Raw genomic sequence first — 57,487 nt, 5'->3', positions numbered from 1 at the left:
CTCATGCGTTCTTCCAGAGCGGCGCGCGCTTTTCGAGGAACGCCTGCACGCCCTCGCGCTGATCGGCGCTGTCGAACAGGTCGACGAAGGCCTCGCGCTCCTGCACCAGGGCAGTGGACTGAGTCTGCGAACGGGTGGCCTGCACCAGCTTTTTGCAGGCCGCAAGGCTCACCGGACTCTGCTTCTCCGCCTGGTGTGCCCAGGCCAGCGCACGGGCCTTGCCCTCTCCTTTGGGCACTACCGCTTCGACCAGGCCAATCTGCTGGGCCGTGGCGGCATCCACGCGCTCACCCAGCAGGATCATCCGCTTGGCCCAGCCCTCGCCCACCAGGCGCGCCAGGTTCTGGGTGCCACCGGCACAGGGCAGCAGGCCCACGCTCGCTTCCGGCAGCGCCATCTGGGCATGCTCTTCGGCGATGCGCAGGTCACAGGCCAGCGCGCACTCCAGGCCACCGCCCATGGCGTAGCCGTTGATCGCCGCGATACTCACGCCACGGAACGACGATAGCGTTTCGAAGGCCTCGCCGAAGCGGCGTGCAGCCTCGCGTGCTACCGACTTATCACCATCGGCGAACTGCTTGAGGTCAGCGCCCGCGGAGAAGAACTTCTCGCCATCGCCGGTAATGACCAGGGCATAGATGTCGCGATCGGCATCGAGGTCGCGCACCAGGTCGCGCAACGCCGTGAGGCTTTCGCGCGTCCACGTATGGGCAGGCGGGTTGGTCAGGGTCACTACGGCCACGTGGCCGTCGATGGCCAGATGCAGCCCGGTGTAATGCTTGCCCGCATGACTCATCGCAATTCCTCTTCGGTGTTGAGCAGATGGCGCGCCACGATGACGCGCATGATTTCGTTGGTGCCTTCCAGGATCTGGTGCACGCGGCAATCGCGAAGCAGGCGTTCCACCGGGTATTCGCGGATGTAGCCGTAGCCACCGTGGATCTGCAGCGCGTCATTGCAGATCGCGAAGCCGGCGTCGGTGGCGAAGCGCTTGGCCATCGCACACCACACGGTTGCATCGTGGCTGCCCGCATCGAGCTTGCGCGCGGCGGTATGCACCATCTGCCGCGAAGCGACGAGCTCGGTCACCATGTCGGCCAGCTTGAATTGCAACGCCTGGAACTCGGCCAGCTTCTTGCCGAACTGGCGACGTTCGCCCATGTAGCGGCGCGCCGCGTCCACCGCGCCCTGGGCGGCGCCGAGCGAACAGGCGGCGATATTCAGGCGGCCGCCGTCCAGGCCCTTCATGGCGATCTTGAATCCATCGCCCTCATTGCCCAGCAGGTGGTCCGCCGGCACGCACACGCCATCAAAGGTAATACTGCGCGTGGGCTGGCTGTGCCAGCCCAGCTTCTCTTCGTTGCGACCGTAGCCGATGCCCTGCAGGTGCGCGGGCACCGCAAAAGCAGAGATGCCGCGCGCGCCTTCGCCACCCGTGCGCGCCATCACCACCAGCATGTCGGTGGCACCCGCGCCGGAGATGAAGGCCTTGCTGCCGTGCAGGACGTAATGATCGCCGTCGCGATCGGCACGCGTGCGCAGGGAGGCCGCATCCGAACCGGCACCCGGCTCGGTCAGGCAGTACGACGCAAGACGCTCGGCCTGGGCCAGTGCAGGGCCCCAGGCATCGCGCACGGCAGGCGTGGCAAAGCTGGTCAGCATCCACGTGGCCATGTTGTGGATACTGATGAACGCGGCCGTCGACGGATCGACGGCGGCCAGTTCCTCGAACACGATCGCCGCGTCCAGCCGGGTCAGGCCAGAGCCGCCGGCCTGCTCATCGGTGTACAGGCCGCAAAAACCCAGCTCGCCAGCCTTGCGGATGGCTTCGCGCGGAAACTCGCTCTCCGCATCCCACTGGGCGGCAAATGGCGCGAGCTCCGCCTGGGCGAAGTCGCGCGCCGCTTCACGGAACGCCTGCTGCTCGTCCGTCAGCTCCGGCGATGCCCCCGGCATGGCTTTGATATCCATGGTGGCACCCCATCACTTGAGGTGGATGGTGGTGTTGACGCCACTGGCCAGGGTCTGGTCGTCGAACCAGCGCTGGGTCACCGTCTTGGTCTGCGTGTAGAACGTGACGACCTGCTTGCCGTACGGGCCAAGGTCCCCCAGCTTCGACGCGCGCGAACCGGTGAACGAGAACAGCGGTACCGGCACCGGGATCGGCACGTTGATGCCGACCTGGCCCACGTCGATGTCCTCCTGGAAGCGGCGCGCCGCGGCGCCACTCTGCGTGAACACCGCCGTGCCATTACCGTTGGGGTTGGCATTGACCAGCTCGATGGCCTCATCCAGCGAATCGGCCGAGAGAATCACCAGCACGGGGCCGAAGATTTCCTCGTCGTAGATGCGCATGCCCGGCTTCACGTTGGAGAAGATGGTGGGGCCGACGAAGTTGCCTTCTTCATAGCCAGCCACCTGCGGCGAGCGACCGTCGAGCTCCAGCGTGGCGCCCTGCTGCACGCCGGAAGCGATCAGGCCTTCCACGCGCTCGCGGGCGGCGCAGGAAATCAGCGGGCCCACGTCGGTGCCCGGCTCGACGCCGGCATTCACCTTGAGCGTGCGTGCCTTGGCGACCAGCTCGGGAATCCACGACTGCGCCTCGCCCACCAGCACGGCGGTCGAGGCAGCCATGCAACGCTGCCCGGCCGCGCCGAACGCGGCGCCGGCCAGCGCATTGAGCGTTTGCTCCTTGTTGGCGTCGGGCAGCACCACCGCGTGGTTCTTGGCGCCCATCATGCACTGCACGCGCTTGCCGGACTGCGAAGCACGGTGATAGACGTGCGTGCCGACGCGGGTGGAGCCCACGAACGACACCGCCTTGATGTCGGCGTGATCGCAGATCGCGTTGACCACTTCCTCGCCGCCATGCACCACGTTGAGCACGCCCTTGGGAATGCCCGCCTCCAGCGCCAGTTCCACCAGGCGCATGGTGACCATGGGGTCCTGCTCCGACGGCTTCAGCACGAAGGTGTTGCCGGTGGCGATCGCCATCGGGAACATCCACAGCGGAATCATCGCCGGGAAATTGAACGGCGTGATGCCAGCGCAAACGCCCAGCGGCTGCAGCAAGGTGTAGGTATCCACGCCGTTGGCCACGTTGTTGGCCAGCTCGCCCAGCTGCAGGTTGCCGATGGCCGCCGCATGCTCGACCACTTCCAGGCCACGGAACACGTCGCCTTCGGCGTCAGGCAGGGTCTTGCCCTGCTCCGCGGTCAGCAACGCTGCCAGCTCGCCCATGTGCTCGCGGATGAGCTGCTGGTACTTGAGGAAAATGCGCGCGCGCGTGCCAATGGGCGTCTTGCGCCAGGTCTTGAAGGCCTGCTTGGCTGCGGACACCGCCGCATCCACTTCGTCCCGGGTCGCGAACGGCACGCGGGCCAGCACCGCCTGCGTGGCCGGATTGACCACGTCGCGCCACTCGCGGGACTTCGATTCGACGAACTCGCCGTCGATCAACAACTTGACGGTTGCAACTTCGGTCGCAACGGCATCCAACTTATTCATTTGTACTGTCTCCGTATCGCACACCCGCGAGATGGGGTTACAGAGCAGACAAGGAGACGCAAGACGGCAGGCAGCCAGTTCCTGAATCAGCTCGCCTGGTTGCCCTCCGCAACGCCCGGGAACGACGCGCCAAGCGTCGACACAGGCCGGTCTCCGGGCTCACGAGCGAAGCGTCAGCTTCACCCCGGCACCTTCCCGCGCATAGCGCAGTGGTTTCATGCCGGGTTTTCTCGCCTACCGTTGCGGGGGCAGCGTCGGCATGGGGTGTTTCCACCCGCACCGACTTCCCGTTTCACCCTGCGCATCGACACCGACAGCAGGACACCTGTGATCTGCCGAGTGTACCGCGTGGGTCGTGTCCGGCAAGTTGCACCGCGGAATAAACGGCAGCCGGCGCGACCGCCTTGCGGAAGAAACCGGGCGTGGATGCACCACATGCCCTTGACCCTAAGGCCGGCAAAGTGGCGTTACGAACCACAGGAATACCGGCATGCACACCACGACCCGCTCACGGGACGTAGACATCCCCTGCGCTTCTCGCGCGCCGCGAGACGGCCTCAAGGACGGCCTCGCTGCGCACCGGGACGCTGGCGCGCCTCTCCACGCGCAAGCGATTTCATGAGTGCCGAACCGTGGGGCCTGGCCGGGATCGCGGTGGCACTGGTGCTGCTGATCGCCTGTGCATTTCGCGGCTGGAGCGTGCTGCTGCTGGCGCCGTTGTGCGCACTGGTGGCGGCGGCGTTCTCAGGCCAGCCGTTGCTGGCCAGCTGGACCCAGCGATTCATGCTGGGCACGGCCGATTTCCTTGCGCGGTTCTTTCCGCTGTTCTTGCTGGGCGCGGTGTTCGGAAAGCTGATGAACGACTCCGGCTCCATCCGAGTGATTGCCGATGCGATGATCCACCGCCTTGGCACGAAGCGGGCCCTGCTTGCCGTGGTGCTGGCGGGCGCCTTCGTCACCTATGGCGGCGTCAGCCGGTGCGTGGCGTTCTTCGTGCTGGTGCCGATGGCGCGCGAGGTATTCCGGGCCGCTGACATACCGCAGCACCTGATGCCGGCGACGATCGTGCTTGGCACGAGCACCTTCACCATGACCGCCTTGCCCGGCACGCCTTCGATACAGAACGCGATACCGATGCCGTTCTTCGGCACCACCGCGTTCGCCGCACCGGGCCTGGGACTGATATCCGCCGTGATCATGCTGGCGCTGGGCCTGCTTTGGCTGGCTTACGAGCGGCGATTGGCCACCCGAAAAGGCGAGGGTTTCGTGCCCGCCTCCCCCCAGGTGGCATCCGCGACACTGAAATCCGCGCGCGATCGCGCTGCCTTGGCCGATGAATTCGACCTCGCCGAGGCCGGGCATGGCCACCCCTTCGTGGCGCGACCTTCGACATGGGTCGCCTTTCTGCCACTGGCCGTGGTCACCGCCACCAACCTGCTGATGTCGCTGGTGGTGATCCCGCGCATGAATCTCGCCTATCTCGCCGAGCCGCACTGGGGAAATACCAGCCTTTCGGGAGTGGCCGGCGTGTGGTCGGTGATCGTCGCGCTCGCGGCCGCCATTGCGGTATTGCTACTGCTGCAGCACAGGCACATCGCACGGATACGCACCAGCATGGGCGAAGGCGCCGATGCCGCCGTGTTGCCGGCGCTCAGTGTCTCCAGCCTGGCGGGCTTCGGCTCCGTCATCGCCGCCCTGCCCGCGTTCCACCTGGTGCGCGAGCAGGTGCTGTCCACGCCGGGCGGCCCGGTTGTCTCGCTCGCGGTGGCCACGAACGTGCTCGCCGGCCTCACCGGCTCGGCGTCCGGCGGGCTGTCGATTGCGCTGGATGCCATGGGCAGCACCTACAAGGCCGCTGCCGATGCACTGGGCATCGACCCCTCGCTGCTGCATCGCGTCGCCGCCATCGGTTCGGGGACGCTGGACATACTTCCGCACACCGGTGCCATCGTGACGCTGCTGGCACTGTGCGGAGCGACGCATCGCGACAGCTATCGCTCCATCGCCATGGCCGGCATCGCACCCTCGCTGGTGGCACTGCTGGTGGTGATACCGCTGGGCATGCTGTTCGGTTCGTTCTGAGCGGTACTTCAAGGCTGGCCGGTCGACAACAACCGCTGCGCATGCGCGGCCATCACCAGGTTCTCCTGCGATGGCAGCACGCGCGTTGCCAGCCCGGGGAAGCAGGGGCGCAACAGTTGCTCGACGTGCTGCCGTGTCGGGGCATGGTGCTCGCCGATGCCGCCGGTGAACACCAGCAGGTCGATGCCACCCAGCACGATCGCCAGCGCAGCCGCCTGCTTGGCCACGGACTGCGCGAACTGGGCCAGCGCGAGCGCCGCCAGTGGCTGGTCGCTCGCCGCCAGCTCGCGCACGTCCGCGCTCAGCCCCGAAATACCGCGCAGCCCCGAGCGATGCTCCAGCAGCTCCTGCAACTCATGATTGGTGCAGTGCTGCTCGCGCAGCAGGAACAGCATCACGCCAGGATCCAGGTCGCCCGGACGCGTACCCATGATGATGCCGCCGGTCGGCGTCAGGCCCATGCTGGTATCGACCGAGCGCCCGTTGCGCACCGCGGTCAGGCTGGCGCCGCTACCCAGGTGGGCGATCACCAGCCGCTCTGGCGGGGACTCCAGCTGCCGCAGGATCGACTCGCACGACAGGCCATGGAACCCGAATCGCTCGACGCCCTTGGCTCGCAGCTCGTGCGGCACCGGCAACACGCGCGCCAGATCGGGCAGCGGATGGTGGAAGGCCGTATCGAAGCATGCCACTTGCGGCAACTCGGGCCATGCGTCGTGGGCGCGGCTTATCCAGCGCAGCGCGCCGGGCACATGCAGTGGCGCAAAGCTGGACGCCGCCTCGATGCGCGCCGCCACGTCGCGGTCGATCACGCAGTGCTCGCGCAGCCACGGGCCACCATGCACGATGCGGTGGGCCACCGCATCGAAGCGCCCGATGGTTTCCAGCGAGGGCAGCTCCAGCAGGGCCGGCAGGGGCGCAGCCTCGCCGTCGAGATGCAGCTCGCGCTGGATCGAGCCATCGGCTGTGCGGTAGTGCAAGGCATGCGCGCCTTCACCGGTTTCCACCGCCCCGTCGACCACCAGCACGGGCTCGTCACCGGAACTCCGGTAGATGCCGAACTTCAACGACGACGAGCCGACATTCAGCGTGAGGATGTTCATGCCGGCTGCCATTGCCAGTTGCGGATTTCGGGAAGGTCGATGCCGTGCTCGCTCACGTACAGGCGGTGCCGCTCGATCTCGGACCAGTAGCGCTGCTCGGCTTTCTCGCGCAGGTGCGCCAGCTTGGGCACCCGGTTGATCACGTCCAGCGCAAGCTGGTAGCGATCGAGGTTGTTGAGCACCATCATGTCGAACGGCGTGGTGGTGGTGCCCTCCTCCTTGTAGCCACGCACGTGGATGTTGTCGTGGTTGTGGCGGCGATAGGTGAGCCTGTGAATGATGCCGGGGTAGCCGTGGAAGGCGAAGATCACCGGCTTGTCACGGGTGAACAGGCGGTCGAACTCGTCGTGATCCATGCCATGCGGGTGCTCGTCGGAGGTCTGCAGGGTCAGCAGGTCCACCACGTTCACCACGCGTATGCGCAACTCCGACGCCGCCACGCGCAACAGCATCACCGCGGCCAGCGCCTCCACCGTGGGCGAGTCGCCGGCACAGGCCAGTACCACGTCGGGATTGCCCTTCTCGTTGCCGGCCCAGTCCCAGATGCCCGCGCCGGCCGTGCAATGCGCTACCGCGGCGTCGATATCCAGCCACTGCCAGTCCGGCTGCTTGCCGGAGATGATCAGGTTGACGTAATGACGGCTGCGCAGGCAGTGGTCGGCTACCGACAGCAGGCAGTTCGCATCCGGCGGAAGATAGATGCGCACGATCTCCGCCTTCTTGTTCGCCACATGGTCGATGAAACCCGGATCCTGGTGCGAGAAGCCGTTGTGGTCCTGGTGCCACACATGCGAGCTGAGCAGGTAGTTGAGCGATGCGATCGGCGGCCGCCACGGAATGGTGCGCGTCACCTTCAACCACTTCGCATGCTGGTTGAACATCGAATCGACGATATGGATGAACGCCTCGTAGCAGTTGAACAGGCCATGGCGGCCGGTGATCAGGTAGCCCTCCAGCCAACCCTGGCACTGGTGTTCGCTGAGCACCTCCATCACGCGCCCGTCCGGCGCGAGGTTCATGTCGGTATCCACCGTCTCGGCCAGCCAGGTCTTGGGGGTGACCTCGTACACGGCATCGAGCCGGTTGGATGCGGTTTCGTCGGGGCCGAACAGGCGAAAATTGGCCTGCTCCATGTTGAGCCTCATCACCTCGCGCAACCAGCGCCCCAGGTTGCGCGTGGCCTCGGCCTTGAGCGCACCGGGCAGATCGAAGCTCAATGCGAAGTCACGGAAATCCGGCATGCACAGCGACTTCAGCAGTGTGCCGCCGTTGGCGTGCGGATTGGCGCCCATGCGGCGATGGCCGGTGGGCGGCAACGTGGCCAGCTCTTCGATCAGCGTGCCCTGCTTGTCGAACAGCTGGTCCGGGCGATAGCTCTTCATCCATCGTTCGAGGATCTCTACGTGCCCGGGTTTGGCCATGTCCGACAACGGCACCTGATGCGCGCGCCAGGTGCCTTCGACCGGCAGCCCATCGACCACCGCCGGCCCGGTCCAGCCCTTGGGCGAACGCAGCACGATCATCGGCCAGCGCGGACGCTTCGCCTTGGCCGCACCACTGCGCCTTGCGGTGCGCTGGATGCGCTGGATACGCGCGATGCAGGCATCCAGCGCCGTGGCAAACGCCTTGTGCATCAGCTCCGGCTCATGGCCTTCGACGAAGATCGGCTCGTGCCCGAAGCCTTGCAGCAGGTACTTGAGTTCGCGATCGCCGATGCGTGCAAGCACCGTGGGGTTGGCGATCTTGTAACCGTTGAGGTGCAGGATGGGTAGCACCGCGCCATCGCGCGCCGGATTGACGAACTTGTTGGAATGCCAGCTGGTGGCCAGCGGCCCGGTTTCGGCTTCGCCATCACCCACGATGCAGGTGACGATGAGATCCGGGTTGTCGAATGCCGCGCCGTACGCGTGTGACAGTGCATAGCCAAGCTCGCCGCCCTCGTGGATCGAGCCCGGCGTTTCCGGAGCCACATGACTGGGCACGCCGTAAGGCCAGGAGAACTGCTTGAACAGCTGACGCATGCCCTCGCGGTCGCGGCTGATGTGCGGATAGGTCTCGGTGTACGAACCTTCCAGATAGGTATGCGCCACCAGCCCGGGCCCGCCATGCCCCGGACCGATCACGTAGATCATGTTCAGGTCCTGGTTGCGGATCACCCTGTTCAGGTGGGTGTAGATGAAGTTCAGTCCCGACGTGGTGCCCCAGTGCCCGAGCAGGCGCTGCTTCACGTGATCGAGCGTCAGCGGCTCTTCCAGCAGCGGATTGTCCCGCAGGTAGATCTGCCCCACGGCCAGGTAATTGGAAGCCTGCCAATAGCGGTGCATGCGATCGAGCAGGATGGGGTCGAGCAATGACATGGCGCGCGTCCTTCTCACCAGGGGCCGGCCCCGGATCGTGCACGGCGCCGCGTGCAGGCCCCGTCATAGCGGCGACGCCCCATGCCGGCCCAGCCCTGCGACGGACCTGCCGGCGGAACAGCGAAGCCATGCAAGCCTCACCGAATCACCTGCCGGCTTGAACGATAACGCGGTCATGCCGTTCAAGACTCCGTCGCGGCGACGTGGAACTCTTCGGTGCGGACGCCTCAGCCGCGGCGCTGCTCGATCCGTGACACCAGTTCCTCGAGATGGGAGAGGAACCTATGCAGGATGGGCGACTGATTGCTGCGGCTGTAACCCACCACCAGGTCCACGGTCGGCGGCTCCCCGGCAAGTGGCCGGCTGGTGACCGACCATGGCATCAGGTTTTGCGCGTACGCGGGAATCAACGTCACGCCACGCGTGGACGCCACCAGCGACATCACCATCGCCGGATTGTCCACCAGCTGTGCGGGCTCGATGGCGATGCCCGCCTCGCCAAGATAGGCGTCGATGGCAGCGCGCAACACCTTGGCCTTGTTGGCCATGGCGATGAACGGCTCGCCGACGAGATCGCGCGGACGTATGGCCGCACGCGCCGCCAGCGGATGGTCGCTGGGCATCAGCACCACCAGCGGCTCCTGCGATACGCGCCGGTAAGCCAGGTCGTAGTCCGGCTCGGCGCGCATGAAGGCAAGATCAAGCCGCCCGCGCGCCACCGCCTCGCCAAGATCGGGCGAGTAGTCGCTCGACACCGTGACGTCGATGCTCGGGAGGTCGGCGCGCAGCACATGCATGGACTCGGGCAGCCAGGTCATCTCCTGCCCGGTGAGGAAGCCCATGGCAAAGCGCTGCTTGGCCGGCTGGGCGGCTCGCCGCGCGGCTTCCACGGCCGCGTCGACCTGGTTGAGGGCCAGCTTCGCGTGATCGAGAAACGCCTTGCCGGCATCGGTCAGCTCCACCCCGCGCGCGCTGCGATTGAGCAAGGACGCACCCACCTGGTCTTCCAGGTCCTTGATCTGGCGGCTCAACGAGGGCTGCGAGGTAAACAGGCGCCGTTCGGCCGCCACCGTGAGGCTGCCGGTCTCGGCCACGGCGACGAAGTAGCGAAGATGGCGCAGCTCCATGGCAACCCCGCGGAAGGCATGCCTCGCAGGCATGGGGCCAAGCTTACAAAGTCTTTTTCATCCTCGCCACGGAAGCCTAGATTTCCCGCCAAGCCCCACCCGGCCAGGCCACGAAGCAATGCCTCGCAGGACTGGCACCACGCCACCCTTCCTTTCATTGATGAGGTTTCGCCATGAGCACCCACACCCACCAGACCGCCCCCACCCAGTACGTCGAGGCCAGCGGCATCCGCTTTGCCTATCGCCGTTTTGGCCGTCCGCAGGGCGTGCCGCTGGTTTTCAACATGCACTTCACCGGCACCATGGATCACTGGGACCCCGCCATCACCGATGGGCTGGCCCGTGACCGCGAAGTCATCCTGTTCGACAACGCCGGCATCGCCAGCAGCTCGGGCGAAGTGCCCACCACCATCGAGGGCATGGCGGCCAATGCCGCGGCTTTCATCAAGGCCCTCGGCCTGACGCAGGTCGACGTGCTCGGCTTCTCCCTTGGCGGACTGGTGGCACAGGCGCTCACGCAGGCCGAACCGCAACTCGTGCGCAAGCTGGTGCTGGTGGGGACCGGCCCGCGCAGCGGCGAAGGCATGGCCACGCTCACCCCGGAGGCCCAGGAGATCTTTGGCGCAACCTACGAGCAGCCCGACCACCTGTGGCTGAAGGTGTTCTTCACCGATTCACAGGCCAGCCAGGACGCGGGTCGCGCCTTCCTCCAGCGGTTTCGCCAGCGCACTCAGGATCGCGACACCGAGGTCAACGACAAGGTCGCACCCGCACAGATCGAGGCGCTGTCGAAGTGGGGCGCCCCGCGCGATAACCCGTACGACTACCTCAGGTCCATCACCCAGCCGACGCTGGTGCTCAACGGCAGCACCGACGTGATCATCTACACGATCAATTCATACCTGCTGCACCAGCACCTGCCCAATGCACAGCTGATCCTCTATCCGGACGGCAACCACGGCGCCCAGTACCAGTACCCGCAGCGCTTCGTGCAGCACGTGGGCAGCTTCCTGGCCGAGTAACGCGCAACCACCCTCACACAGGAGACATCGCCATGAACCAGCCTCAGGTCGCGCCGACGAGAACCGTGAAAATCCCTGGACCGGATCATCCCATCACGGTGACGACCAGCCCGCGACGCGTGGTGGTGACCGTCCACGGCAAGGTGATCGCGGACTCGCGCCGCACGCTCACCCTCAAGGAGGCGAGCTATCCCCCGGTGCACTACATACCCCGCGAGGACGTGGACATGTCGCAGCTCCAACGCAGCGAACATGTCACGTACTGCCCCTACAAGGGCGAGTGCCACTACTACGGCATTCCGCTCGGCGGCGAGCGCGCCATCAACGCGGCCTGGACCTACGAAGACCCTTACGCCGCGGTCGCCGGCATCAAGGACCACCTCGCCTTCTATCCCGACCGCGTCGACAGCATCGACGAACAAGCCTGAAAAACCCAACCCAAGGACATCGCATCATGTCAACGCTCACTGGCAAGACCGCACTCGTCACGGGTGCTTCGCGCGGCATCGGTCGCGCCGCCGCCCTCGCATTGGCCAAGGCCGGCGCGCAGGTACTGGTCCACTACGGCAGCGCGCAGAACGAGGCCGACGCCGTGGTGGCGGAAATCACCCAGGCGGGCGGTCGCGCCCAGAAGGTCGGCGCCGACCTCGGCAAGCCCGACGGCCCGCATGAACTGGCCCGGCAGGTGCGCGACATCGTCGGCGACCGACTGGACATCCTGGTCGCCAACGCCGGCGTATCCAGGGCCGCACCCATCGAGGAACTCACCGTGGAGGACTTCGACCAGTTGTTCGCGGTGAACGTGCGTGCGCCCTATTTTCTGGTGCAACAGTTGCTGCCCAGCCTGTGCAAGGGCAGCAGCATCGTCTTCACCTCGTCGCTGGCTGCGCGCGCGGCGGTGGGCACGCTGTCCGCCTATGCAGCCACCAAGGGCGCCATCGACACGATGGTCAAGCACTTCGCCGCGGCGCTGGGCGAGCGCGGCATACGTGTCAACGCGGTCGCGCCCGGCGTGGTGGAAACGGACATGTCCAACTTCACCAAGACCGAAGCCGGCCGCGACGTCACGCTCGGCATGCAGGCCCTCAAGCGCATCGCGAAGCCGGACGACATCGCCGGTGCCGTGGCCTTTCTTGCCTCCGACGATGCCCGCTGGATCACCGGCGACACGCTCCGCGTGGACGGCGGCTCCAAGTTGTGACCCCAGCACCCGGCTCCCCCGCCGGGCGCTTCACTCGCCACAGCACACTGCCCGGAAAGCCTTTGCCCGGCAAAGCGTGGCTCCACCTGCCGTCGCGTCATGTTCGCCCTAGTGGAATGTCTATGCGCCGCGCCCCTCGGGGATGGGATTCGACCGATCACTGTGGAGCACCCGCTTCGCGCCCAGTTCATTGACAGAAGATAATGGGCTCAAGTCTTTCATTCCGGCACAACCGGGGGCCTTGTGGCGCGCGAGAACTTCAATGACCTGCTGGCATTCGTCGCCGTGGCACGCGAGCAAAGCTTCACTCGCGCAGCCGCCAGGCTGGGCGTTTCCCAGTCGGCGCTCAGCCATACGCTGCGCGCACTGGAAACGCGACTCGGCGTACGGCTGCTCACCCGCACCACGCGTAGCGTTGCACCCACCGAGGCCGGCGAGCGCCTGCTGCAATACATCTCGCCACGCATCGACGAGATCGAGGCGGAAGTGGCCGCTGTGGCCGAGCTGCGCGACAAACCCGCAGGCACCCTTCGCATCACCGCCACCGAGCACGCGGCCGATACCGTGTTGTGGCCAAGGCTCGCGACGCTGCTGCCCCAGTACCCGGACATCAGGGTCGAGATCGCCATCGACTACGGCCTCACCGACATCGTGGCGCAACGCTACGACGCGGGCGTGCGACCGGGCGACCAGGTGGCCAAGGACATGATCGCCGTGCGCATTGCCCCCGACATGCCGATGGCCGTGGTCGGCGCGCCATCCTGTTTCGCCAGCCGGGCAACACCCAGGACGCCGCACGAGCTGACGACGCACAACTGCATCGGCCTGCGCCTGCCCACCCATGGCGGCGTCTATGCCTGGGAGTTCGAGAAAGGCCGGCGCGAACTGAAAGTGCGGATCGAAGGACAGCTGGTGCTCAACAGCATTTCGCAGATGCTGCATGCTGCCCTCGCCGGCCTGGGCCTGGCCTTCGTGCCCGAGGACATCGTGCGCGAGCATGTCGCCAAAGGGCGCCTGGTGCAGATACTCAAGGACTGGTCGCCGACCTTCCAGGGCTATCACCTGTACTACCCGAGCCGGCGGCAGTCGTCGCGCGCCATGTCCCTGCTGGTGGACGCACTGCGCTATCGGCCCTGACCGGTCCCGCGCGGTCATTGATGAATGAGGCTCATGGCCTCAATCAGGATCGGGCGCTTAATCACCGGCGGCTGCCGCCTTAGCATGGCTGCCGACACTCCTGGCCAGCCCCGGGCGGCCAGCTTCGCCGCGCCTCCACGCGGCGCGCGCCACACTTTCACGACTGCAGGCAGGCCATCGGCCGACCCTGCCCGTTCCCACGGAGAATCCCATGGATTACCGGTATCTCGGGCGCAGCGCCCTGAAGGTATCCCCCTTGTGCCTGGGCACCATGATGTTCGGCGGCGAGACCGACGAAGCCACCGCGCAGCGCATCATCGACAAGGCCCGTGAACAAGGCATCAATTTCATCGACACCGCGGACGTTTATCACGCGGGCCGCTCGGAGGAAGTGGTCGGTCGCGCTCTGCAGGCGCAGCGCGACCATTGGGTGATCGCCACCAAGTTCAGCCACCCCGCCGGCCAGGGACCCAACGGCCAGGGCCAGTCGCGCAAGTGGATCTACCAGGCGGTCGATGCCAGCCTGAAGCGGCTGGGAACCGATTACATCGACATCCTCTACTTTCATCGCACGGTGCTCGACGCCCCACTGGAGGAAGGCGTGCGCGCCATCGGCGACCTGATCCGCCAGGGCAAGCTGCGTTACTTCGGCCTCTCCAATTTCCGCGGATGGCGCATTGGCGAGGTGTGCCGCATCGCCGACCAGCTGGGCATGGAGCGCCCCGTGGTGAGCCAGCCGCTGTACAACATCGTTGACCGTACCGCCGAGGTGGAGCAGCTGCCCGCGGCCGGCTACTACGGCCTTGGCGTCGTGCCTTACAGCCCATTGGCCCGTGGCGTGCTGAGCGGCAAGTATGCGGTGGACGCCCCGCCGCCGGCCGACAGCCGCGCCGGCCGCGGCGACCGTCGCATCCAGCAGACCGAGTGGCGCCCGGAGTCGCTGAAGATCGCGCAGGCACTTGCCGCACATGCCGCCGCACGCGGAACCACGTCGGTGGCCTTTGCGATCGCCTGGGTACTGCGCAACCCGCTGGTCAGTGCCGCCATCACCGGCCCGCGCACCGAGGCGCAGTGGGACAGCTACATGGATGCGCTGGCATTCCAGCCCAACGAGGACGACGAGAACCTCGTCAACTCGCTGGTGCCCCCGGGCCATGCCTCGACACCCGGCTACACCGACCCGGCCTATCCGGTCGAGGGTCGCAAGCTCGCCTGATGAACCTGCCACCACGGAGTCCACTCATGACCGCATCAAGCACGCCCGCGGAACACCCGTTTGCCCGCGTGGCCCCGGCGCTGGCCGACTACACCCAGCACGTGTTGTTCGGCGAAGTGTGGGAGCGCCCGGGCCTCTCGCCACGCGACCGCAGCCTGATCACCGTGGCCAGCCTGATTTCGCTGTATCGCATCAACGAGCTGCCATTCCACCTGAAGAAGGCGCTGGACAACGGCATCACGCGGGATGAACTGGCCGAGGTCATCACCCACCTGGCCTTCTATGCGGGCTGGCCGTGCGCGAGTTCGGCCATCAGCATTGCGCAACGGGTGTTCGATGAGGCCGGCATCTGACGCCCCAGCCTGATCGACGCGCCCCTCCACTGGAATCACCCGACATGCAAACACGCACACTTGGCCGCAGTGGCCTCGAAGTCTCGGCCCTCGGACTGGGCTGCATGGGCCTCAGCTTCGGATATGGCCCCGCCACGGAAAAGCAGCAGGCCGTGGCACTGATCCGCTCGGCGTTCGACCAGGGCGTGACCTTTTTCGATACCGCGGAAGCTTATGGCCCCTTCACTAATGAGGAACTGCTCGGTGAGGCCCTGGCCCCCATGCGCGACCAGGTGGTGATCGCCACCAAGTTCGGCTTCCTCGACGGTGACGCGCAGAAGGGATTGGACAGCCGCCCTGAACGCATCCGCAGCGTGGCCGACGCCTCGCTCCGGCGCCTCCGCACCGATCGCATCGACTTGTTCTACCAGCATCGCGTCGACCCGAACGTGCCCATCGAGGATGTCGCCGGCACCGTTGCCGACCTCATCCGCGAGGGCAAGGTGAAGCACTTCGGACTGTCCGAAGCCGGCCCGCAGTCCATACGGCGCGCGCACGCCATCCAGCCCGTCACCGCACTGCAGAGCGAGTATTCGCTGTGGTGGCGCGAGCCGGAGGCCGAGATCCTGCCAACGCTCGAGGAGCTGGGCATCGGCTTCGTGCCCTTCAGCCCGCTGGGCAAGGGCTTCCTCACCGGCGCCATCAGCGAACAGACCACCTTCGACGCGACCGACTTCCGCAATATCGTGCCGCGCTTCTCGCAGGAGGCACGCAAGGCCAACCAGGCACTGGTCGACCTGCTCGGCGGTATCGCCACAAGCCATCACGCCACGCCCGCCCAGATCGCGCTGGCCTGGCTGCTGGCCCGCAAGCCGTGGATCGTGCCGATTCCCGGCACCACCAAACTGCATCGCCTGAAGGAGAACCTCGGGGCAGCCGCCATCGTCCTCGGCGGACAGGATCTCGCGGACATCGAGGCGGCGGTGGCACGCATTCCGGTACAGGGCGCGCGTTATCCCGAGCACCTGCAAAAACGCGTGGATCGCTAGGGCGTCAGGGCCGGTCAATCCGATGGAGGCTGCTGGCGCATGCGGGCCAGCAGCCAGCGTTGCTCCAGGTGATGGGCAATGGCAATTTCGGCGACGAGCGTACCTGCAGCAAGCAGACCAACCAGCACGGTTGTCATGGCAGACCCTTCCGTTCTCGTGTTGCGCGCAGGCCGCCTTGCCGCCCGCGCCGACCCTGCCAGTCAACTAGGCGCCTGGTGCAATCGTGTGACCCGCAGGTGGCGTTCTGGTTACCCGGCTGGACGTGGCCATGATCGTCATGTCGACTCATGGCCCCGGCATCGGCGATGACCAGCCGTCAACGCCTTGGATCGTGACAAGTCAACCCCATGAAGAGGTTTTCCGACACCAGCAGAGGGCTTCCCATGGAATATCGGCAATTGGGCGCATCCGGGTTCAAGGTACCCGTACTGAGCTTTGGCACCGGCACCTTCGGCGGCAAGGGCGAGCTGTTCAGCGCATGGGGCAACACCGGCGTGGCGGAAGCCAGGCGGCTGGTCGACATCTGCCTGGATGCCGGCCTCACCATGTTCGACAGCGCCGACATCTACTCCGACGGCGAGGCCGAATCGGTACTCGGCGAGGCCATCAAGGGTCGCCGCGACCGTGTGCTGATCTCCACCAAGGCCACCTTCCGCGCTGGAGAGGACGCCAATGACGTGGGGTCCTCGCGCTATCACCTGTTGAAGGCCTGCGATGCAGCACTCAAGCGCCTGGGCACCGATTACATCGACCTGTTCCAGCTGCACGGCTTCGACGCCATGACGCCGGTGGAAGAGACGCTCTCCACGCTGGACGACCTGGTGCGCGCAGGCAAGATCCGCTACACCGGTGTGTCCAACTTCTCCGGCTGGCACCTGATGAAGTCGCAGGCCGTCGCCGACCGCTACGGTTATCCGCGCTACGTGGCCAACCAGACCTACTACTCGTTGATCGGCCGTGACTACGAGTGGGAGCTGATGCCGCTCGGCCTCGACCAGGGCGTGGGCGCCGTGGTGTGGAGTCCGCTGGGCTGGGGCCGCCTCACCGGCAAGTTGCGCCGCGGTGCGCCGCTGCCGGCCACCAGCCGCCTGCACAAGACCGGCGACATTGGCCCGCAGGTGGACAACGAATACCTCTACCGCGTAGTGGATGCGCTGGACGAGGTAGCCCGGGAAACCGGCAAGAGCGTGCCGCAGATCGCGCTGAACTGGCTGCTGCAACGCCCCACCGTGTCGACCGTGGTGATCGGCGCACGCAACGAGGAACAGCTGCAGCAGAACCTGGGCGCGGTGGGCTGGAGCCTCACCAAGGAACAGGTGGCCAAGCTGGACAAGGCCAGCGAGTTGCCTCCGGTGTATCCGTACTGGCACCAGCGCGGCTTCGCCGAGCGCAATCCGCCGCCGGTGTGATTGGCACAGGCGACGGACGCGACCGCTGCTCCGTCGCCTTCGCGCATGCCCTCCCGTTGGCGCCGCCGCCAACGGGAGGGCGCAGGCTCAGGAGGCGTTGAGCGCCCCGTCGACCATGGCCTGGGCCTCTTCGAGCAGTCGCTGCAGGTGCGCCTCGTCCTTGAAGCTTTCGGCGTAGATCTTGTAGATGTCCTCGGTGCCCGACGGACGCGCCGCGAACCAGCCATGGGCCGACGCCACCTTGATGCCGCCAATCGCGGCTCCATTGCCGGGTGCGCGATCCAGCACCACCTCGATCTTCTCGCCAGCCAGCTCGGTGCTCTTCACCTGCTGCGGCGACAGCTTGGACAGCTTCGCCTTCTGCTCGCCATTGGCCGGCGCATCGACGCGCTCGGACAACGGCTGACCCAGTGCGGATGACAGCTCGCGATACAGCTCACCCGGATCGCGATCGGCGCGCGCGGTGATCTCGGCCGACAGCAGCGCAGCGGCAATGCCGTCCTTGTCGGTGCTCCACACGCCGCCGTCGCGGCGCAGGAACGAGGCACCCGCGCTTTCCTCTCCGCCGAAACCCAGCGAACCGTCGAACAGGCCGTCGACGAACCACTTGAAGCCCACCGGCACTTCGTACAACCGCCGCCCCAGGCGCTTGGCCACGCGGTCGATCAGCGCCGTGCTGACCAGGGTCTTGCCCACGGCCGCGTCGCCGCGCCACTCCGGGCGATGGCGATACAGGTAATCCACCATCACCGACAGGTAATGGTTGGGCAGCATCAGGCCACTGCTGCGCGTGACGATGCCGTGGCGGTCATGGTCGGTGTCGCAGGCAAAGGCCACGTCGTAGTGGTCCTTCAGGCCGATCAAGCGCTGCATGGCATGCGAGGAGGATGGATCCATGCGGATCTTGCCGTCCCAGTCCACGCTCATGAAGCGGAAGGTCGGATCGACCACGTCGCTGACCACGGTGAGGTCGATGCCGTAGCGTTCCGCGATCGGCGCCCAGTAGTGCACTCCGGCGCCACCGAGCGGATCCACGCCCAGGTGCACGCCGCTGCCGCGGATGGCGTCAAAGTCGATCACGTTGGCAAGGTCGGCCACGTAGGCAGCGATGAAATCGTGCTCGTGCGTGGTGGACGCACGCAGCGCCTGCGCATAGGGCACGCGTCGCACTTCGCGCAGGCCGCCTTCGATCAGCGCATTCGCGCGCTTCTGGATCCAGCCGGTGACATCGGTATCGGCCGGGCCGCCATTGGGCGGGTTGTACTTGAACCCGCCGCCATCGGGCGGGTTGTGCGACGGCGTCACCACGATGCCATCGGCCAGCCCGGCCGTGCGCCCTCGGTTGTAGGTGAGGATGGCGTGCGAGATCGCCGGCGTGGGCGTGTACTCGCCCCCCTTGGCGATGAGCGCCTGCACCCCGTTGGCGGCCAGCACCTCCAGCGCGCTTTCGAACGCCGGCTGCGACAAGGCGTGACTGTCGATGCCGATGTAGAGCGGGCCGTCGATACCCTGCTGGGCGCGGTACTCGCAGATCGCCTGGGTAATCGCCAGCACATGCCACTCGTTGAAGCTGCGGTCGAACGAGCTGCCGCGATGGCCTGACGTGCCGAACGAAACACGCTGGCCGGGCACAGCCGGATCGGGGCGAAGATCCACGTAGGCGTCGCGCAGGCGCTGCACATCCACCAGCTGTGCCTCGGGCGCCTGCTTGCCGGCCAGCGGACTCAGCCGGCCACTCATCGGCGCACCCCGGCATGGCGGGGCGACAGGAACGGGACACGGCAGTCGAACGGAATCATGCGAAGGCGCACTCTATGACGACGGAATGCGAAACCTTCGCTCCAGCACCGCGGGCCCGTCAATAGCAAGACGACCCGTGGTTGGGCGCGGTTATGCCTGGCTGCACCCAAACGCGGCTCAGCGCAGCTGGCTGTCCTTGCTGCCGCGACGGTTGTAGCCACTGAATGCGGCTTCCTCGCGATCGTGTGCGGCCTGGCAGGCCACGCACAGCCGCACACCCGGCACCGCCACCCGGCGCGCCTCGGGGATGAGGGCGTCACATTCCTCGCAGTGCGTGAGGCCCGGACCCTGCTTCAGCCGGCTGCGCGCACGCTTGACCGCGTCATCGACGGTCGCGTCGATCTGGTCTTGTACGGCGCCATCGCCAGCCCAGCCGGTTGCCATGCCCACCTCCGGATCATTGCGCCTTGCGACGCACGACGGCCCTCGATGGGCCGCCAGCCTTACGAGATATGGGCGGGCACCGATGATTCCAGTGCCGCGACAGGCCCCGGGATGCCTCGTTCAGCGAGGCGCCGGGCCCTGCTCAGAAGCGCTTGCGCAGGAAGTAGCGCGCACCGCCGCGCGGGTGATCGGGAATTTCGCCGAACACCGAATAACCGAGCTTTTCGTAGAACCCGCGTGCCTGAAACGCAAAGGTGTCAAGCCACGCGCCAACGCAGCCGCGGGCCCGGGCGATGGACTCGGCCTGCTGCATCATCGCCGTGCCCACGTCCTGGCCACGCAGGGACTGGGGCACCGCCAGCAGATCCACGTGCAGCCAGTCCAGAGCGGTTTCGCCCCACAGGCCGCCGATGGTCGCACCCTGCTCGTCGCGCAAGGCAATCACCAGCGGACGAATGTCCAGATCGGGCACCTGGCTGCGGTTGTACGCACGCAGCGGCGTAGCGATGGCTTCGCGGTCAGCCCCGGTGGGCTGGTCGATCTCCTGCAGCTCGAATTTCATGCATTCCCTTGAATATCAGCGCGGGCTGTCCTTGGCCGCCGCGGCCTGCTTGTCGCCGGCCGACTCGATTTGCGCCACATCGGCACTGCCATCGAAACCGCCGCCCAGCGACTCGATCAGGCGCACGGAAATGTCCGCCTGTTCGCTCTGCAGGGCTGCCAGGCGTTGCTGGGCCGTAAGCAGTTGCTGGCGGCTGGTGAGCGGCGTCAGCGGACCCTTGAGGCCGCCGCGATAGGCTTTCATCGCATCGTCCCAGCTCTTCTGCGCATCATCCACCGAACGCTGCTCCAGCACGATCTGCTGGCGCACCGAGTTGAGCGCCGACACCTGGTCGGAAACATCGTTGAGCGCAGCGATCAGCAGGCCGTTGTAGCGCGCCACCATGGCGTCGTATTCGGCATCGGCCACCGTGAGTTCGGCGCGTCGGCGGCCACCGTCGAACAACGGCAGGCTGAGCGCGGGACCAAACGCGTAGTTGCGCGCCGGCAGCTGCAGCACATTGGTGCTGCCGCCCACCGCTATGAAGCCGGCAATCGCCGACAGGCTGATGTTCGGCAGGAATTCGGTCTTGGCCGCCTTGATGTCCTTGTTGGCCGCCTCGATTTCCCACCGCGCCGCCACCAGGTCGGCGCGCCGGCCGATCAGGTCGACCGGCAGCTTGTCCGGCAGCACCGCCGGGCCAAGATCCGCCATGTGCGGACGTTCGATGGCAAGGCCGCGATCCGGGCCTGCGCCCAGCAACACGGAGAGGCTGCTGCGCGCGGCATCAATGGCGCGGTCGGCGGCCACCTTCTGCTGCTCGGCGCCCGCCACCTGCGAGTCGGCCAGGTGTTCCTGCTGCGGGGTATCGAGCCCGCCCGCCACCAGCTTGCGGGTGACATCGAGCGTGCTCGTGGCGCGCGCGAGCTCCTGCTCGGCCACATCCTTTTCGGCAAATGCATAACCCAGGCGCACATAAGCGCGGGCCACGTTCACCGACAGTTCGATACGCGCGGCGTGCACGTCGATCTCGGCTGCACGACTGCGGCCCAGCGCGCCCTCCCATGCGGCACGCTTGCCTCCCCACAGGTCCAGATCCCAGGAGAACCCGGTGCCGATCGACTTGCTCCACGCAAACGTGCCCAGCACGTACTCGGGATAGATCGGGTTCTTCTTCGACAGGTACGCCCCGGTGATCGAGGCATTGGCCTCCACCTGCGGCATGCGCCCGGCATTCACGCTTTCCGCCACCGCCTGCGCCTGGCGGGCGCGCGCCTGGGCCTGGTCCAGGCTCGGGTTGTTCTTCAGCGCCTCTTCGATCAGCGCGGTGAGCTGCGGATCGTTGTAGCCCACCCACCAATCCTGCGCCGGCCACGCGGCCGGGCTGAGCCGGGTATCCGCCAGGCTGCGCTCGGACGCCAGCTTGTCGGGGTCGGTCATGGTGCCCGTGGTGTGCAGGCCACGACTGGTCACGCAACCAGTGAGGACCAGGCAAAACGCAATGGTGGCGGAGAGTGCGGTAGAACGCATGATGGGGATCATCCGAATGGAAGGCGGGCCGGCGTGAGCAGGCAGCGAGGCTTGCCACCCCGGTGTGCGCTGCCGACAGGCGCGCAAGACGGGCGGAGAGTGGCGTCGCCGGGCCTTGGGCAGCCAGGCATGAAACGGGGAGTGTGCACGGAGACCAATTATATCGCTCCATCGCCTGAGACGCATCGCGCAGCACGGCGACAATGGGCCTACACACCCTCTACCTTTGTCCAATTGCAACCGGGCCGATTGACCGGGGTGGGCTTGGCGATCGGGACAACGCCCTCTAGGCTGCAACCCCATGCTTGCCATTCGAGGGAACGCCCATGCCACGCATCGCATCCGCCGCCGTCGTCTCGACCGACAGCAATTACCTGCACCACATCCAGGCCGGCCATTACGCCCTGGATACCGACGAACCCGTCAAGCTCGGCGGCCAGGGCGCGGCTCCGGCGCCATTCGACTATTACCTGGCCTCGCTCGCCGCCTGCACCGCGATCACGCTTCGCATGTATGCGCAGCACAAGGGCTGGAACCTGGGCGAGTTCCGTGCCGAACTCGAATTGACGCGCGACGAAAACGACAGGTTGCACGTGCATCGCACGCTGTACTCCGACCAACCCTTGAGCGAAGAGCAATGGCATCGATTGCTGGAGGTGGTGGCCAACACGCCGGTAACCCGCGCCATGCGCGAGGGCGTGGAGATCAGCAGCGATCGCGCACAGGCAGCGTGAAACAACCGCACTCCTTCGCAACGCGGCCCCACGCGAGGGTCACCACCCACCCGGCAAGCGCCAGCCGTTACGATTGACACGGGCCGGACATCCCGGCTCGATAAGAAAATGTAGCCCACGCCGAGCGATCCGGATGATCGAAGGCATGAATGGCATGCCACACACGAGCGCGACCCGATGCCGGTCGCCCATGGTTCCCGCGGCCACACAGCCACGAAACCGCGCAACCGATGGGGGAAGAAACACGATGGAGAAAGCGACCTGGCATCGCCATTGGGGCCGCCATCTTTTTGCCTGCATGTCCTACGCGATCGCCAACGCCATGCTGCGCGGAATGCCCTCCTCCCACTTGAGCCTTGCCGCTGGACTGCGCATGGCCTGCCTGCTGCTTGCACCTTACCGGTACTGGCCTGCGCTGATCCTGGGCGAAAGCCTGCCACTCGCCGGCTATGCATGGAGCAACGCCGACACCTTCGGATGGCGCTGGGCGCTCGCGTCAACCATGCCACCGATGGCACCCCTGGCAATCCTGGTCGCCCTCGCGCGGCGCCATGGCCGCCTGTTTCGCAGTGACGGCAGACTCGACATGCCGTCGCTATTGGGCTTGATGCTGGCCGGCGCCTTACTGATGTCGCTGGACGACGCCATCGTGCTGACCTCCGCGCAAACACCATCGATAGGCATGGCGACGGCCATCGATATGCGCATCCTGCTTGGCTTCGTTCTTGGCGATTACCTCGGTGCACTCACAGTGGTTCCGACAGTGATGGCGGCCTATCTGTGGCTGTTGAAGCCACCCAGCGCACCCGCATGGAACAGCGGACTGCTGCGGGACTGCGTCATCGGCGGCCTCGTGCCGCTGCTCGTGCTGCTGAGCCTGGCATTCAGTAGTCAGGGCGATGGCATGCAGGTGTTTCGCATAGCCATGTTCCTGCCCGTCGTATGGCTGACCTCACGCCACGGTTGGCCAGGCGCCGCCATCGGCGGCAGCCTGGCCAGCCTGGCCGTAACCTTCACTTCATCGGTCCTGCAGGACCCCGGCGTCATCCAGGCACAAGCGCTGATCGCCTTTGCCGCCAGCACCCTGCTGCTGCTCGGTTCGCGCATAGCCCACCAGGACCACTCGACCCAGGCCGATCACTCCGACACGTTGCGCGGCTTTCAATTGGCGCAGCAGGGCATGTACCTGGAGGAGCTGCGCCTGCGCCAGGCGGCCGACGCACTCGAACGCATCGGCCGCAGCATCCTTGACAACCATCAGCGCCTGCTCGAGCGCCTGCGCCACGCACTCCCCCCGAGCGAAGAGCGCACTTACAAGCACCAGGCGGCCATGGCGCAACATGAAATGCACCGACTCGCCAATGCACTGTATCCACGCGGCTGGCGTGAGCGCGGCGTGCCGGCCACGCTTCGCGACGGCCCCTTCGCGCAGGCCATCCACGCCAGCGGCGCCAGCTACCAGTGCGAACTCACCGGGCGCGGACTGAGCCAGCTCGCGCCCGATGTACATATGGCGCTGTATCGCCTGGCCTGCGAGGCGCTGGTACACGTCCTGTCGCAGGGTCCGATGCAACACGTCCAACTGCAACTCAGGGGCGGTCATACCCGGGGGAAGCGCTGGGTCGTGATGCGCCTCAGCGGGATGCATGCCACCGCCCCTGCGGGACCCGACCTCGCGCCTGAGCCGTGGCGGCAGGCCATGAGCCTGCTTGGAGCCAGCGGCCTGGGCATCGCCTCCATTCGCGATCGCGCGCAGATCTATGGCGGCCAGCTGCACCTGCGCGAGCACGAGGGAACGCTTGTCGTCACCCTGCTGCTGCATGATTCGCTGCGCGCCGCTGGCGGAACTCCGGGCGGCACCGCGATTCGCTAAGCCGCCTTCACACAACCGTCACAAAACGCCGCTAGCTTCGGAAGGCCCTGGACATCCTGCCGACGACCCACGTCGACGGCGATGCGAGTGCACGTGACCGTCGATTCCACCTCGGGGCTGGCGCGGCTGTTCCATGAACAGCACGACACGCTCAACCGCTATTTCCTCCGGCGCACGGCCCACGCCTGGGACGCGCAGGATCTCGTGCAAGAGCTGTATTTGCGCCTGTTGCGCACCGACCGCGGCAGTGGCGAGGCGATCCAGAACCCCGAGGCCTACCTGTTCACCGTGGCGGCCAACCTGCTGAAGGAGCATGCCGCGCGACGGCAGCGCCATCCGCTGGGCAGCGACGAGCTGGAGGAAGTGATCGAGCGACTGGCCACGCCCTGCGATGCAGCGGCGGGCGTCGATCGCAATCTGCGCCGGCAGCGCCTGGCAGAGATCATCGGGCGACTGACGCCCAAATGCCGAGCGGTCCTGGTGATGCATTACCGCGACGAACTCGGTTATCGCGAAATCGGCGAACGGCTCGACATATCCACCCACATGGTCAAGAAGTACATCGTCAAAGCCCTGGCAGCCTGCCGCAGCGGGATGGCCCGCTATGACTGAGTTCGCCCGCCACCGCGAAGCCGCCGAGCGCCAGCGCCGCGCCACCGAACAGGCTGCCACCTGGTATCTCGACCAGCACGACGGCCTCGACCCGGGGCAGCAGGAACAGTTCCTGGCGTGGCTGCGCCAATCACCTCTGCACGTCACTGAATATCTCGCCATCGCCCGCTTGCACGGGGACCTTGCCGCCGCCAGCGCCCTGGACCCCCTGAGCGGCGACCAGCTTTGCGAACTGGCCGTGCGCGAAAGCCCGGTCATTGAACTGCACCGCGGCCAGGAGCCCCGCTCCACGCCCATCGAGCCACTCCGCCGTCCGTGGCGCGCAGTGCTCGCCCAGGCCGCCGCGGCCGCGGTGGTACTGCTGCTCGGCGCCAGCGCCCAAGTCGGCGCACCGCTGCATGCATGGGATATCTACGCGACATCACCGGACGCGCTGCGCGCCGTATCCCTGCCCGACGGGACCGAGGTACAGCTGGATCGCGGCAGCCTGGTGGCGGTGAGCTTCGACAACCGCAACCGCAGGATCGATGTCCTGCAAGGCGGCGCGCTGTTCGATGCCGGCCACGACCCCGCGCGCCCGTTGCTCGTGCGTGCAGGGGCCAATGAGCTGCGCGACATCGGCACGGTGTTCGACGTCCATCGCGGCGACGACGACGGCGCACGTGTCACCGTCATCAGTGGACGCGTCCAGCTGAGCCAGGCGAACGACACCCTACCCCTGCTGCTGGCCGACCTCACCGCGGGTCAACAGGCGATCACGCACCGCGACGGTTCGCTGGATCTGGTCGACCCCAAGGCCGACCTGGCCGGCAGCACCGCATGGCTGCCTGCCGACATCCGCTTCGAGCGCGCCAGCGTGGCCGAGGTGGCACGGCGCTTCAATGCCTACAGCAGCTACCCGCTGCGCATCGAGGATGCCCGCATCGGCGCCACGCGCATCTCCGGCCGCTTTCATTCGCGCGACATGGAGGCGTTCATCGCCTACCTGCGCACGCTGCCCAACGTGCAGGTGATCCGGGGCAACGACGACATTCGCGTGGTCGACGCCACGCACACGGCCACGCACTCGGCCCGGCTGTAAGAAAAAATTCACGAAGAAAGCGGTACCCGCCGCAGGCGCCGCGCACTCGTAGAGGGTCATGCCACGGCGACAAGCGATTGCTGTCGCCGTCCGACCATCCTCTATCGAAGGCCAGATGCACCATGCGGAAACTGCTTCCCCTCCAGATCGCGCTGCTGCTCGGCAGCACCCTCTCGCCCCTCCTGGCAGCCCAGGGCACTTCGCCCGCCCCGGCCATCGCGCCGATGCCGCTGACTCAGGCGCTCGACCAGTTCTCGCGCAGCAGCGGGCTGCAGATCGTCTACGGCGCCGACATCGCCGACAGCCTGCGTAGCAGCGGCACCGCCGCCGGACTGGATGCCAGGCAGCAGCTGGCACAGCTGCTGAAGGGCACCGGCCTGGGCTACCGCTTCGTCACCCCGACCACGGTCACCATCGTGCGCGAGGCCGCCACGGGAAACGCGGCGGCCGCGGACGCGACGGCGTCGCGCGGCCTGCCGCCGATCAGCACGAATGACGGCACCCGTGACCTGGCGCCCATCAGCGTGCACGCCAATGCGGTGGATACGCTGGCACCCAGCGCGGCTCCCCTCGATGCAGTGCAGCCGACCTCAGTGATCGACGAACGCTTCATTCGCGACGGCCTGCGCTTCAACGCCAATTTCGACGACATCATCAAGTACGCCCCGAGCGTCACCGTCACCTCGCCGGAGGGTCCCGGCCTGGGCAAGAACGAGGGCATCAGCATCCGCGGCTTCCAGGATGGGCAATTCAACATCACCTTCGACGGCATCCCGTTCGGTGATGCCAGCGACCTGCACCACACCACATCCGCTTACTTCAACAACCACGTACTGGGCCAGGCTGAAATCGACCGCGGCCCGGGCGGCGGAGCCACCATCGGCAACGCGACCTTCGGCGGCACCGTGGCGCTGCGCTCGCGCGAACCCAGCGACACGCCAGGCATCACGCCCTACTTCACCATTGGCAGCTGGAATACGCGCGCAGGCGGCGTCAGTGCGGACGAGCAAATCGGCGAGCACACGCGTCTGTTCGCGGACATCTCCAAGGAGTCCAGCGACACTTACCTCAAGGGCACCGATGATCGCCGCGAGCACGTTTTCATCAAGACCATCACCCAGCTCGGCGAGGCGACCGAACTGACCTTCGTCACCAGCTACAACCGCGAACACCAGAACACCGTGCAGGGCGCCACCAAGCAGGAGATCGCCGAGTACGGCTGGCGCTACGGGCTTACCGACAACCCGGACCTGCAGTCCTACAAGGGCTACAACAACGCAGCCTACTATTCGAGCTTCACTTACCTGGGCCTGACCAGCAAGCTGGGCGACTGGGACGTGGACAACAAGGTCTATCTCAATACCTTCGACCACTGGGCGCGCAAGACCAGCGATGCCAGCGACAACAATCCGCTGGACAATGGGGTGACGTTCTACGACGCCAAGGGCAAGAAGCTGAAGAAAGTAGCCGCCGACGTGCCGGGCAAACTGTCCGACTCGGGCTTCCATGCTTTTGGCGACGTGCTGCGACTGGCGCGAGAGCTCGGCCCCGGTGAGTTCCAGACCGGCGTTTGGCTGGAGCGCAACCTCGATGCGCGTTACCAGTATCCGCTGGACCTCACCACCGGCCAGCAGAGCGGCACCAAGTACGGCCCGCTCTACAACTATCAGTTCAATGACCGCACCGACACCGTGCAGCCGTACGTGCAGTACGACTGGAACATCACCGACAGCTTCACGCTGAGCCCCGGCGTGCGCTATTCCGAAGTGACTCGCCAGCTCAACGCGCTGCTCAACAAGGTGTCGCCACCCACGCCTTCGTATGCCGAGGCAACCTACCATGCCACCCTGCCCTCGCTGAGCGCGCATGAGAAGCTGAGCGACCAATGGAGCGCCTATGCCCAGGTGGCCAAGGGCTTTCTGGCACCCCCGATCGACGTGATCGAGGTGAACGGCTCCAAGCCCTTGTCGCCCGAGCAGACCACCAACTACCAGCTGGGCACGGCCTACGCCACGCGCCAGTTCACCTTCGGCGCCGACGTCTATTACATCAACTTCAGCAACTACCTGGCGGAAACCCAGGTCGCCACATCCAACGGCAACGAGAACGCCTACATCAATGCTGGCGGCGCGATCTACAAGGGCGCCGAAGCCGAGGCCACCTACGCACTGACGCAGACGTTGAGCCTGTACGGCAACGCCAGCTACAACCGCGCCACCTACAAGAACTCCGACGTGCACGTCGCGGCCACACCCAGGGTCACGGCTGCGCTGGGCGTGCTGTACAGCAGCCCGCTCGGCTACTTCGGCTCGCTGATGGGCAAGTTCGCCGGTCGCCAATATGGCGTGGACAACACCACCGGTGCCAACGGCAACATCGTGTTCGCCAACAGCCAGCCGATCGGCAGCTATTTCAGTACCGACGCCGCCCTAGGCTACCGCTCCGACCACGGCCCCTGGGGCGCCAAGGGCTACTCGGTGAGCATGGACATCAACAACCTGTTCAACGTGCACAAGATCACCGGCTACGCAGGCACGCAGGCCGTCAGTGGCGCCCCCTTGTTCTTCGGCCTGCCAGGGCGCGGCGTGTTCCTCGACCTGTCGGTGAAGCTGTGATGCCGCCTCGCATGATCCGTCTCGGCATGCTGCTTGGCCTTGGTCTGACGCTACTGCCGGCGACCGGTTTCGCCCAGGCGGCCGACACGCCGGTGGCGCGCATCGTGGTGTTGCGCCACGGCGTGCGCTCGCCCACCGGTTCACCGGCCGAGCTGGCCCCCTATGCAAATCGCCCGTGGGTCGCATGGCCGGTGGCGCCCGGCATGCTCACCGAACATGGGGAACAGGGCCTGGTCGCGCTCGGCCGGCGCTACCGGGCATTGTTCGCGCGCGACGGCCTGTGGTCCGGGAGCTGCCAGACGCGCGACCAGATCGAGGTGATCGCCGACAGCACGCCGCGCAATCGCGCCAGCGGTGCCGCCCTGCTGCACGGACTGTCACCCGATTGCCCCGGCAGCTATCTCGCGCAGGAGCCGACACAGGCGAACCCGCTGTTTCATTTCGCCGAAAAGAACGGCGGCAAGGATGACGACGGTGCGGCACCCATCCCGACCGAGTGGCCGCCGGCCGCATTGACCGAACTGCAATCGTTGTTGCTCGGCTGCCAGGGCGAGGCCTGCATGGCCGATGCACGGGCCCACCAGCGAAAGCTGCTGCTCGACCCGGCGCATGACGACGATGCCACGCGCGCCAGGGCGCTCAAGCAGGCCGGCAGCCTCAGCGAGAACCTGATGCTCGAATACGCCCAGGGCTTTCCGCCACCACAGGTGGCCTGGGGCGCAGGCGACAACGCCACCATCGGTCGCCTGATCACCCTGCACAACGCGCAGTTCGCGCTGGCCAAGAAAAGCATGCCGGCCGCCGCGCAGGCCGGCTCCAACCTGCTGGCGCACATTCTCGCCACCCTGCAGCAGGCGGCCGGCGCTACGCCCAACGTTGCACCACTGGTGCCACGCAAGGTGCGGGCGGTGCTGCTGGTGGCGCACGACACCAATCTCGCCAACCTGGGCGGCCTGCTCGATATCGACTGGCACGATGCACGCCAGCCGGACGACTACCCACCTGGCGGCGCCCTGGTGTTCGACCTGCTCCGCACGCGCCAGGGTTATGCCGTACGCATCAGCAGCTGGATGCCAACGCTGGAAGCATTGCGGCAGGCCGACCTGCGCGCGGACGACAGCCTGGTGCAACACACCCTGCGCCTGCCACCCTGCGCCGATCGCGATGCCTGCCCCCTGGCCGATGTCGCGCATTGGCTGAGCCAACGGATGGACAGGGCCTTCGTCGACCCGTCGACGCCGGCCATGCCACCCAACCAACCCTGAACAGGGGTGGCCATCGCCGGACCGACCGCTTAAACCAAGCCCCGCACCTTCGCATCGGATGACCCAGACCGCATGGCGCCCCGGCGCCATGCCATCCCGTCCGAGATACCCGCGAGGCGAGCATGAGAATCCCCCTGATCCTGCTGTGGCTGATGCTTTTCGGGCTGGCTCCGCCGCTGCGGGCGCAACTGGCACCCGGCTCGATGGACGTTAAGTGGGATCCAGGCAGCACCGATTGCAAGGCCCACCCGACGCGCCCGCTGCAAGTCCACCGCTACAACGACCACACCTTCATCCTGCGCGAAGGCCTGTGCCAGACCTACGAGGCGCCATTCGTCTACCTGCTGATCGGCTCCTCGCGCGCCCTGCTGATCGATACCGGCGACGTGACCGACCCCGCCAAGGTGCCACTGGCCGCCACCGTCACCGGACTGCTGCCCTCGGTGCAGGGCAGGCGCATGCCGCTGCTCGTGGTGCATACCCACGGCCATCTCGATCATCGCGCCGGCGATGCACAGTTTGCCGCGCTGCCGGATACGCGCGTCACGGCGACCGATCTGCCCCACGTGATCGACGCGTTCGGTTTCCGCCACTGGCCCGACGACGTCGCCGAGATCGACCTGGGCGGCCGTGTGGTGGACGTCGTTCCCACGCCCGGACACTACCCGTCGCATGTCTCCTACTACGATCGCTCGACCGGCTTGCTGTTCACCGGTGACTTCTTCCTTCCTGGCAGACTGATCATCGACGATGCAGCAGCCGACCGGGCCAGTGCGCAACGCCTGCTCGAGTTCGTTCGCAACCGGCCGCTGAGCTACATACTCGGCGGACACATCGAGCTGGACCGCCACGGCCAGAGCGAGCCACTGGGCTCCAGCATCCACCCCGACGAACGCGCCCTGCCGCTCGGCAAGAGCGACCTCGAACAGCTTCCGGCCATGCTTGCGGGCTTCAACGGCATCTACAGCCAATCCGGCGCCTACGTGATGTACAGCCAGACGCGCATGCTGCAGATCGCCGGCATCGCCACCGTGCTGCTGTTGGCGGCCATCACATTCAGCCTGGTCTGGTGGTTCCGGCGCCGGCGGCGTCATCATGTGGCTCCCGTCCCCACCGGATAGCCCCAGGAGCCACCCATGTCGACACCGCTGCCCGACACGATGACCGAAATCCAGATCACGGAGTACGGCGACCCCGGCGTACTGCAGCCCCGCCAGGTGCGCACGCCACATCCTGGCCACGGCGAGGTGCTCATCAAGGTCGCCGCGGCCGGCGTCAACCGGCCTGACGCCTTGCAGCGCGCCGGCCATTACCCCATCCCGCCCGGCGCCAATCCCACGCCCGGCCTCGAGGTGGCGGGCACGGTGGTGGCGCTCGGTGATGGCGTAGACAGCCACGCCATGGGCGATGCGGTATGCGCGCTCACCAATGGCGGTGGCTATGCCGAGTACTGCGTCGTGCCCGCCGGCCAGGCGCTACCGGTTCCGGCCAACATGACCTTGCTGCAGGCCGCGGCTATCCCGGAAACCTTTTTCACCGTCTGGGCCAACCTGTTCCAGCTCGGGCGGGCCGCACCCGGCGATATCGCGCTGATCCACGGCGGCACCAGCGGCATCGGCACCACCGCGCTGATGCTTTGTCGTGAATTTGGCTTGCGCGCCTTCGCCACCGCCGGCAGCCCGGCCAAGTGCGCCGCGATCCGCGAGCTGGGTGGCGAAGCCATCGACTATCGGCAGGAGGCTTTTGCCGACGTGGTGCTGGCGCGCACCCATGGCCATGGCGCCGACATCATCCTGGACATCATGGGCGCCAGCTATTTCGAGCGGAACATGGCTGCGCTTGCGATGGACGGCCGCCTGCTGCTGGTCGGCTTCCTGGGCGGCAGCACGGCCGACCAGGTCAATCTCGCCAGCATCATGCACAAGCGCGCCATCATTACCGGCTCCGCCATGCGCCCGCGCACGTCACAGGAAAAGGCCGCCATTGCCGCCACCCTGCATGAGCGGGTATGGCCGGTGCTCGCGCAAGGCCGCTGCCGGCCACTGATCCACCAGGTCTACCCACTCGAACAGGCCGCCGAGGCCCACCGCGCACTGGAGCGCAGCGAGCATGTCGGCAAGATCATGCTGGCAATCGAGCAGGGCTAGACGGCCCGGGCTTCCTCACGGGCCATGGTGGGAAACGGCGTATGCCCATGCGCCGCTTCCAGCCACTCCTCCATCTGGCGACGGGCTTCACGGATCTGCAATTCACCTGCCGGGTGACGGCGTAGCTGGGCGCGAAGCAGCTCGATCTCCTGCTGCAACACCGAATTCTGTTCGAGCAACTCGTCGCAGGCGCGGGACAACAGGTCGTTTTCGCGTTCCCAGTCCATCATGACACCGCCTCTTCGCCGGTGGGGACAATCAAGCTGCCTCGACAGCCGTTAAGCCAGCGTGACCCTTTGGGTAAGACTTTCGCGGGATATTCATGCCACCCGGGAGTAGGCTCGCGCCATGTCCAAGTCGCACGCCGAACTCGACCAGATGCTGGATGCCGTGGACGCGGCCGTGCCACGCCTCGTGCGCGACAAACAAAAGCCCGAGGACTTCTGGGCGGCCTTCATGAGCCTGGCCGACAAGGTCCAGGCCAGTGCGGGTACCGGCGACCATGGCTGGGTATGCGATCGCCTCGACGCCATCCAGGTGAAATACCACCTGGTACCGCCTGCCGACCAGATCTGACCCGCCGCCGGGCTCAGTGGCAGACCAGCACCGGCACATCGCAGCTGAGCATCACCTTGTGCGTCTCGCTGCCGAGCAACATGCGCTCGAAGCCCTTGGTGCCACGCGAGGCCATGACGATGAGGTCGCACTGGTGCTTGACCGCCGCAGCGACGATCGCCACGTAGGGACGCAGGTCGAATACGTACTCGCCCTCGCAAGGCACGTTCACGGCCTTTGCACGCGTAGCCACCTCGTCCAGGTAGCGCTGCGCGCGCTCCCTGGCCACATCGGTGTAGCAAGCCTTCGACTGGATCAGTTCCGATACATAAGACACCGCCGACAAGGGCGGCAGCACGTGCAGCGCGAACACCTGCGCCTGCAGGCGGGCGGCGAGTGCAATACCGGTATTGACGGCGTTGAGTGCGTGCTCGGAACCATCAACCGGCAGCAGGATGCGCTGGAACATCGTGAATGCCTCCCATGGCGTCGCCTGCAAGCAGTGTAGCGCCCGAGTGTTTGCGCGGCGTGCACGACCAACCCTCCGGGCAGGATGCCGCGCGGCGGATTGACGCCCCGACCCCTGTCCGGGGCGCCATACCCCTACCCTGAATCCATGTTCGGCGGCCATGGCAATGACGGCCGTTGCACGTCTCCTGCGCGAGGCTTGCTGCCTTCACCGCAGGACCGGTCACCTCCCCGCCAAGGCGGCATCCAACGAGGAACTCCATGTTCAAGCACATACTCATCCCCATCGATGGCTCCGAACTGTCCACCCGCGCGGCGCGCACCGCCATCGAACTGGCCCAGCTGAGCAAGGCCAAGGTCTCGGCCATCCATGTGATCTCGCCGTTCCAGACCATCGCCTACATGGGCGCCATCCTTGCCGCGACGGAGTTCGCCTACAACGAAGAGGCCCAGGCCAACGCCGAACGCTACCTGGCCGACGTGCGCGCACTGGCCGACAAGGCCGGCGTACCCTTCGAGGGCTCGTCGGTATTCGGCGAGCAGCCCCACGAAACCATCGTGCAGGCCGCCAAGGACAAGCAGTGCGACCTCATCGTGATGGGCTCGCACGGCTGGCGCGGCATGACCCGCCTGCTGCTGGGAAGCGAGACGCAGAAGGTGCTGCTGCGCAGCGAGGTTCCGGTGCTGGTCTGCAATTGAGGCCTGCGACATTCGACGCCCGCCACGATTGATTTGGATCAAATCCGCGTCAGCCGGGCGGGCCTAGAAGTGTCAGCAGGTGCCACGCGGTCGATAGGCCATCGTCAGGCCAACCTATCGACCCTGGCCACCGTCATTCGTACGGAGGTCGTCATGTCACTGCTCCTTTCCTTGTCCGCCGGCCCTGGCGCCGCCCCTCAACCGATAGCTGCCGATCCTGGCTGGGAATGCCTGCATGATGGTTCGCGGGTGTTGATCCGCCCCCTGCAGGCACAGGACCGTGAACTGGAGACGGCCTTCCTGCTGAGCCTGTCTCCGCGCACGCGGCGGCAACGTTTCCTGTGTGACTTCAGGCAGCCCAGCCGCGCCCTGATCGACCAGCTGATGGATGTCGACCACGAAAGCCGCATCGCCCTCATCGCCGTGGCGGATACCGGCGACGGTCCTGTCGAAGTCGGCGTCAGCCGCTTCAGCGCCACCGATGAACCCGGGGTGTGCGAATGTGCGGTGACGGTGACCGACGACTGGCAGCACAAGGGACTGGGTGAACTGCTCATGCGCCGGCTGATCGATGAAGCGCGCCTGCATGGCTTCACCCGCATGATCTCGCTGGATGCCGCCTCGAACCACTCCATGCGCATCCTGGCGCGCCGGCTAGGCTTCGAACGCCGACTGGATCCGACCGATCCGTCGCAGGCCATCCACACCCTGGCGTTGTGACAACCATGAATGCACCGTCCGATGTGCTGGCCCTGATCACCTCCACCACGCCGTGGAGCCCCGCGGCCCACGTGGCCCTGAGCCTCGGCGCCAGCTTTGGCGCCGGGGTCAGCGGATGCTACATCGACAGTTCACTGCGCATGCTGCATGGAGGCGAGGAAGATGCCTCGGTGCTGGCCCTGCTGGTCGATCGCCCGCAATGCAATCCGGACGATCGCGACGCCTTCCTCGTACTCGCTCGCGAGCATGGCGTGGCCCACGCGCGCTGGCTGGTTGCCCGCGCAAGCATCGCCGCCATGCTGCGCCGGCTGTGCGCCTGGCACGACCTGGTGGTGATCGAGCGCAACCTGCTGGACGAGGGCGCACTGTTCGACGTACTCGGCGAGGCCCTGCTGCTGTGCAGGGCACCCAGCCTCATCCTGCCACCGGAACGCGCCGGACCGGCCCGTTTCGCACATGTGGCACTGGCCTGGAACGGATCGATCGAGTCGGTGCGCGCCATGCACGCCGCACTGCCCTTGCTGCGCATGGCCTCACAGGTCACCCTGATCGACGGCGACACGCCTCGCGACGACGAGGAGCAGGAATACACGCCGCGCTTCGACCCGCTGGAGTACCTGACGGCACACGGCATCCGGCCGACCTCCCGGCGGCTGCACGTCACGCCGCACGACGCGGGCCACGCCCTGCTGCACGAGGCCTCCGAGCTGCGCGCAGACCTGCTGGCCATGGGCGCCTACGGCCATTCCCGCGTGCGCGAACGCGTGCTTGGCGGCGCCACCCGCCAGGTACTGCAGCACTCGCCCATCCCAGTGCTGATGCAGCACTGAACGCAACCGCGACCTGGCGTTCACCCCGGCTTCCCCACCATCCATCGACGACACTGCACGGAGGCCGGAAGCATGCGTCCCCAGATGTTCTACAGCTGCCACGGCGCCGCCAAGCAGGTCACCGGCTCGTGCCACCTCATACGCTGCGGCGAGCACCAGGTGCTGGTCGACTGCGGCATGTTCCAGGGGCGTCGCGAAGAGGAAGCCGCCAATACCGAGCCTTTCGGTTTCGAACCAGCGCGCATCGATGCGCTGCTGCTGACCCACGCGCACCTGGACCACTGCGGGCGTATTCCCCGCCTCGTGCGCCAGGGTTTTCGCGGCCCGATCATTGCCACGTCGGCCACCCGGGACCTTGCGCGCATCGTGCTGCTCGATGCGGCCCGCCTGCAGGAGGAAGATGCCGCCCGCAGCGCGCGCAGCGACCGGCGCCGTGGAGACACGCCGCCCGAACCGCTGTCCACGCTCGATGACGCGTTCCGCGCACTCGACCAGTTCGCCGACCCCGTGGGCTATGACCAGCCCGTGGCGGTCGTACCCGGCATCGAGGCGCGATTCCAGGATGCCGGGCATATCCTGGGCTCGGCCAGCATCCAGCTGCGCCTGGACAACAACGGGCAGCAGCGCAGCATCGTGTTTTCGGGCGACCTCGGCAGCCCGGGGCGGCCGATCCTGCGCGATCCCACGCCGGCGCCGCCCGCCGACTACGTGGTGATGGAAAGCACCTACGGCGACCGCGACCACCGCGCGCTGCCCGACTCCATCGACGAACTCTACGAAGCAGTGAGCTACACGCTTGGCCGCGGCGGCAACGTGATCATCCCCACCTTTGCGCTCGAGCGCGCGCAGGAGGTGCTTTATTACCTGCACCAGGGCATCCGCCAGGGACGCATTCCGCCGCGCACGCCGGTATTCCTCGATTCGCCGATGGCCATCTCGGCCACCGAAGTGTTCCGGCGCCACCCGGAATGCTTCGACGAGGAGTTCGCCGAAGTGTTGCGCCACGAGGATCCGTTCTCCATGCCCAACCTGCGCTTTTCACGTGACACCAGCGACTCGATGGCGATCAACCGCATCGAGGGCGGCGCGATCATCATGGCCGGCTCGGGCATGTGCAACGGCGGCCGCGTGCGTCACCACCTGCGCCACAATCTATGGCGCGAGAAAAGCAGCGTCGTGTTCGTTGGCTATGCCGCCGAAGGTACGCTAGCCCGACGCATCATCAATGGCGCGCGCCGGGTGCAGATCTTCAACGAGGATATCGCGGTCAACGCACGCATCTGGACCATCAACGGCTTTTCGGCCCACGCCGGCCGCGACGAACTGCTGGCATGGCTGGGGCCACACCCGCGGCGCGGCGTTTTCCTGGTGCATGGCGAGTACGAGCGCGGCATGCACGCGATGGACGAATGCCTCGCCGGGCGCGGCGTGAACGTGCGCATGCCCGGCCGAAGCGAACCCATCCTGCTCGACTGAGGACGGCACCCGGCGGGTGCCGCCCCGCTCCGTCACAGGCTGAGCTTCAGGTCCGCCACGTAGGTGCGTTGGGGAAACGGGTGGTACAGGTAGTACTTCTCATTGTTGATGTTGTCGATACCGAACGACGCGGCCAGGTGGTCGTTGATCTGGTAGTGCGCGCGCACGTCGAACACGCGGAAGCTGTCGAACGCGCCGAACACATGGGGCGTGTTGTCGGTATTGTCCAGCGTGGAGTACTGCTTGCCGCTGTAGCGCCCGGCCAGCGTGAACGCCCAGGAGGCATTGGGACGATAGGTGGCCACGGCAGTGGCCCGCCAGCGCGGCACGTAGGGCGCATGCTTGCCCTCGGAGGTGGTGCCTGCGGCACTGACGAAACTGTCGTTGGACAGGATGGTGGAGTCCACGAAGGTCACGCTGCCCGAGAGCTCCAGCCCCTGGACGAGCACGTTGTCCTTCTGTGCCACCAGCTCCACACCACGATTGCGCAGCTCACCCACGTTCATGACATAAGTGACCGGCACCGCCACGTTGGGCAAGGTCGAGGTCTGCGAAATCAACGCCTGCTTCGTGTTCTCCTGGAACAGCGAGAGGCGCAGCAGGCCCTGGTCCAGCGCGTGCTCGACGGCCAGCTCGCCGCTGCGTACGGTCTCGGGCTTAAGGTCCGGGTTGGGCACGCTGTAGGTGGAGCCGGTGGCGACCAGCTGGTATAGCTCGCCCACGGTCGGGAAGCGAACCGCTCGGCCCAGCGACCCGGTCAGGCGCCAGTCCGGCGCCACGCTCCACTGCAACGTGGCCTTGGGCGAGAACGCATCCGCGGTTTCCCGGGGCTGCTGCACCGCCTTGTTGCCGCTGAAGTTGAAGCCGTCGCTGGCCTTCCACCATTCATAGCGGCCACCCAGGGTGAGCAGCCAGGCGGGCGTCAGCTGCCATGCGTCCTGCACCCACAGGGCCTGCGTCTGGGTCTTGCCGCTGCCGGCTGCATACAACGTGGTGACGGTGGAGGGGTCCTGCCAGCTGGCGAGGTTCCGGGTGGGGTTGGCCAGCTCGTACTGGTCGGCATGCGCGCCGAACGAAACCTCGTGCGCGCCGCCGTAGCCCTGCGGACGCCAGAACAGCGTGGCATCGGCCGTGGACCACTGGGTGCCGTCGTAACTGGCCAGGCGGCCATTGGTGGTGACCTCCGTGCCACTGGTGACGCCGGCGGGCGACCACTGGTGATCCTTGATGAAGTCGTAGTGGCTGACCACGAACGAGGCGTCGTAGTCGCCCTTGGTATCCGACTTCACCGACAGCGCCTGCATCAGGTGATGGGCGCTCAGCTGGTAGACATTGCTGGCGAAGCCGGACACCTTGCCATAGGTGGGATTACCGGAGGCATCGGTCAGGTAGGTGTCGGTATGCGACTGGCCGTGGTTGCTCCAGTAACCCACCATGTAGGTGGCGCGCCAGGTCGGCGTGATGTCGTAGACCAGCTTGCCATTGAGGTCGAGCATGCGGGTATGCAACAGGCCGCCCGCACCGTACACGTTGGCCACCTGCCCCAGCTTGTTGAGCGCCGGAATGGTGCCCGCAGTGCCGGTGGGCGTGGTGCTGCCGGTGATCATCGAAAGCGGCTGGCTGAAGCTGTTGGCGGCATTGGCGCCGAAGAACCAGCCCAGGCTGCCGCTGCGCCCGCTTGCCGTGAGGCTGGTCTGGCTGGTGCTGTAGTTGCCGTGGGTGCCATACAGGTCGAACGACTGCACCGCCTCGGTCTGCTTGATGGTGACCTCGGTCTTGTCGGGAATGCGCGTAACGATGCGCATCACCCCGCCCATCGAATTGCCGGCATAGGCCGCCGAAAACGGCCCATACAGCATGTCGATGTGGTCGATCGCCTCCGGCGAGGTCATGCCCCAGCGCGGCGCGCCGATGGTGTTGTTGTTGGCGATCAGCGCCGAGATCGGAATATCGTCGATGTACACCAGGGTCCGCGCGCTGGAATTGACGCCCCAGGTCCGCGTGGCGAGCACCGGCTGGGTATCGCCGTAGTTGCGCTTGCGGATGAAGATGCTGGGCAGGTACTTGGCCGCATCCTCCACGTCGACCGCGTTCACCGTGGCCTCGACCTGCTCCGCCGGCACGCTGGCCAACGTGCCGGGAAATCTCGGGGCCACGCCTTGCTGGGTGGCAGCGATCACCTTGACGGCGTCGAGACTGGTGATGCGCTTGTCCGTCGCGGTCGTTTGCTGGGGGTCGCCATCGGACCCGCCCTGGGCCAGGGCGATGGAGGAAGCGAGCAGCGTCAGCGGCAGGCCAAGGGCCGCACCGCGAAAGAAGGAAGAGCACATGTCCATGAATCCGTAGGTCGCCGCCCCGTCACGGGCGCGGCGCAAGCCCGAACAGCCGTCACGAGGGTGGGCATCGGCGCATGCGCGCGCCACGCTCCAACCCATGCCGGCTGTCGTCGATGAAGGGCGGCAGCGTGCTCATCCGGCACGACTGCTGCCCGCACACATCATGCGGGCAGGACTGACGGCGGACCGCGCGGATTCGTGCTGAGCAGCAGCCGCGCATGCCAGGGCGCAGACTCGACCGCAGGCAACGGCAACGAGGGCAACCACGCCACGACCCACAGCACGGGCGCGCCGCCACCGAGCAACGGACTATGGCCAAGCAGCACGCAGTAGCCGCATTGGTCGACGTGGCCGGCCGGGGCATCAGGACGGGATGGCTCGTCCGGATGGTGCTCGCTCAGGCCGTGCCCGGTACACCACGCACCCAGGTCGGGCCAGGCCCAGGCCGGGGGCAGCGCACGGGTCAGCGTTGGCGCGGCCACCAGCAGCCACAGGGCGGCGACAGCCAGCCATGCAGCAAATCTCCGTGGTGTCCGGCGTCGGTTCAACCGCTTCCCCAGCAAAGCCTAGAGTAGGCTCCAGACATCATCGCATGCGAAGCGGCCACGGGTCAGCCCGGGCAGCCTGCGACATGACGCCACGCTCAGTGGAAGTCGCGCGAACGGCTGTCCAGCGAGCCCAGCAGCTCGCTCAGGTCGAACAGGCGATGGGCGATGAGGTGGCTGACCCCATCCACCTGCTCCCAGCGTCCGTCCACGGCGAGCAGGCGTGACTCCAGGAAGATGCGCCGCTGGCGCGCCGCCACGTGGCTCCACACCACCACGTTGATCGGCCCGAACTCGTCTTCGATGGTGATGAAGGTGACGCCGCTGGCCGTCTGTGGCCGCTGCCGCTGGGTGACCAGGCCGGCAGCACGCACGTGACTGGCGTTCGGGCGGGCATGCAGGCTGCGCGAGTCCACGCAGTGCGCTGCACGCAGGCGGGGACGGATCTGCTGCAGAGGGTGCGGACCCAGGGTAAGCCCCATGCGTGCATAGTCTGCCAGCGTGTTCTCGCCCTGCGAGGGCGGTGGAAGCACCACGGCCTCCTCGACCGGACTGGCATGACCGAACAACGGCAGCTGCGGCTCGATGCCCGCCATGGCCCAGCGGGCCCGGTGGCGGTGTCCAGCCAGTCCACGCAGCGCATCGGCCTCGGCCAGCGCCTCCTGCTGATGGCGATTGAGCCCGGCGCGGGCGCACAGGTCGGCCACATCGTCGAAATCGCGCTGACTGCGCACCACCACCAGACGCTCCATCACTTCCTGCCGGCAACCACGCACCTGGCGAAAGCCCAGCCGCAGCGCATAGCCGCCACGCGAGGCGGCATCCGATTCCAGCGTGTTGTCCCAATCGCTGTGGCGCACGTCCACCGGCCGCACCTTGATGCCGTGGCGCTGGGCGTCCTGCACGATCTGGCTGGGCCCGTAGAAACCCATGGGCTGGGCGTTGAGCAGGGCGCACAGGAAGGCGGCGCGGTAATGGCATTTCAGCCAGCAGCTGGCATAGACCAGCAGGGCGAAGCTCGCCGCGTGGCTCTCGGGAAACCCGTAGGAGCCGAAGCCCTTGATCTGCTCGAACAGGCGCGCGGCAAAATCCGGGGTGAAACCGTTCTTGAGCATGCCATCCATCAGTCGCCGGCGATGGATCTCCATGTCGCCATTGCGCCGCCACGCCGCCATCGAGCGGCGCAACTGATCCGCCTCGCCCGCCGTGTAATCCGCGGCCTCGATGGCCAGCTTCATCACCTGCTCCTGGAACAGAGGCACACCCAGGGTGCGCTCGAACACGCCGCGCAGCTTCTCCGAGGGATAGGTGACCTCTTCCTCGCCGCGCTTGCGGCGCAGATAAGGGTGCACCATGTCGCCCTGGATCGGACCCGGCCGCACGATCGCCACCTGAATCACCAGGTCGTAGAAGTTCTCCGGGCGATGGCGCGGCAGCATGGCCATCTGCGCGCGCGATTCGATCTGGAACACGCCGATGGTGTCGGCACACTGGATCAACCCGTAGGTATCCGGATCTTCCGGCGGGATCGTCGCCAGGGTCATGTCGCGATCATGATGCGTGCGCAGCAGATCCAGGCATTTGCGGATGCAGGTCAGCATGCCCAGCGCCAGGCAGTCGACCTTGAGCAGGCGCATGGTGTCCAGGTCGTCCTTGTCCCACTGGATGATGGTGCGGTCGGGCATCGAGGCGTTTTCCACCGGCACCAGGTGCGACAGCGGCTGGTCGGAAATGACGAAGCCGCCCACGTGCTGGGAAAGATGCCGCGGGAAATTGCGCAACTCCGCCGTCAGGACGAGCACGCGGCGCAGCAGTGGGCTGTCCGGATCGAAGCCCCGCTCGCGCAGGCGATCCTCGACCGGGTCGTCGCCATCCTGCCACGCGAAGGTGCGCGACAGCAGGTCGATCTGGTCCGACGGCAAACCAAGTGCACGCGCCACGTCGCGCACGGCGCTGCGCCCGCGATAGCAGATCACCGTGGCGGCCAGTGCCGCCCGCTCGCGACCGTACTTGCGGTAGATGTGCTGGATGACCTCCTCGCGCCGCTCGTGCTCGAAGTCGATGTCGATGTCCGGCGGCTCGTCGCGCTCGGCCGAGATGAAGCGTTCGACCAGCAAGGTGGTCTTGTCCGGATCCACCGCGGTCACGCCCAGCGCGTAGCACACCGCCGAATTCGCCGCCGAACCGCGACCCTGGCAGAGGATGTCCTGGCTGCGCGCGAAGCCCACGATCTCCTGCACGGTGAGGAAGTACGACTCGTACTTGAGCTGCGCGATCAGTGCCAGTTCGTGCTCGATCTGCTCGCGCACCTTGGGTGGCACGCCGTGCGGCCAGCGCCACCGCGCACCCTCCTCGGTCAGCTGGCGCAACCAGGTGGTGGCGGTATGGCCCTCCGGCACCAGCTCGGAGGGATAGCGATACTGCAGGTCGGTCATGGCGAAGCGACAGCGCTCGGCGATGCGCACGCTCTCGGCCATCAGGCTGGCGGGATAGATCGCGGCCAGCGCCTCGCGCGTACGCAGGTGGCGCTCGCCATTGGGAAACAGGTGATCGCCCGCCTCGGCCACCGTGCAGTGGTGGCGCAGCGCGGTCATCACGTCCTGCAGGGCGCGCCGGCGGCGCACATGCATGTGCACATCGCCCGTCGCAACCATCGGCAAGCCCAGGGCCTCGGCCACGGACTGCAACTGCGCCAGGCGACGCGCATCGTCGGGGCCGCGATGCAGCTCGACGGCCAGCCACAATCGCCCGGGAAAAAGCGAACGCAGCCATTTGCCATGCGCGTGCTGCGGCTCGTCACCCGGCAACCACAAGGCCAGCGTGCCCGGCAGGCCATCGGCGAGATCGGCACGCAACAGGCGATACGAGCCCTTGTCGGCCATGCGCCGGCCACGCGTGATGAGCGCGCACAGCGCGGTATAGCCTTCCAGGCTTTCGCACAGCAGCACCAGCCTTGGGCCATCCTCCAGCTGGAATTCGGCGCCGACGATCAACGCCAGCCCGGTGTCGCGCGAGGCCTCGTAGGCACGCACGATGCCCGCCAGCGAGCACTCGTCGGTGATGGCCAGCGCGCGATAGCCGCACTGCTTCGCCCGCTCGAACAGTTCGCGCGCACTCGACGCCCCGCGCTGGAACGAGAAATTGGACAGGCAATGCAGCTCGGCGTAGTCGCTCATGCGAACCATCCGTGCAGCATCCAGTTGCCCTGCTCGCCCGGCGCGCAATACATCCACGCACGCTGACCCTGCGCGGTGCGCACCACGTAGTAGTCGCGACGCAGGTCGCCGCCATCCCACCAGCCACTCTCGATGCGCTCGGGGCCGGCCAGGATGTCGGGCGACGGACCACGCCACGGCCGGGGCACGTCAAGCAGCCAGGTCGGGCGCGGCAGCAGGGCCGTACGCGCCGGCGACGCACCGGGCGCACTGGTCTGCGAGCGTTCGGGACGTGGATCGACCGTGCGCCGCAAGTGCTGGATCGACGCCTCCCCCAGGCGCGCACGCAGGCGCTCGCGCAACTGCTCCAGTGGCACCGCATGCGTCGGTCGCGTATCGAACAGATCGCGCCCGGCCGGCACGAAGGGCGGCAGCTCGCGCGCCACCAGGCGCATCGCCACCACCGGCTGCCCCAGCGCCAGCCGCTCCAGGCGGCCACGCGCGCAATCGAACAGCAAGGTGGCATCGCGCCCAGCCGTGAGCATGCCGACCGCCACCCGCGTGGGCGCCCCGCTGCGATGCTCCAGCTCCAGCTCGAAGCGCTGCACGCCGCCATCGCGCCCCGCCAGGTAGGCGGCCAGGTCACCGGTCAATCGGCGCAGCGGAAAGACCAGCGCCTCGACGTGCTCGATCTCGTGCGTCCACTCCATGCGCTGCTCGAAGCTGTCCGGCGGACGATAGCTTTCCATCGGCGTGGGCTCGTCGCCGACAAGGCGACCCAGCCATGCCACCAGTTCGCCATCGAAGCGCCGCTGCAAGCCCGCGCGCGGCAACGCCAGCAGCTGCCCCAGCGTGCGCACGCCCATCGATGAAAGCGCCTGTGTTGCCTCCGGCGGCAGGCGCGCCTGCGCCAGGGGCACCGGCGACAACGCGCGACGCAAGGCATCCGGCGTCATCACCGCCATGCCATCGCGCACGCCCGCCAGCACATAGGCCGCATGCGGCGTGGGTGCCAGGGCAATGCGGTGGCGAAAACCCAGCCCCTGCAGGTCGTCGCGCAGCAGCGATTCAAAGCGGGGCCACGGCCCGAACAGGTTGAGGCTGCGACTGACCTCCAGCACCACCGCATGCGCAAACAACCCCACTTCGGCGCTGTAGCGATAGGCCCAGGCAGCCAGCAGGCGATGCCAGCCCGCCTCGTCGCCGGGGTCGTGCTCGACCATCACGAACTGGCTGAGCAAAGCCTGCGCCGCCACCAGGCGCTGCCCCCGGTAGAGCCCGGCCGCACGCGCCGGAGCATTGGCAGCATGCACCACGCGCGCCTGCGCAGGGCCACTCACCAGCACCAGAGGCTCGTCCGAAGGCGGCCTCCGCCGCAGGACACCGTCCAGCGCCAGACGCGGCAGCAGTACACAGGCCCACAACATGCGCCGCCCTCCTCACGACCAGCCGGCGACGAGCGGCACGGTTCCTGCCGGCGGATTGCCGCCCCGGCATTTGCGTATGCGCACCTGCAGGCCGGGCTCGCTTTCCAGTTCCAGCCGCAGGGCTGCCGGCGATGCCTGCATGGCATGGCGGCGATCGCGGAACACGAAGGCCAGCGCCTTGCCGGTGTCGGCCGCCACCTGCAGGCGACGCAATGCGCGATCGTCCGCCTGCGTCGGCCACGCCAGCACGGCCGCGCAGCTGCCCGAGCGCAGGCATTGCTCGGCGGCCCACAGCACGTCACGTTCGCCGGCCTGCACGATATCCACCTGCGACATCACCACGCCGCGCGCTTCCCAGCCAGCCACGCAAGGCACGTAAGGCGGTGCAATGACCATCACGCTGCGCGACTCGCGGGTAAGCCTGGCCAGCGTGGGCAGCACCAGCTGCAGCTCACCGACGCCATCGGCCGGCAACAGGATTTCGGTCATCGCGTGCTCGGGCCAACCACCGGCCGGCAAGGCTGCATCGAGCGCCGCCCACCCGGTGGGCTGGTGGCTGTCCGGCACCGGCGCGGCACGGCCATGCCAGACCTGGCGGGCATGAAGCAGTGCATCGAGGGCGACGACCTGGCCCATGCGCAACCTCAGCGCAGGGTGCGCAGGCAGCGCGTGACCACGCCCCAGACCGACAGGGTTTCGTCGTCACGAAAAACCAGGGGCTTGAAGTGCGCATTCTCCGGCAGCAGGGCCATATGGCCGTCCAGCCTGCCCAGCCGCTTGATGGTCAGCTCGTTGTTGACCAGCGCCACCACGATGTCGCCCTGTCGCGGCGACAGCGCGCGATCCACCAGCACCTCGTCGCCATCGAAGATGCCCGCCCCTATCATCGACCAGCCCGACACGCGGATGATGAAGGTGCTGGGCTCATGCCCCGGCAGCACCAGATGCGCGTTGAGGTCGACCACTTCGTCGACGTCATCCCCGGCCAGGGTGGGCACGCCAGCCGGCACGCGGCTGAGAAAGGCGGTAAGTGCCACCGTCGATGGCGTCAGCGACACCGGGCGTGGCGCATCCAGCGAGGCCTGGCTGCGATAGGCATCGAGGTAAGCCTGCACCGCCGGCACCTGGCTTTCAGGCACGCGGAGGCGCTGACTGGGCTCACCGGCAGGCCGGCCGGCACCCGGGCGACTTCCACCGTGATCGGAAGGGGGCATGGACGGGCCGCTTGATTATCGGGACAACAATCAAGATACCACCATCCTCATCTCACCGGTTGAGATATCACGCCTCCAGCCGACCTGATCCACCCCTTCCCCAAGCACGGCTCCGGCCATGCAAAACGACTTATCTCACACATGCGCCGTCCCAAACTGCCGTCCGCAATCACGGCAGCATGAGACGCTGGAACGAGGGGCGCCCAGCGACACCACTCGGGGCGAAAGACGATCGAGGACGATCGGAAGCATGGGCCAACGCGAGCACGAAGCACCCATTTACCGGGCGCCCTCACGGCTGGCCCTGGCACTGGCCTGCGCCATCGTCACGGGCTGCGTCTCCCAGCCACCCAAACCACCCGCCGGGACACCCTCGCCCACGCTGCCCTCGCCAGCGCCAGCCTCATCAACCCAGGCCCCAGCCGCGGACAGCACACCGCCCGAAGGCAGCCCGGCCGCCGAGGCGCTGCGCCGACTGTCGCTGATGCGCCCACTGGAAGGCGGCATCGACACGCCGATCATCCACACCCAGATCCACGGCTACCTGATGGTCGATGCCGCCGACTACTCCAGCAAGGGGTTCGGCAACACCCAGTTCTCCGTGCGCCGCGCCGACATCAATTTCCAGCGCCAGCTTTGGCTGGACTGGCTGTTCTATGCCGACAGCCAGTTGGTCGACGGGCACCTGGAATTCAAGGACATCTATGTCCGCAAGGAAACCAGCCACTTCGGCGTGGTCACCATCGGCAACCAGCAGGAACCGTTCGGCCTGGAACAGTACGGCAGCTTCCGCAACACCACCTTCCTCGAGCGCGCCACGACCAGCGCCCTGGCACCCAGCCGAAGCATCGGCGTCACCTCAAGCGACTTTCGTGGCCCCTGGATCTGGAGCTATGGATTGTTCACCGCCGGCACCCGCGACGAGGGGCGCCATCAGCGCGGCCTCGCGCTGACCGGCCGGCTGGCCTACATGCTGCCCACGGAAAACGGCCCTTACCACCTGGCGGTGGATTATTCGACGCGCCGCTACGGCCCCGACAACGACCAGCGCTTCGACTCCGCCCCGGAAGTCGCGCTCTCCAATGGCGTCGACTTCCTGGACACCGGCAACATCCAGGGCTCCAACAAAGTGCAGCGTTACGGACTGGAGGCCGCGCACGTCAGCGGCCCCTTCTCCTGGCAATCGGAATACATGGAGGCGCACCTGCAACGCGACGACGGCCTGCCCTCGCTGCGCTTCCGGGGCTGGTATGCCTACGCCAGCTTCATGCTCACCGGCGAAAGCCGACCCTACCGCGAGAGCAATGCCATCTTCGGCCCGGTGGTGCCCAGTTCGCCCTGGAACGGGCATGGCGGTGGCGCGCTGGAGGTGGCGGTGCGCCTGAGCCGCACCAACCTCAACGACGACGATGTCTTCGGCGGCCAGGAAACCAACCTGAGCGTGGGTGTGAACTGGTACCTGGACAAGTCGGTACGCCTGTCGGCCAACCTCGTGCACGCGATCGACCTGGACAAGCCCGGCAGCGACTACGACGGCAAGCATCCGTCGGCCATCGTCGGCCGCCTCCAGTACCAGTTCTGAGCAGGCTCTCCCGCCTGTTCGGGTTGACAGGTCCTGCGCCAGAAATAAGAATTGTTCGCAATAATTTTCGTCCGGCCAAGGCCTACGCCGGCCGACAAGGAACCCTTCACGTGATCACCCTCCTGGCGCTGCTGCTGACCCTGTCGGGCGCAACGCTGATCTATCTCGCCAGCAGCCGGCAGCAACTGCGCATGCAGCCCCTGCCCGCGCCCGCCCGCGGCGCGGGATGGCTGGCGATCGCGGCCGGCGTACTGTGCTGGTGGCACGTGGCCGGCGCAGGCGCAGGCATCAGCGCAGCCCTTACGGCCCTGATGCTGGCCTGGGTTTGCCTGCCCTACCTTGCCTGGTGGCGTATCACCTCTTCGGAATCCTCCACGCCATGATGGCCCGCTGCCTTGCCGGCACCCTGCTTGGCTTCCCGCTCGCCGCCGCCCTGCTCGCCCTGTTGCTGCACTGGCTGCCCGATCACGGGCGGGCGGTACTGATCCCCGCACTGATCCTGTTTTTCCCGCTATGGATCGCCTTCATGGCGGGCGCCTACATGTTCCGCAGTGGATCGCGCGCCTGGCTGGTGCTCGGGCTCGCCAACGCCGCTGCCTTCCTCGCCCTTTGGGCCGGACGCCTGATGGGTCACTGACGATGAAAGCCGCCACCCTCCGCACCTACCAGACGGTGCACACCTGGACCGGACTGATCGCCGGATTCGCGCTGTTCGTGGCGTTCTATGCCGGCGCGCTGATCGTCTTCCACGACGACATCGCCGCCTGGCAGAACCCACCCTGGCGCAGCGCCGCCGATGCCGGCGTCACCACCGACAGCCTGATCGAGCGCCTGCTCGCGCACCATCCGGCGGCACGCGAGGACTTCGGCGTCATCCTGCCCACGGACGGCTCGCACTCCGCCTACGCCTACTGGGTGGAACAGGGTTCAGCCCGCTTCGCCACCGCCAGCCAGGTCGAGGCGCCGCGCACGGAGGCGTCGGAGAACGAGCTGGCCGATTACATCTACGCCTTGCACGACTCGCTGGGCCTGCCGGTGATCGGCCTGTACCTGATGGGCATTGTCAGCGTGCTCTACGGACTGGCCCTGGTGTCGGGCATCCTGATCCACCTGCCGCAGCTGGTGTCCGACTTCTTCGCCATGCGTGTCGGCCGCAACCTCAAGCGGCTATGGCAGGACGCACACAACGCCATCGGCGTGCTGAGCCTGCCGTTCCACGTGATCTTCGCGGTGACCGGCGCCCTGTTCTGCCTGTTCACCATCACCCTGGCCGCGCTCAATACGGTGGCCTTCGACGGCAAGCTGTTCGACGCGTTCGCCAAGGCCACCCAGACCGCCCCGGTGGTCACGCCCAGTGGTACGCCGGCAAGCATGCTGCCAACCACCGTATTGATCGAGCGGGCGCGCACCGAGGCCCTGGCCAGCGGTGTCACCAGCTTCGATCCGGACTACCTGCACTTCTCCCACTACGGGGACAGCCATGCCGTCGCCGAGGTGCGCGGACGCTCGCAGCACACTCTGGGCACCTACGGCACGGTGGCGCTGTCCGCCCATGACGGCAGGGTGCTGGACAACCACGTGGGCGACCGCCTCAGCGCCAACGGCATCAGCTACGCGGCCCTGTTCGGCCTGCACTTCGGCAGCTTCGGCGGTCGCACGGTGCAGTGGCTGTACTTCATCCTCGGCCTGGCCGGCGCCTTCCTGTTCTACTCGGGCAACCTGCTGTGGATCGAGTCGCGCCGCAAGCGCCGCCACCTCGACCAGCCGCGCCGCACGCTGGTGATGGCGCGCGCCACCATCGGCGTCTGCATTGGCACCTGCCTGGGTATTTCTGGCGCCTTCGCGGCCACCTGGGTCGCCGTGAGGCTGGGCGTCGACGCAGGCATTCCGCAGCGGGTCGCCTGCTATGGACTGTTCCTGGGTGCCTGCGCCTACGCCTGCGTGCGCCCGATCGGCCGGGCCACTACGGAGCTGCTATGGGCTACCGCGCTGCTGACCGTAGCCATCGCCGTCATCGACCTGGCCAGCAATGCCTGCGCCATGGCGCAGGACTGGAGCTCGCTCGCGGGGCGCGTGCTCGGCGTGGACCTGACCGGCATCGCACTGGGCATCGGCTTTGCCCTGCTGGCGCGCGCAGCCTCGAGGCGCGCCAGGGCCGGCGACGCCAACAGCGTCTGGGCCCTGCAGCATGCGGCCGGCGCGCCGTCCTGAGTCATCGTCGGCCCGGCCGTCCGCCGGGCCGATCCGGGCAAGCGCACCTCAATAGGCCATGCGCGCGGCATTGAGCCGCGATGCCACCGGGGCCTCGCTCATCAGGGCAATTTCGTCCCAGACGGTATCGTCCTCGCCATCGGCGATCAGCTCGTAGGCGGTGCGGCCGCCGAAGGCGCTCTGGTGGCGGCACATCCAGCGCAAGGCGCGCTGCCGGTCGCCCAGGCTCTGCACCAGCATGGCCGCCAGCGTCGCATGACGCTGCTCCAGCATGGCGAACGCGCGCTCCATCACACCGTCCCGCTGGGCATTGATCTGGGCTAGCTCCGTGGCGACGTCCTGAAACCTGATCGTAGTCTTGCGCATACGTTCACTCCCTTTCCCCCACGCCGTCCGCTTACAAGGTCCGGGATTTCCCTGCCGGAAGCAGGAGCCCTCCAGGGCGATGCCTCCCTTCCATGGGCGCGCCTGGTGTTGCCTGCAACGCGCGATCCTTTCCGCGCGAGTCGATCATGCGAAAGCAAATGCTGAATTCGCGTGAATTCTCCAGCAGTTGCAGATAGGACTTTTGGATGGTGTCCAAAAGTCCATGCCATTCCGCGTCGCGCATTCCCCCATCGTCAACCTGCAACGCCCCGGCAACGATGACCGGAAGCCACCCAAGCAAAGACGCAAGCTGCGCGAGACGCAGGGAAATGACTGACGCATTCCCACATGCCCGCCGGAACACCCCGCAAGGTCATCCGGCTTTCACAAGCGCCATGCATGGTTCCAGCGACGCTGGCGCACCACGCCGGTGATGCGAGGATCTTGATGGAAGACATGGCGGTTTCCCTGGCGACCCTGGGCGCGTTACTGGCGGGCGCCTGGCTCGGACACGCACTGCGCCTGAGGCTTCCACCGATCCAGTGGTCAACGGAAGCCACGGCCACCATCAAGTTGATGGTCACCCTCCTCGCCTGCGTGGCCGGCCTGGCGCTGGCCTCGCTGCTCGCCTCGTCCAAGGCCGGCTTCGACGAGGTTCGCACCGAGGTCAATCAGAATGCATCACGCGTGCACCAGCTCGACCAGCTGCTGGGCGGCTACGGCCCGGAGGCCGCCCCACTGCGCACCGAACTCGCCGCCCAGTACGCTGCGTTCGTCCAGGTATTGCAGGACGGCCGTCGCGAAGACCTGCCCAGGCTGACCAGCCACGACACGGTGCGCGCCTGGGATGACTTGCAGCGCGGCATCGCTGCACTGCACGCCGCGAATGAGAAGCAGCGCCTGCTGCAGCGGGAGGCCATTGACGTTGCGGGTGCCATCGGCGAGTCGCACTGGAACATTGCACTGAAGAAGGAGGGCTACCTGTCGACGCCCCTGATGGTGACCTTGGTGGCGTGGCTGGTGGTGATGTTTGGCATGTTCGGACTGCTTGCGCCCTCTGACCCCCATCCCCGCGCAGCAATCGCGACGAGCGCCCTGCTCGTGGCGCTGGTGGTTCCGCTGATCCTCGAAATGAACCTGCCGCTCGCCGGCGCGATCCGGGTATCGGCTACGCCCCTGCTCGCAGTCCTTGCTCAGCTGGGGCATTGAGCCTCTTCAGAGCAGGCTCTCGATCGGCAGCAGGCCACCCATGTTCACCTTGAAGCGACGCCACCAGCTCGTCTCCGGCGCGTGGCCGTAGCGGATCATCGGGCCACCGGGCTGCTGCGCCTCCCAGTACATGCCACCGCTCGGATCTAGCAGCACCTGATAGCTGTGCACCGGCTTGATCGCATCGGCAAAGATCACCAGCAACGCCTTGGCCAGCGCGGGGGACTCGACGATCACGCCATCCTCGGTGTTGAGGTCGCGTGAACGCGGATCGAGGTTCATCGAGCCAACGAAGGCGTGCGCGTCGTCCACCACGATGGCCTTGGCATGCAGGCTGTTGCTGCCCGAGGACGAGCCAAAGAAATGACTGCCTCCGCCACTGCGATGCGCATCAGGCTTCAACTCGTAAAGGTGCACGCCCATTTTCAGCAGAGGCACGCGGTAGGAGGCATAGGCCACGTATACGTCACCGGCATCGGTCGAGGCGAGCGAGTTGGTCAGCACGCTCACCTCCACGCCACGGTCACGCATGCCCTGCAGGTAGGCCACGCCTTTGGTGCCCGGCACGAAGTAAGGCGTGATCAGGGTCAGCCGGTGTTTCGCGCCGTCGAGCCAGGCACGCAGCGCGGGCGCCATGTGCAGGTCCTTGCTGTCGGCCTGAGGGTCACTCTTGTCCGGATCATCGGCCAGATAAGTGGTCGCCCCCCATATCCATTCGGTATCCGGTGCCTCGTGCCCGATGTCACCGATGCGGGTCACCAGGTTCTGCGCGTAGCCGCTCTGGCTGAACTGGCGCGCATTGGCGGCCATCGACGTGCGCAGCTTCTCCACTTCACCAGGCCCGGGCACATGGTGATGGAAGGCGGCGATCGGGAACGACTGCGGACTGTTCCAGTAGCGGTCGAACACCTCTCCCACCTGGGCCACCACCGGCCCGATGGCCAGCACGTCCAGGTCGCGGAAATTCAGCTCGCTGTTGGCGTCGAAATATTCGTCACCGATATTGCGTCCGCCGACGATGGCCATCGCCCCGTCGGCGATGAAGGCCTTGTTGTGCATGCGCCGGTTGAGCCGGGAAAAATCACCGGCGAACTGCTTGCCCATGCCCCACAGCGAGGCGTCGCGCTCGAGAAACGGATTGAACAGCCGCACCTGGATATTGCGGTGGCCATCGAGGATGCGCAGCACGTCGTCGTTACCGGCCACGTGCAGGTCATCCAGCAACAGGCGCACGCGCACGCCGCGATCGGCCGCAGCCAGCAGGCGCTGGGCCAGCAGCTCGCCGGTCGAGTCACTGTTGAACATGTAGTACTGCAGGTCCAGCGAATGCACGGCGCGATCGGCCAGCGCGATGCGGGCCAGCAGGGCATCACCGGAATCGCTGATCAGGCGCAGGCCCGAATCGGTGCCGTGCAATGCAACGAGCCGTCGCGCATACGCCTCGAGCGGCGCATCTGCCTGGACCGGCAGCACCGTACTGGGTTCGCGGGGATAGTCGGGGCGCAGGTCCGAATGGGTGCAGGCCGCCAGCGCCAGCAGGCCGACCCAGGCAAGGTGACGCGGCGATATCCAAGCCATACCCCTCCTTCGCGGTCACTTTGATGTTGCAGCGCCCGTGCACGACTGCGATGGCGCGAGGCCATCGCTTCACGGGCTTTTCGCGCACGCCAACGCGTTACCGCAAAAGGCGGTGGGACGCGGTCAACGCCCGAAGGTGATTTCCTTGCCTTCGTGGTCGCGATCCCAGCCGCGCAGCTCGTCACGGATATGCGCCACGCGCTGGCGGCCGAGCGCGTTGCGCTCCTCGTCCAGCACTTGTCCGTCCAACAGCTCGGCAAGGCGTTGCGCGGTGGGCAGCATGGCGTCCCAGGCATCCAGCGCAGGAATGGGCGCCGGCAAGGTCATGAAGAAGCTCAGGCCCGGCGTATGCAGGGCATCGACCCGCCTAAGGTCGAAGTTGCCCGGCTTGAGCATGTTGGCCACGCTGAACACCGGACCCAGCTCGCGCTTGCCGTCAACCAGGCGGTGATAGATGCCCATGTCACCGAATTCCAGGCCGGCCTTCTCGGCCGCCACGATCAGGTCGGCGCCGTCGAAGACGCTGCCTTCGCGCGCTACCACGAACAACGTGACGATCCGCTCCACCGGCATGCGCTCGGGGCGACGCCCCACCTCGGAACGCGGCGGCACGCGTGGCGCGACCGGCTCAGGCGCAGCCGGGGCCGGCACGGGCGCCGCCGGCGCAGCCGCAGGAAGCGGGGCGGGATCAACCGGGCGGGCCGTCGCCGCGGCGTCGCCTGCCGCGGCCGTGGCCTGGGCCAGGCTTTGCTCGAACTGTTCCGGCGGCGCGCGCAAGGCGTCGACGATGGAAGCCGCGATGCCCTGCGGCTTGGCCAGCGGAGCAGGCTCCACTTTGTCCTTGCCGCCCGCCAGCGTGGCGCCCAGGCGCTCAAGCTCCTCGCGCAGGCCCATGTCGAGTTCGCCCTGATGCGGCTGGCGATCACCCAAGGGGTCGAGATCGAAGTCGTCGCGCGCACTGAACGACGGCGCGTCCAGCGCCTCGCCCTCGCCGCCGAAGGTCGGCTCGCGGCGCTCGCCGGACGGACCCGGCACGATGCGCCGCTTGCCCTGTTGCTCTTTCCTGGGCTGGCCGAACAGCCAGATCAGTGCCAGCACGATCAATCCGATGATCAGCATGGGTACGCCGATGGCGGGATCCCAGGCGAAGGCAAGCACGGGTTGTACGGTCATATCGAAAATCCTCAAGCTGCGCCCGCAAGTTTAGCTGCTTCTGCGAGATCCACCTGCACCAGTCGCGATACACCCGGTTCGCGCATGGTGACACCGCACAATTGCGAGGCCGCCTCCATGGTGGCCTTGTTGTGGCTGACGAAGATGAACTGCACCTTCTCGCTCATCTCCTTCACCATGTTGGAGAAGCGGCCCACGTTCGCCTCGTCCAGCGGCGCATCCACCTCGTCGAGCAGGCAGAACGGCGCGGGGTTGAGGCCGAAGATCGCGAATACCAGCGATACCGCAGTGAGGGCCTTCTCGCCACCGGACAGCAGCGAGATGTTGGACACGCGCTTGCCCGGCGGCCGCGCCATGATTGCCACGCCGGTGTCGAGCAGGTCGTCGCCGGTTAGTTCGAGGTAGGCGTGACCGCCGCCAAACAGGCGCGGGAACAGCTCCTGCACGCCCGCATTGACGCGGTCGAAGGTTTCCTTGAAGCGCTGGCGCGTCTCGCGATCGATCTTCTTGATCGCCGCCTCCAGCGTCTCCATGGCGCTACCGAGGTCGGCGAGCTGGTTGTCGAGGTAAGTCTTGCGCTCGCTCTGCTCGGCATGCTCCTGGATCGCCGCCAGGTTCACCGGCTCCAGGCGAACGATCTTCTGCCCGATATCGGTGAGCTGGCTGCGCCACTGGCTGGCATCGGCGTCCTGCGCCAACTCGGCCAGCAGCGGCTCCAGTTCCAGGCCGGAGGCGGCAATGGCTTCGGCCAGTTGCTCGGCACGCAACTGCAGCGCCTGCGCGGCGAGGCGCTTTTGCGACAGTTTCTCGCGCAGGCCGTTGAGGCCCTGCTCGATGCGCTGGCGCTCCTGCTCCAGGCGCCGGAATTCGGCGTCGCAGTCTTCCAGCCCCCGGCGGGCATCCACCAACTGCCGGTCCACCAGCAGGCGCTGGTCGAGATAGGTCTGCCGCTCGGCTTCCAGCTCGGCGATGGGATCGGAGCCGGCAGCCAGCTGTTCGGTAATTTCGCTGCGGCGCGCCTCGATCTGGCGCAGCTGGGTCTCCATGCGTGCCAGCGCCTGCTCCAGCGAGGTCAGCGAGGATCGCTTCGATTCCATCGACAAGGCCAGCGCGTGCGCCTGGTCGGCAGCCTCGCGCGCGTTCATGCGCGCCTCCTCGCGCGCCTCCAGCAGGGCCCGGCGTTCGTTCTCAAGCTCGCGGCGCTGGTCTTCCAGGTCGCCCATGTGACCGACCGACTCGTCCAGGCGCGCACGCGCCTCGCGCGTCTGCGTCTGCAGCTCGTCCAGCTGGTTGAGCAGGTCGTTGATCTCGCCGGCCACCTTCTCGGCACGGGCGCGTGCAGTTTCCATCTTGCCGCGATGGCTCTGCAGCTGGCCGGCCAACTCCGACTGACGGCGATGCGCGTTGTACAACTCGCGCTGGGCGTCATCACGGGCGCGCTCGGCCTCGAACTTGCGGGTGCGCAGGTCGTCCAGCGACTGGGTGGCCTCCTCGATGCGCTCTTCCAGCACCAGGATCTGCTCAGCCAGGGTGCGCATCTCACGCTCGCGCGCCAGCACGCCCACCTGGTTGCCCTGGGCGCGGCGCACGCGCGCCCAGCCCGGACCAATCCACTCGCCGCCGCGCGTCATCACCGACTGGTACGGCGCCAGGGCGGACAGCCCGGCCACAACCTGGTGTGCGTGCTCGATCGAATCGGCGGTGAGCACATGACCGAGGATCGCGATGGCCGCGGCAGGGCCGCGCACATGTGCCGCCAGCGTACCCGCGGTGTTGGCACCGCCCTCGGAAGCATCGAGCAGGGCGACGTCGGCGTTCTCCAGTGCCCCGAACTCCGCGGCCAGGCCGTGCGAGTCATCCACCAGCACCGCATCGAGGAAGCCCGCGAGCGCGGTTTCGACGGCGGTTTCCCAGCCCGCCTCCACCTGCAGCGACTCGCCCAGGCGGCGCGACCTGTCCAGGCCCAGCCGGCTCAGCCAGCCGCTGGCGGCGCTCTCCTCCTGGCCCAGTGCCGCGTGCTGCAGGGCCTCGAGTGACGCCTGGCGACCACGCGCCGTCTGCAACTGCTGGCGTGCCTCGTTGAGCGAGGCCTGCACCTGGCGCTCCTCGTCGAGCACCTTTTCGTAGCCGAGCTTGTGCTGGTCGAGCAGACCGCCCAGCGACTCCACCCGTTCGCGCTGGGTGTCGTGCTCGACGTGCAATTGTTCCGCGGCGGCGTCGAGCGCGGCGACGTCGGTGGCCTTCTGCTCGGCCTCCAGGGCTTCCCTGCGGCGCGACAGATCGACCGTCTGGCGGTCGAGATAGTTGAGCTTGGTGCGCTCCACCTCGGCGGCGCGACTGGATTCGCCCGCCGTGCGGGTGTAGCTGTCCCAGCGCTGCTGCCAATCGGCCAGCTTGGTTTCGGTATCGCGCAGCGAATCGGCGGTGTCGTCCTGCACCTGCTGCAACGCCTCCAGCTTGGGCTCGCCCTCGGCCAGCGCCATGCGCAGACTTTCCACCTGGGTGCGATCGTTGTCGATGTGCTCGGCCAGCTCGGCGTGCTCGCGCTCGGCATCGGCCTGGGCGCGCTGCAGGCGCTCGGCCGTTTCGCGATTGAAGCGCACCTGCTGTTCGACGCGGGCGATCTCTGCGCCCACCTTGTAGACCTCGGCCTGTACCGCATTGAGGTGCTCGCTGGCGCCGGTGTGGCGCTCACGCACGCTCTCCAGTTGAGCCTCGACGTGGCGCTGCGCGGCAACCTGCTTCTCGATCTCCACCTCCGCCGCCGACAGGCCGGAGCCCTCGTTGTCGTGCTGCCCCTTCAGCGCCCGGTATTCCAGCGCGCGCAGCTCGGCTTCCTTGCGGGTCTGCTCTTCCTTCAGCGCCTTCCAGCGCTCGGCGGCGCGGGCTTGGCGGTTGAGGTGCTCCAACTGCTTGTCCACTTCGTCGCGCACGTCGCGTACACGGTCGAGGTTTTCGCGGGTGGACTTGATGCGGCTCTCGGTTTCCTTGCGGCGCTCCTTGTACTTGGAGATGCCGGCGGCTTCTTCCAGGTGCGTGCGTAGGTCGTCGGGCGCGGCCTCGACGATCTGGCTGATCATGCCCTGCTCGATGATCGAGTAGCTGCGCGGACCCAGGCCCGTACCCAGGAACAGGTCGGTGATGTCGCGACGACGGCAGCGCGCGCCATTGAGGAAATAGGCCGACTGGCCGTCACGGCTGACCTGGCGCTTCACCGAGATTTCGGCGTACTGGCCGTACTCGCCCTGGATGGTGCCGTCGCCGTTGTCGAAGATCAGCTCGACCGTGGCCTGGCCCACCGGCTTGCGCGCATTGGAGCCGGAGAAGATCACGTCTGTCAGCGAGTCACCGCGCAGGCGGCTGGCCGCGCTCTCGCCCATCACCCAGCGGATGGCGTCGATGATGTTCGACTTGCCGCAACCATTGGGCCCCACCACGCCGGTCATGTTGGTCGGCAGGTGCAAGGTGGTCGGGTCCACGAAGGACTTGAAACCGGCGAGTTTGATCGTGGTCAGGCGCATGCGGGCATCCGCGGAAAAGATGAAAACCCGGCGCTCCGGGCGATGGGTCACTGTGCCAACCGCAGCCCCCAGCCGCAATGCATTCTGGCTGCAGGTTTCACTTTAGCACTGATGGCTATGTGCGCGTAGGTAAAGGGGAATCACGGCGGGACGGGGGTGCGTGGTGAGTGGCGGGGGCGCCAATGCCGGTCCCCGGCGACGGGGCCACGGGTCGCAACGAAAAGCGCGACGGGCGCCAACGTTGAAATGCCGGGTCTCGGCGGCTCCGCGCCTGGCGCCCCCATGACCCGCCCCACAC

General features: G+C 66.9%; 51 protein-coding genes and 1 riboswitch (1 of these 52 cut by a window edge). Of the genes, 27 read left to right on the top strand and 24 right to left on the bottom strand.

What is annotated here, in order from left to right; all coding sequences use genetic code 11:
- The 4 genes in view from DVU99_RS13375 to DVU99_RS13360 are tightly spaced (at most 12 nt apart) and all read right to left on the bottom strand, a layout consistent with a single transcriptional unit that may run on beyond the window.
- Positions 1-5, bottom strand: the 5' portion of a protein-coding gene (locus tag DVU99_RS13375; protein WP_114240725.1) for an enoyl-CoA hydratase/isomerase family protein. It extends 1,177 nt beyond the left edge of the window; 5 of the gene's 1,182 nt are visible here — the first part of the coding sequence; its start codon is at positions 3-5; its stop codon lies off the left edge, out of view.
- A complete protein-coding gene (locus DVU99_RS13370) occupies positions 2-796 on the bottom strand; it encodes an enoyl-CoA hydratase (protein ID WP_114240724.1) in 795 nt (264 codons plus the stop codon). Before DVU99_RS13370 ends, DVU99_RS13375 begins: the two co-directional genes overlap by 4 nt.
- Complete coding sequence (locus tag DVU99_RS13365; protein WP_114240723.1) at positions 793-1,971, bottom strand: acyl-CoA dehydrogenase family protein; 1,179 nt, start codon at positions 1,969-1,971, stop codon at positions 793-795. The genes DVU99_RS13370 and DVU99_RS13365 overlap by 4 nt, the downstream gene beginning before the upstream one ends.
- 12 nt (positions 1,972-1,983) lie before the next feature.
- A complete protein-coding gene (locus DVU99_RS13360) occupies positions 1,984-3,507 on the bottom strand; it encodes a CoA-acylating methylmalonate-semialdehyde dehydrogenase (protein WP_114240722.1) in 1,524 nt (507 codons plus the stop codon).
- Positions 3,508-3,633: 126 nt separating this feature from the next.
- A riboswitch (cobalamin riboswitch) is annotated at positions 3,634-3,851 on the bottom strand.
- A gap of 274 nt (positions 3,852-4,125) precedes the next feature.
- Between DVU99_RS13360 and DVU99_RS13355 the strand changes: the two genes are divergently transcribed.
- Positions 4,126-5,589, top strand: a complete 1,464-nt coding sequence (locus tag DVU99_RS13355; protein WP_114240721.1) for a GntP family permease — start codon at positions 4,126-4,128, stop codon at positions 5,587-5,589.
- 8 nt (positions 5,590-5,597) lie between these two features.
- On the opposite strand, the gene DVU99_RS13350 is transcribed toward DVU99_RS13355, so the two are convergent.
- The 3 genes from DVU99_RS13350 to DVU99_RS13340 all read right to left on the bottom strand — a co-directional run bounded on the left by DVU99_RS13350 (position 5,598) and on the right by DVU99_RS13340 (position 10,176).
- A complete protein-coding gene (locus DVU99_RS13350; RefSeq protein WP_114240720.1) occupies positions 5,598-6,692 on the bottom strand; it encodes an acetate/propionate family kinase in 1,095 nt (364 codons plus the stop codon).
- A complete protein-coding gene (locus tag DVU99_RS13345; protein WP_114240719.1) occupies positions 6,689-9,049 on the bottom strand; it encodes a phosphoketolase in 2,361 nt (786 codons plus the stop codon). Before DVU99_RS13345 ends, DVU99_RS13350 begins: the two co-directional genes overlap by 4 nt.
- Positions 9,050-9,276: 227 nt before the next feature.
- Complete coding sequence (locus DVU99_RS13340) at positions 9,277-10,176, bottom strand: LysR family transcriptional regulator (protein WP_114240718.1); 900 nt, start codon at positions 10,174-10,176, stop codon at positions 9,277-9,279.
- Between the two features lie 173 nt (positions 10,177-10,349).
- Between DVU99_RS13340 and DVU99_RS13335 the strand changes: the two genes are divergently transcribed.
- The 7 genes from DVU99_RS13335 (at position 10,350) to DVU99_RS13305 (ending at position 16,133) form a co-directional block, all read left to right on the top strand.
- On the top strand, positions 10,350-11,198 hold the full coding sequence (locus tag DVU99_RS13335; protein ID WP_114240717.1) for an alpha/beta fold hydrolase: 849 nt from the start codon (positions 10,350-10,352) through the stop codon (positions 11,196-11,198).
- Between the two features lie 65 nt (positions 11,199-11,263).
- Entirely contained in the window at positions 11,264-11,626 is a 363-nt protein-coding gene (locus DVU99_RS13330; protein WP_232823607.1) for a DUF427 domain-containing protein, read from the top strand.
- A 26-nt stretch (positions 11,627-11,652) separates the two neighbouring features.
- Positions 11,653-12,399 (top strand): SDR family NAD(P)-dependent oxidoreductase, encoded by a 747-nt coding sequence (locus DVU99_RS13325; protein ID WP_114240715.1) that lies wholly within the window; start codon positions 11,653-11,655, stop codon positions 12,397-12,399.
- A 243-nt stretch (positions 12,400-12,642) separates the two neighbouring features.
- Positions 12,643-13,536: a LysR family transcriptional regulator gene (locus DVU99_RS13320; RefSeq protein WP_114240714.1), complete on the top strand. Its 894-nt coding sequence runs from the start codon at positions 12,643-12,645 to the stop codon at positions 13,534-13,536.
- A 211-nt stretch (positions 13,537-13,747) separates the two neighbouring features.
- The gene (locus tag DVU99_RS13315; protein WP_114240713.1) at positions 13,748-14,752 is read left to right on the top strand and encodes an aldo/keto reductase; all 1,005 of its coding nucleotides are present in this window, start codon (positions 13,748-13,750) and stop codon (positions 14,750-14,752) included.
- 26 nt (positions 14,753-14,778) lie between these two features.
- Positions 14,779-15,105, top strand: coding sequence for a carboxymuconolactone decarboxylase family protein (locus DVU99_RS13310; protein WP_114240712.1), 327 nt, complete (start codon positions 14,779-14,781; stop codon positions 15,103-15,105).
- 44 nt (positions 15,106-15,149) lie between these two features.
- Positions 15,150-16,133 (top strand): aldo/keto reductase, encoded by a 984-nt coding sequence (locus tag DVU99_RS13305; RefSeq protein WP_114240711.1) that lies wholly within the window; start codon positions 15,150-15,152, stop codon positions 16,131-16,133.
- 14 nt (positions 16,134-16,147) lie between these two features.
- On the opposite strand, the gene DVU99_RS20240 is transcribed toward DVU99_RS13305, so the two are convergent.
- Entirely contained in the window at positions 16,148-16,270 is a 123-nt protein-coding gene (locus tag DVU99_RS20240) for a hypothetical protein (RefSeq protein ID WP_255412916.1), read from the bottom strand.
- 246 nt (positions 16,271-16,516) lie between these two features.
- Here DVU99_RS20240 and DVU99_RS13300 point away from each other — a divergent pair, with 246 nt between their 5' ends.
- Positions 16,517-17,542 carry an aldo/keto reductase gene (locus DVU99_RS13300; RefSeq protein WP_114240710.1) on the top strand — a complete coding sequence of 342 codons (1,026 nt, stop codon included), beginning with the start codon at positions 16,517-16,519 and terminating at the stop codon, positions 17,540-17,542.
- A gap of 87 nt (positions 17,543-17,629) precedes the next feature.
- On the opposite strand, the gene pgm is transcribed toward DVU99_RS13300, so the two are convergent.
- From pgm to DVU99_RS13280, 4 genes are all read right to left on the bottom strand, one after another.
- A complete protein-coding gene (pgm, locus tag DVU99_RS13295; protein ID WP_114240709.1) occupies positions 17,630-19,282 on the bottom strand; it encodes a phosphoglucomutase (alpha-D-glucose-1,6-bisphosphate-dependent) in 1,653 nt (550 codons plus the stop codon).
- Positions 19,283-19,459: 177 nt separating this feature from the next.
- The gene (locus DVU99_RS13290) at positions 19,460-19,726 is read right to left on the bottom strand and encodes a DksA/TraR family C4-type zinc finger protein (protein ID WP_114240784.1); all 267 of its coding nucleotides are present in this window, start codon (positions 19,724-19,726) and stop codon (positions 19,460-19,462) included.
- A 142-nt stretch (positions 19,727-19,868) separates the two neighbouring features.
- Positions 19,869-20,288 carry a GNAT family N-acetyltransferase gene (locus tag DVU99_RS13285; RefSeq protein WP_114240708.1) on the bottom strand — a complete coding sequence of 140 codons (420 nt, stop codon included), beginning with the start codon at positions 20,286-20,288 and terminating at the stop codon, positions 19,869-19,871.
- 15 nt (positions 20,289-20,303) lie between these two features.
- Positions 20,304-21,797: an efflux transporter outer membrane subunit gene (locus tag DVU99_RS13280; RefSeq protein ID WP_114240783.1), complete on the bottom strand. Its 1,494-nt coding sequence runs from the start codon at positions 21,795-21,797 to the stop codon at positions 20,304-20,306.
- A gap of 335 nt (positions 21,798-22,132) precedes the next feature.
- On the opposite strand from DVU99_RS13280, the gene DVU99_RS13275 reads away from it, so the two are divergent.
- The 8 genes from DVU99_RS13275 to DVU99_RS13240 all read left to right on the top strand — a co-directional run bounded on the left by DVU99_RS13275 (position 22,133) and on the right by DVU99_RS13240 (position 32,124).
- Positions 22,133-22,531: an OsmC family protein gene (locus DVU99_RS13275; RefSeq protein WP_114240782.1), complete on the top strand. Its 399-nt coding sequence runs from the start codon at positions 22,133-22,135 to the stop codon at positions 22,529-22,531.
- Between the two features lie 247 nt (positions 22,532-22,778).
- Positions 22,779-24,404 carry an MASE1 domain-containing protein gene (locus DVU99_RS13270; RefSeq protein WP_157971438.1) on the top strand — a complete coding sequence of 542 codons (1,626 nt, stop codon included), beginning with the start codon at positions 22,779-22,781 and terminating at the stop codon, positions 24,402-24,404.
- 93 nt (positions 24,405-24,497) lie between these two features.
- Positions 24,498-25,016: an RNA polymerase sigma factor gene (locus DVU99_RS13265; protein WP_232823606.1), complete on the top strand. Its 519-nt coding sequence runs from the start codon at positions 24,498-24,500 to the stop codon at positions 25,014-25,016.
- Complete coding sequence (locus DVU99_RS13260; RefSeq protein WP_114240706.1) at positions 25,009-26,097, top strand: FecR domain-containing protein; 1,089 nt, start codon at positions 25,009-25,011, stop codon at positions 26,095-26,097. Before DVU99_RS13265 ends, DVU99_RS13260 begins: the two co-directional genes overlap by 8 nt.
- A 122-nt stretch (positions 26,098-26,219) precedes the next feature.
- Entirely contained in the window at positions 26,220-28,712 is a 2,493-nt protein-coding gene (locus DVU99_RS13255) for a TonB-dependent receptor (RefSeq protein ID WP_114240705.1), read from the top strand.
- Between the two features lie 11 nt (positions 28,713-28,723).
- A complete protein-coding gene (locus DVU99_RS13250; protein ID WP_157971437.1) occupies positions 28,724-29,977 on the top strand; it encodes a histidine-type phosphatase in 1,254 nt (417 codons plus the stop codon).
- A gap of 122 nt (positions 29,978-30,099) precedes the next feature.
- Positions 30,100-31,098, top strand: coding sequence for an MBL fold metallo-hydrolase (locus DVU99_RS13245; protein WP_114240703.1), 999 nt, complete (start codon positions 30,100-30,102; stop codon positions 31,096-31,098).
- 15 nt (positions 31,099-31,113) lie between these two features.
- Positions 31,114-32,124 carry an NAD(P)H-quinone oxidoreductase gene (locus DVU99_RS13240; RefSeq protein WP_114240702.1) on the top strand — a complete coding sequence of 337 codons (1,011 nt, stop codon included), beginning with the start codon at positions 31,114-31,116 and terminating at the stop codon, positions 32,122-32,124.
- On the opposite strand, the gene DVU99_RS13235 is transcribed toward DVU99_RS13240, so the two are convergent.
- Positions 32,121-32,354, bottom strand: a complete 234-nt coding sequence (locus tag DVU99_RS13235; protein WP_114240701.1) for a hypothetical protein — start codon at positions 32,352-32,354, stop codon at positions 32,121-32,123. The two genes, DVU99_RS13240 and DVU99_RS13235, sit on opposite strands and share 4 nt — an antisense overlap.
- Positions 32,355-32,472: 118 nt before the next feature.
- Here DVU99_RS13235 and DVU99_RS13230 point away from each other — a divergent pair, with 118 nt between their 5' ends.
- Positions 32,473-32,700 (top strand): hypothetical protein, encoded by a 228-nt coding sequence (locus DVU99_RS13230; protein ID WP_114240700.1) that lies wholly within the window; start codon positions 32,473-32,475, stop codon positions 32,698-32,700.
- 13 nt (positions 32,701-32,713) lie between these two features.
- On the opposite strand, the gene DVU99_RS13225 is transcribed toward DVU99_RS13230, so the two are convergent.
- Positions 32,714-33,148, bottom strand: coding sequence for a universal stress protein (locus DVU99_RS13225; protein ID WP_114240699.1), 435 nt, complete (start codon positions 33,146-33,148; stop codon positions 32,714-32,716).
- 260 nt (positions 33,149-33,408) lie between these two features.
- Between DVU99_RS13225 and DVU99_RS13220 the strand changes: the two genes are divergently transcribed.
- From DVU99_RS13220 to DVU99_RS13205, 4 genes are all read left to right on the top strand, one after another.
- Positions 33,409-33,846: a universal stress protein gene (locus DVU99_RS13220; RefSeq protein ID WP_114240698.1), complete on the top strand. Its 438-nt coding sequence runs from the start codon at positions 33,409-33,411 to the stop codon at positions 33,844-33,846.
- A 153-nt stretch (positions 33,847-33,999) separates the two neighbouring features.
- A complete protein-coding gene (locus DVU99_RS13215) occupies positions 34,000-34,566 on the top strand; it encodes a GNAT family N-acetyltransferase (RefSeq protein ID WP_114240697.1) in 567 nt (188 codons plus the stop codon).
- 5 nt (positions 34,567-34,571) lie between these two features.
- Positions 34,572-35,396 carry a universal stress protein gene (locus DVU99_RS13210; protein WP_114240696.1) on the top strand — a complete coding sequence of 275 codons (825 nt, stop codon included), beginning with the start codon at positions 34,572-34,574 and terminating at the stop codon, positions 35,394-35,396.
- Positions 35,397-35,468: 72 nt separating this feature from the next.
- Positions 35,469-36,872: an MBL fold metallo-hydrolase gene (locus DVU99_RS13205; RefSeq protein WP_232823605.1), complete on the top strand. Its 1,404-nt coding sequence runs from the start codon at positions 35,469-35,471 to the stop codon at positions 36,870-36,872.
- Between the two features lie 32 nt (positions 36,873-36,904).
- Here the strand turns inward: DVU99_RS13205 and DVU99_RS13200 are convergent, their stop codons facing one another.
- From DVU99_RS13200 to DVU99_RS13175, 6 genes are all read right to left on the bottom strand, one after another.
- On the bottom strand, positions 36,905-39,202 hold the full coding sequence (locus tag DVU99_RS13200; RefSeq protein WP_114240694.1) for a TonB-dependent receptor: 2,298 nt from the start codon (positions 39,200-39,202) through the stop codon (positions 36,905-36,907).
- A 167-nt stretch (positions 39,203-39,369) separates the two neighbouring features.
- Positions 39,370-39,756: a DUF2946 domain-containing protein gene (locus DVU99_RS13195; protein ID WP_157971436.1), complete on the bottom strand. Its 387-nt coding sequence runs from the start codon at positions 39,754-39,756 to the stop codon at positions 39,370-39,372.
- A gap of 95 nt (positions 39,757-39,851) precedes the next feature.
- Positions 39,852-42,929: an error-prone DNA polymerase gene (locus DVU99_RS13190; protein WP_114240692.1), complete on the bottom strand. Its 3,078-nt coding sequence runs from the start codon at positions 42,927-42,929 to the stop codon at positions 39,852-39,854.
- Entirely contained in the window at positions 42,926-44,335 is a 1,410-nt protein-coding gene (locus tag DVU99_RS13185) for a DNA polymerase Y family protein (protein ID WP_114240691.1), read from the bottom strand. The genes DVU99_RS13190 and DVU99_RS13185 overlap by 4 nt, the downstream gene beginning before the upstream one ends.
- 12 nt (positions 44,336-44,347) lie before the next feature.
- Complete coding sequence (imuA, locus tag DVU99_RS13180; protein WP_114240690.1) at positions 44,348-44,971, bottom strand: translesion DNA synthesis-associated protein ImuA; 624 nt, start codon at positions 44,969-44,971, stop codon at positions 44,348-44,350.
- A gap of 8 nt (positions 44,972-44,979) precedes the next feature.
- Positions 44,980-45,474 (bottom strand): LexA family transcriptional regulator, encoded by a 495-nt coding sequence (locus DVU99_RS13175; RefSeq protein WP_232823604.1) that lies wholly within the window; start codon positions 45,472-45,474, stop codon positions 44,980-44,982.
- Between the two features lie 325 nt (positions 45,475-45,799).
- On the opposite strand from DVU99_RS13175, the gene DVU99_RS13170 reads away from it, so the two are divergent.
- The 4 genes from DVU99_RS13170 (at position 45,800) to DVU99_RS13155 (ending at position 49,342) form a co-directional block, all read left to right on the top strand.
- On the top strand, positions 45,800-47,131 hold the full coding sequence (locus DVU99_RS13170) for an OprO/OprP family phosphate-selective porin (protein ID WP_157971435.1): 1,332 nt from the start codon (positions 45,800-45,802) through the stop codon (positions 47,129-47,131).
- 110 nt (positions 47,132-47,241) lie between these two features.
- On the top strand, positions 47,242-47,514 hold the full coding sequence (locus tag DVU99_RS13165; protein ID WP_114240687.1) for a hypothetical protein: 273 nt from the start codon (positions 47,242-47,244) through the stop codon (positions 47,512-47,514).
- The gene (locus DVU99_RS13160) at positions 47,511-47,768 is read left to right on the top strand and encodes a hypothetical protein (RefSeq protein WP_114240686.1); all 258 of its coding nucleotides are present in this window, start codon (positions 47,511-47,513) and stop codon (positions 47,766-47,768) included. Before DVU99_RS13165 ends, DVU99_RS13160 begins: the two co-directional genes overlap by 4 nt.
- Positions 47,769-47,770: 2 nt before the next feature.
- Entirely contained in the window at positions 47,771-49,342 is a 1,572-nt protein-coding gene (locus DVU99_RS13155) for a PepSY domain-containing protein (RefSeq protein ID WP_114240685.1), read from the top strand.
- A 48-nt stretch (positions 49,343-49,390) separates the two neighbouring features.
- On the opposite strand, the gene DVU99_RS13150 is transcribed toward DVU99_RS13155, so the two are convergent.
- The gene (locus DVU99_RS13150) at positions 49,391-49,708 is read right to left on the bottom strand and encodes an antitoxin Xre/MbcA/ParS toxin-binding domain-containing protein (protein WP_232823603.1); all 318 of its coding nucleotides are present in this window, start codon (positions 49,706-49,708) and stop codon (positions 49,391-49,393) included.
- A gap of 456 nt (positions 49,709-50,164) precedes the next feature.
- On the opposite strand from DVU99_RS13150, the gene DVU99_RS13145 reads away from it, so the two are divergent.
- On the top strand, positions 50,165-50,917 hold the full coding sequence (locus tag DVU99_RS13145) for a hypothetical protein (RefSeq protein WP_157971434.1): 753 nt from the start codon (positions 50,165-50,167) through the stop codon (positions 50,915-50,917).
- 6 nt (positions 50,918-50,923) lie between these two features.
- Here DVU99_RS13145 and DVU99_RS13140 read toward each other — a convergent pair whose 3' ends face one another.
- The 3 genes from DVU99_RS13140 to smc all read right to left on the bottom strand — a co-directional run bounded on the left by DVU99_RS13140 (position 50,924) and on the right by smc (position 57,189).
- Positions 50,924-52,495 carry a phospholipase D family protein gene (locus DVU99_RS13140; protein WP_114240683.1) on the bottom strand — a complete coding sequence of 524 codons (1,572 nt, stop codon included), beginning with the start codon at positions 52,493-52,495 and terminating at the stop codon, positions 50,924-50,926.
- A 123-nt stretch (positions 52,496-52,618) separates the two neighbouring features.
- Positions 52,619-53,668, bottom strand: a complete 1,050-nt coding sequence (gene zipA / locus DVU99_RS13135) for a cell division protein ZipA (protein WP_114240682.1) — start codon at positions 53,666-53,668, stop codon at positions 52,619-52,621.
- Between the two features lie 11 nt (positions 53,669-53,679).
- Complete coding sequence (smc, locus tag DVU99_RS13130; protein WP_114240681.1) at positions 53,680-57,189, bottom strand: chromosome segregation protein SMC; 3,510 nt, start codon at positions 57,187-57,189, stop codon at positions 53,680-53,682.
- Positions 57,190-57,487 lie beyond the last annotated feature (298 nt).

This window comes from Dyella sp. C9 (assembly GCF_003332825.1).
Taxonomy (GTDB): Bacteria; Pseudomonadota; Gammaproteobacteria; order Xanthomonadales; family Rhodanobacteraceae; genus Dyella.
The sequence above is the reverse complement of the archived record's forward strand: the minus strand, read 5'-3'. Positions and strand labels throughout refer to the sequence as shown.

Bases quoted from the DNA above. Each gene is read 5' to 3' on its own strand.
- DVU99_RS13370 (WP_114240724.1), bottom strand. From the start codon at position 796: ATGAGTCATGCGGGCAAGCATTACACCGGGCTGCATCTGGCCATCGAC.
- DVU99_RS13365 (WP_114240723.1), bottom strand. From the start codon at position 1,971: ATGGATATCAAAGCCATGCCGGGGGCATCGCCGGAGCTGACGGACGAG.
- DVU99_RS13360 (WP_114240722.1), bottom strand. From the start codon at position 3,507: ATGAATAAGTTGGATGCCGTTGCGACCGAAGTTGCAACCGTCAAGTTG.
- DVU99_RS13355 (WP_114240721.1), top strand. From the start codon at position 4,126: ATGAGTGCCGAACCGTGGGGCCTGGCCGGGATCGCGGTGGCACTGGTG.
- DVU99_RS13350 (WP_114240720.1), bottom strand. From the start codon at position 6,692: ATGAACATCCTCACGCTGAATGTCGGCTCGTCGTCGTTGAAGTTCGGC.
- DVU99_RS13345 (WP_114240719.1), bottom strand. From the start codon at position 9,049: ATGTCATTGCTCGACCCCATCCTGCTCGATCGCATGCACCGCTATTGG.
- DVU99_RS13340 (WP_114240718.1), bottom strand. From the start codon at position 10,176: ATGGAGCTGCGCCATCTTCGCTACTTCGTCGCCGTGGCCGAGACCGGC.
- DVU99_RS13335 (WP_114240717.1), top strand. From the start codon at position 10,350: ATGAGCACCCACACCCACCAGACCGCCCCCACCCAGTACGTCGAGGCC.
- DVU99_RS13325 (WP_114240715.1), top strand. From the start codon at position 11,653: ATGTCAACGCTCACTGGCAAGACCGCACTCGTCACGGGTGCTTCGCGC.
- DVU99_RS13315 (WP_114240713.1), top strand. From the start codon at position 13,748: ATGGATTACCGGTATCTCGGGCGCAGCGCCCTGAAGGTATCCCCCTTG.
- DVU99_RS13310 (WP_114240712.1), top strand. From the start codon at position 14,779: ATGACCGCATCAAGCACGCCCGCGGAACACCCGTTTGCCCGCGTGGCC.
- DVU99_RS13305 (WP_114240711.1), top strand. From the start codon at position 15,150: ATGCAAACACGCACACTTGGCCGCAGTGGCCTCGAAGTCTCGGCCCTC.
- DVU99_RS20240 (WP_255412916.1), bottom strand. From the start codon at position 16,270: ATGACAACCGTGCTGGTTGGTCTGCTTGCTGCAGGTACGCTCGTCGCC.
- DVU99_RS13300 (WP_114240710.1), top strand. From the start codon at position 16,517: ATGGAATATCGGCAATTGGGCGCATCCGGGTTCAAGGTACCCGTACTG.
- pgm (WP_114240709.1), bottom strand. From the start codon at position 19,282: ATGAGTGGCCGGCTGAGTCCGCTGGCCGGCAAGCAGGCGCCCGAGGCA.
- DVU99_RS13290 (WP_114240784.1), bottom strand. From the start codon at position 19,726: ATGGCAACCGGCTGGGCTGGCGATGGCGCCGTACAAGACCAGATCGAC.
- DVU99_RS13285 (WP_114240708.1), bottom strand. From the start codon at position 20,288: ATGAAATTCGAGCTGCAGGAGATCGACCAGCCCACCGGGGCTGACCGC.
- DVU99_RS13280 (WP_114240783.1), bottom strand. From the start codon at position 21,797: ATGCGTTCTACCGCACTCTCCGCCACCATTGCGTTTTGCCTGGTCCTC.
- DVU99_RS13270 (WP_157971438.1), top strand. From the start codon at position 22,779: ATGGAGAAAGCGACCTGGCATCGCCATTGGGGCCGCCATCTTTTTGCC.
- DVU99_RS13260 (WP_114240706.1), top strand. From the start codon at position 25,009: ATGACTGAGTTCGCCCGCCACCGCGAAGCCGCCGAGCGCCAGCGCCGC.
- DVU99_RS13255 (WP_114240705.1), top strand. From the start codon at position 26,220: ATGCGGAAACTGCTTCCCCTCCAGATCGCGCTGCTGCTCGGCAGCACC.
- DVU99_RS13250 (WP_157971437.1), top strand. From the start codon at position 28,724: ATGATCCGTCTCGGCATGCTGCTTGGCCTTGGTCTGACGCTACTGCCG.
- DVU99_RS13245 (WP_114240703.1), top strand. From the start codon at position 30,100: ATGAGAATCCCCCTGATCCTGCTGTGGCTGATGCTTTTCGGGCTGGCT.
- DVU99_RS13240 (WP_114240702.1), top strand. From the start codon at position 31,114: ATGTCGACACCGCTGCCCGACACGATGACCGAAATCCAGATCACGGAG.
- DVU99_RS13235 (WP_114240701.1), bottom strand. From the start codon at position 32,354: ATGATGGACTGGGAACGCGAAAACGACCTGTTGTCCCGCGCCTGCGAC.
- DVU99_RS13230 (WP_114240700.1), top strand. From the start codon at position 32,473: ATGTCCAAGTCGCACGCCGAACTCGACCAGATGCTGGATGCCGTGGAC.
- DVU99_RS13225 (WP_114240699.1), bottom strand. From the start codon at position 33,148: ATGTTCCAGCGCATCCTGCTGCCGGTTGATGGTTCCGAGCACGCACTC.
- DVU99_RS13220 (WP_114240698.1), top strand. From the start codon at position 33,409: ATGTTCAAGCACATACTCATCCCCATCGATGGCTCCGAACTGTCCACC.
- DVU99_RS13215 (WP_114240697.1), top strand. From the start codon at position 34,000: ATGTCACTGCTCCTTTCCTTGTCCGCCGGCCCTGGCGCCGCCCCTCAA.
- DVU99_RS13210 (WP_114240696.1), top strand. From the start codon at position 34,572: ATGAATGCACCGTCCGATGTGCTGGCCCTGATCACCTCCACCACGCCG.
- DVU99_RS13205 (WP_232823605.1), top strand. From the start codon at position 35,469: ATGCGTCCCCAGATGTTCTACAGCTGCCACGGCGCCGCCAAGCAGGTC.
- DVU99_RS13200 (WP_114240694.1), bottom strand. From the start codon at position 39,202: ATGTGCTCTTCCTTCTTTCGCGGTGCGGCCCTTGGCCTGCCGCTGACG.
- DVU99_RS13190 (WP_114240692.1), bottom strand. From the start codon at position 42,929: ATGAGCGACTACGCCGAGCTGCATTGCCTGTCCAATTTCTCGTTCCAG.
- DVU99_RS13185 (WP_114240691.1), bottom strand. From the start codon at position 44,335: ATGTTGTGGGCCTGTGTACTGCTGCCGCGTCTGGCGCTGGACGGTGTC.
- imuA (WP_114240690.1), bottom strand. From the start codon at position 44,971: ATGGGCCAGGTCGTCGCCCTCGATGCACTGCTTCATGCCCGCCAGGTC.
- DVU99_RS13170 (WP_157971435.1), top strand. From the start codon at position 45,800: ATGGGCCAACGCGAGCACGAAGCACCCATTTACCGGGCGCCCTCACGG.
- DVU99_RS13160 (WP_114240686.1), top strand. From the start codon at position 47,511: ATGATGGCCCGCTGCCTTGCCGGCACCCTGCTTGGCTTCCCGCTCGCC.
- DVU99_RS13155 (WP_114240685.1), top strand. From the start codon at position 47,771: ATGAAAGCCGCCACCCTCCGCACCTACCAGACGGTGCACACCTGGACC.
- DVU99_RS13150 (WP_232823603.1), bottom strand. From the start codon at position 49,708: ATGCGCAAGACTACGATCAGGTTTCAGGACGTCGCCACGGAGCTAGCC.
- DVU99_RS13145 (WP_157971434.1), top strand. From the start codon at position 50,165: ATGGCGGTTTCCCTGGCGACCCTGGGCGCGTTACTGGCGGGCGCCTGG.
- DVU99_RS13140 (WP_114240683.1), bottom strand. From the start codon at position 52,495: ATGGCTTGGATATCGCCGCGTCACCTTGCCTGGGTCGGCCTGCTGGCG.
- zipA (WP_114240682.1), bottom strand. From the start codon at position 53,668: ATGACCGTACAACCCGTGCTTGCCTTCGCCTGGGATCCCGCCATCGGC.
- smc (WP_114240681.1), bottom strand. From the start codon at position 57,189: ATGCGCCTGACCACGATCAAACTCGCCGGTTTCAAGTCCTTCGTGGAC.